Raw genomic sequence first — 57,671 nt, 5'->3', positions numbered from 1 at the left:
ACTAATACAATGAAATGGACTTCCAAATATGGAAGTATCATCGCATCTGCATATGATATTTCCAGTACAGATGGTATGAATGAAAAAGGGTTGGTAGCCAATTTACTCTGGTTGGCGGAGTCCAAATATCCTGAATGGGATCACCAAAAACCGGGACTGACCATCGCTGCCTGGGTACAATATGTATTGGATAATTATGCAACGGTAAGTGAAGTGGTGACAGCTATGAGAGCGGAACCCTTTACCATTGTAACTGACAATGTGCCGGGGATGGAGCGCACGGCTACCCTGCATTTATCTATTTCAGACGCTTCCGGCGACAATGCTGTTTTTGAATATGTGGATGGAAAACTGGTGATCCATGAAGATCCAAAGTATACAGTGATGACCAATTCGCCTGTCTTCGAAAAGCAGTTGGCATTGGAAGAATACTGGCGGGAAATTGGAGGCACTGTGATGTTGCCGGGTACAAACAGGGCGGCTGATCGTTTTGTACGGGCGTCTTTTTATATTGATGCCATTCCTAAAACAGGAGATATGCGCCTCGCCGCTGCCAGCGTTTTTAGTGTGATCAGGAATTGTTCTGTTCCATTGGGGATTTCAACGCCCGATCAGCCCAATATTTCTTCTACGCGGTGGAGAACAGTGGCTGATCAGAAGAACCTGGTATACTACTTTGAATCTACTATTACGCCTAATACTTTTTGGGTAAATTTTAAAGATGTGAATTTTTCAGCCAATGCACCGGTGCGGAAACTGATGTTGATAAATGGGGAAACGTATGCGGGGAATGCGGCGAAATCATTTGTGGACAGCAAGCCATTTAAGTTCCAGGGGTTGTAATGCTGCTGCTGGTTGGGAGTCGTAGTTTATTTATTCCTTGTTCCCAGGTAACTTCTTCCTGCTGCCAGGTGATTAATGGCGTCTGCCATCCGCTGTATCCTTGCTTCAGGTACGCTTACCTCCATTATCCATTGCAGGCACCTGGTCTGTTCTGCCCTAGGCAGGGCGTTGAAGTTGCGCAGCGCATCAGGTTCATCCTGCAGGCATTCCAGGAAATCTGCCGGTATAATTTCCTGTACAGGATCTAATGAGTAGAGGAGCAATTTTACCTGCTGGCCTGCTTCTTTTTTGATATGTTTCCTGATGGTGGCATTAACGGGTAGCATCATCACCCCATTTTTAATGGGCATAAGATTACAGGGCGGTAATTCATACTGGTCAATGAAGCCGCGGACCTTACGCATGCCAAAATAGCCCTGGCTTTTAGGCAGGTTGGGCAGCCGGATAAATGTCCAGCCACCCTTACCGTTGAAACGTTCGAGTAATACTTCCGCATCAATGAGTGGTGTTTCCATATCTATGCAAAGGTAGTATCAATGAACCAATCATTCCTGCTTATTTAATAGTGTAAATGCGATAGATCAATTTGCCTGGCGCCGGAAAGCGGCCCACACCAACGGCTACGGTATGATTCAGCCATGCATATTTGGGTGCACTGGTTTCAAATACAGGTACAGATCTGAAGTAATAATCGTTGGGTGAAAGTTCATGGGCTTTTCCCTCCTGCATTAAAGCAGCATTTTTTCCACTGGCATAGCTGTAGCCGGTATAAGTAATGTAAATCAGGGCGCCGTCATCCGTTTGAATAGTAGCGCGAACGTCCATTTTAAAAGTGTTGGAATCAACTTTAAGTCCCCATTCTCCACCACAGTCAATAATTTTACCATTGATGTTATCACCTTTGATAGCACCGGACTTGAAGGGGAAAATCAACCGGGTACCTGTTAATACAGGACCAATTACCTGCGGCGGATTCAGACTGAGTTCCAGGTCAAACAAAAAGGCTGATTTAAGTTCCTGTGCCTGCATCCGGATACTAAAACAGGTAGACAAAAATAGAATCAGACAGCATACTTTTTTCATGTGTGGGTTTTATTTTGTAAGATGAAATAACGATTTAATGCGTTTTGGCTGCGGGCGCATCAAAGAAGTCACTGACATCGCCGATCGCCGTGCGGGTACATCGCATAATAATATCCTGCAGGTCTGTACCGGAACTATGCAGGGGATCAATGGCTTTCACTAATATTGTTCTCAGGTGAAAGAGCTCCGACCGGTTAAATTTTTTGGAGGCCTTTACCAGCTCCAGTTTCATTCGTTCTTCCTGTTGATTTTGTTTGGGATTGAATATGCCGTTCAGTTGACTGCACTGGTCGCAAACCCCATTTTTATTCACCAGTGCACACCGGTTTTCAAAGATGCCGGTCAGCGTATTGCGGGCATCATTTAGCAGATGTTTAACTACGCCCTCCGTTTTATCCAGGATCAGACACATTTCTTTAACCGGAAAATCGTAGATGTCTTTTAAAATCAGTGCCACCTGGTTTTCTATGGGTAGGGTTTTTGAGATACAGGTGAAACAAAAGTCGATGTGTTCTTTCATCTCATAAGTGCCGGTAGGACTGTTCTGGTGTACCAGCATAAATGATTGCTGGATATCCATGGAACCTATTGCCAGTGCGGCTCCCTGGTCTTGTGCATCGGCAGGCCATCTCTTCATTTTTTTCAAATGATCATAGGCAAGATGGGTGGCTATTTTAAATACCCAGGTTTTGAGGGATGATTCCTGTTGAAAGGTGGATATTTTGTCGAATGCCCTGATGAAAGTATCATGCATCAGGTCTTCCACGTTGTTGCGATCCGTGAGTAACCGGTACAGGTATGATTTCAGCGGATGTTGAAATGTTGCGAACAGGGTTTGAAAGGCATTGATGTCGCCATTTAAGGCCTGGCGAAGGAGGTCTTCTTTTTCCATTTGATCCGTTTTATACTGTACAGTAATAGGAGCGGCAGGTGTGCTGCAATCCTGTAAACATATTATAATAAATTTATTTTACCGCCATCAAAGCCGATAATATGACTATTAAAGGGGCTGCCATTTTCAGCAACCAGGAAGGCCGCTGTTTTGTCCGGATTTGTTGGTGCTGGATCCAGGTTTCGTGCAGTTACGTACACTTTGGCGCCATGTTGGGCGAATGCCCGGGCAACGGTGCCGGCTACTTCTCCGGACGCCGCAAATACAACGGCTACTTCGTCTTTTAAGTTGTTCATTTTGCTATGCTTTATCTTTTTGACGATTGAGCGGGGCAAAACGGTCGGGTTTTTAGAAAATAATCCGGAGAGACGGTTTCCCGGCAGGTTTGGGGGCGGGTAAAAATTTTTTAAAAAAATTTCACCCGCCTTCACCCGTTTTTTTATCTTCTATTGTCTTTTTAGAAGAAGGAAACAGGTTAGGGAAGAAAAAAAGAGGATCATTTGAACGCTACGGCCACCATCGGGGGGAATAGTTCGGGAATTTTTCAATACTTTGTTCGTGGAAAAGAAGATACAAAGTGTATTATGCATCAACCAGGATCGGACGAAGCCGTTTCTTTTGAGGAACAATTCAGGCTTCATTGTAAATATTTGTGTGCGGTAGCGTATCATATGGTGAAGGATGAGGAGATCGCCATGGATATTGTGCAGGATTTCTTTCTAAATTATTGGAAGAAACGGGATGTGCTGCAAATCAGGCATGACTTCCGCAGTTATGCGGCGTATGCTATTCGCAATACTACACTCAACTATCTTAAAAAAAATGGCAAATTAAAGTTAATGGAAACGCGCCTGATCGAAGAGTTGATGGAATATGCACCGGAAGAAGACCGGACGGAAGAGGAGCGGCGCAATGCCGCCTTGTGGGAAGCCATTAACCGCTTACCGGAACAGCGCCGTCGTATATTCCTCCTCAGTAACCATGATGGATTAAAATATAAGGAGATCGCTGAGGCGTTGGATATTTCTATTAATACCGTGAAAACACAGATAAAGCTGGCCTTACAGTTTATGCGGAAAGAGTGTGGGTGGATGGTGAATGCCTCTTTCCTGGTTTTGTTTTTAAGAATGATCACGGCTTTCACCCTTTTTTCGAAATTGTTTGTCCTAATTACAAGTTATGATGCATACAAATGACAATGATGATAAACAGATAGACTGGGACAAGCTGCTGGAAGTGCTGGATGGCAACGGTTCCCTGGAAACGCTTAATAAAGAGGAGCGGGAGATGCTGGCTGCCACCATGGATATGCAGGTAAGGTTACATGTGGATAAATTTTCAGAAGATATACTGTGGAACCGGTTTGTAGCAGCAAAGGAACGGAGTCGTATCCGTCGTATGGTAATCATCCGGCGGCTGATAGCAGCGGCAGTACTGGTACTCACAGTTGGTGCCGGGCTTTGGATGCTGGCGCCATGGCGTAAGCATCGCCCCGCTGAACTGGCCAATGCGCTGCCCTCCGGCAATATATTACTGAAACGTGGCGGTGGCGTATTTACCCTGGGTACCGGTAAACAATCTATTCCGCAGGGAGCCGGCGCCCAGATCGAATCGGATTCTACTGGTATCACGTATGCCCCCAAAGGCAACGCTCCGGAAGTGGCGCCACTGTTAGATACCCTGGTGGTACCACGTGGACGTCAATACGGACTGGAATTATCTGATGGCACCAAGGTGTGGCTGAATGCCGCTACCACATTGGTATACGCGGAAACATTCTACGGCAGTACACGGGATGTATATGTAACGGGGGAGGCCTACTTTGAGGTAGCCCAAAATTCACATCAGCCTTTCATTGTGCACGTTGACGCACTATCCATGAAAGTGCTGGGAACAACGTTCAACGTCAATACATATGAAACGAATGTAGTCACTACCCTTGCCAGCGGTAAACTCCTGGTAGCGGTGAATGACCACCAGGTAACGCTGCAGCCCGGGGAACAATCTGTTTACAACAACGGCGCACTGAGCAAACATACCGTTGATGCCAGCGCATTTACCGCCTGGAAAGATGGTGAGCTGTTCTTCGATGATGCGCCGATGTCCGATATCGCGAAAGTATTATCACGCAACTACGAATACAATTTTGTGTTCGACGATCCGGCCGCCGCGAAAATGCAATTTACACTGGGAATGCATAGCCCTGTTTATTTACAGGATGTACTCATTCAGATTAATAGAAGCAGCAACGATATTCAATTTAAAGTGGAAGACAGAACAGTGCATGTAACAATGAAGAACAATAAGCCATAGTCGTTTTAAAATCAACCATCATGTAGATTTCAGGCAACAGTCCGTTGCCCTGGTTAAACTATAATATCAGCCAAAATGAGAAAATCAACCGCGCTATCCTTCATTAAGAGGGATGTGAAATGCTTTGTCTTGTACGGTCCTTTCCTGCTATTGCTGTTGTTGTTGAATACAGCAACCCGTTTGCATGCGCAGGATAATTCAGGACAGGAAATTTTGTCGAGACGAATATCGTATGAAGCTAATCACGCCTCACTCAGTAAGGTATTGAAGGACATCCGTGAAAAAACAAAAATACGTTTTACCTACAATACTGAGTTGGTAGCCCGGCAGGCGGCAGTGACGGTGAAAGCAGACAATGTGACACTGGAAGCATTACTCAAAGAGGTATTGACTAACACCGGGCTTATGTTCAGTGTGGCAATGGATGGTATCATCATTTATGAGCCCGACAGAAAAGATAAAAAGACAAAGGAAGGAAGAGTCATTCAGGGCAGGGTTACCGATAATATCGGTAACCCGTTGTCCGGTGTAAGTATCAAAGGTCTTAGTTCCAAAGAGATGACCGTTACCCAGGCGGATGGTACTTTCTTCCTCATCCCCTGGCTTGGTGAGCAGATCAGTCTTTCCCGCGTGGGTATGAAAACGATCACCTACCGGATAGGCCAGGAATCTATGGGGCAGATGGTATTTAAAATGGATTCAGTAGTGCAGGAGATCAAAGAGGTGATTGTAAATGGATATCAGAAGATAGATCCCCGTTTATTTACGGGTGCCGTTACCAAACTGACAGCCGCGGAAATTATGCAGCCGGGAATGCCTACTATTGATAAAATGTTACAGGGGAAGGTACCCGGACTGATGGTAATGAATACTTCCGGTAGCGTGAATGCCAAGCCCACCCTGCGTATCAGGGGAACGTCCACGTTGCTGGGTAATGCATCGCCATTATGGGTAGTGGACGGGGTGATCCGTCCGGAGCCGGTGGATGTTTCCAACGCATTGCTCAATAACCTGATTGGTAGCACGGCACAATCCGGCTTTGACGGTGCCGCACAATCTAACTTTGACATCATGGGGAACGCCATTAGTGGAGTGAGCCCATTTGATGTGGAAAGTATCACGTTTCTGAAAGATGCGGCGGCTACTTCTATCTACGGTACACGTGCGGCGAATGGAGTGATTGTAGTGACCACTAAAACGGGAAAAGCTGGCCCTATGCAGATAAGCTATAATACAAACCTTTCCTTTCAACAACGCCCTAACTATAACCGGTTGCACCTCATGAACTCAAAGCAACGCGTGGAACTTTCCAGGCAGTTGGAGGAAGATGGGGTTACTTTCTCAGATCAATATAGCGGATTCGAAGAAACCGTTTCCTATGAAGGACAGCTACGTGCTTTGTATGCCAGGCAGATCACAGAAGATCAGTTCAATCGTAATGTGGCCCAAATGGAAACACGTAATACCGATTGGTTCAAAGTATTGTTCCGGAACCAGTTCAGCATGCAACATAACCTGAGCATGAGCGGTGGTGCAGGCAAAACTACCTATCGGGCCTCATTTGGCTATGCGGATCAAAAATCCAGCGCAATAGGTGACGGCAATAAGAAGTACAATGCGTTAATTAATCTTCAGAGCCAGGTAGGAAAGAAGCTGAATATATTTGTTTCCCTCAGTGAAAACTACATGGAAGCCAATAGCTTTTATCCTTCTATTTCGCCAATGTCTTATGCTATACAAACCAACCGTGCTTTTAGCCCGGACATCTTCTACCCTATCAGTCGCGGAGTGACGCTGAATAATGAAGGGCTTGGGTCATCCACCCAGGAGCTTAGACCCGTGATTAATCCGCCACTGGTGTTCAACATGCTGAATGATATGCAGCATACGTTCAACAATGGTAAAACGCAGGGTACTACTGTGTCGGTACAGTTAGATTATAAATTGCTCAAAGGACTAACCCTGCGTAGCAACGCCAATGCGGTGATTAACAGTTCGGAAGGAGAGGTAGGGTATGATCAGCAGTCATACGCAGCGTCGCTTATGCGGGGATGGAACATGGACTGGTCCGCTTCGGCCCCTGACCTGGCGGTCCAACTTACCCCGCTGCCTGTAGGAGGAGTAGTGACGTTTAACAATCAACGGTCCGTTACTATGTCTATCACCAATAGTATTGATTATAGTGTTGGTTTGTTTCATGACCGCGACCTGTTCAACGTTAGCCTGAATCACGAAATGAGTTCCACCAGGATCAACGGCACAACGAATACACAGGCAGGATACTTTCCGGAAAGAGGAAAAACTTTTTTTGCTTCGCCTGTAGGCAGACGGCTCATCAACAACCAGGTAGAATTGGACCAACGTAATAACCGGTTAGGCGTTTTTGCCACTGCGGGTTACAATATGGCGGGTCGTTATACGGTATACGGCACTATCAGAACAGATGGTACCAATCGTTTCGGCCAATATACCAACTCAAAATTTTTGCCTAACTGGGATGTTTCCGGGCAATGGAACGTATCCGGGGAGAAATGGTTTCCTACCAAAGGAATTAGTGCACTACAGATCCATACTTCCTATGGAACACAAGGCAATGCCGTAACATCGGTGGGGCCCAACCTGATAGCCAACTACAGTACTAATGCACAGCTCAACAGCCGGACCCAACTGCCATACATGCGGATAAAATCATTGCCTTATCCTGATCTCCGGTGGGAAAAAACCTATCAATGGAATATCGGAACGCAGATTGGTTTTTTCAATAACCGTCTGACAAGTAGTTTCGACTTTTTTACCAAACACTCGGTAGATTTACTCGACTACGTAAATATTCCGTACGAATATGGCCGGAGCACCATGTTCAGAAATAAAGGTGTAATTGATGGCCAGGGCTGGGACTTGTCTGTAAACATAGTACCGGTAAGAAGGAAAAATACAGAATTCTCCATCACCGTAACAGCTTCCAGGGTGACAAGCACACTGGCGAGTTCAGTGAGCGAACCTAGCCTGGCCAGTTTGTTTGATGGCTCCGGGCGTTTACCCGGCAGACCTGTAAGCGGTTTCTATTCTTACCAGTTTACCGGTCTGAGTCATACAAATGGTATCCCGCAGTTTGGCAAACTTAACATGAAAGGAATCACCAGTAATCCCGATGATATCCTGGTATATTCAGGACAAAGTCAGCCTAACGTGTATTTGAACATTTCACCCACTTTCCGCTACAAATCACTGTCTGTAACCAGCGCCTTCTATCTCAGCCTGGGTAGTACCAAGCGTTTAAACAGCCCATTTGTAATGGGGAATGATTATAACTCAGTGCCTTCGCCTTATGCAAATACCCCGATCAGCTACTTTGACCGCTGGCGCAAACCAGGCGATGAACTGAAAACAAATATCCCGGGTATTGTGAGTGATGTTCCCCGTACAGAATGGCCAGCAGTACCTTACTATGTAGCTACAAGCTCCACAAGTACTACTGCCACGGCAATTTTCGTCAATCCTTACGCCGCCTATAATCTTTCAGATATAAGAACAATTAAAAACAACTACCTCCGTTGCAATATGTTGGCGGTGAACTATACGGTTCCTGCCAGGTATATGAAGGGGAAAGGTCTGAAGAATCTCACCATGGGCTTTAACGTAAATCACGTTTTCGTGATTGCCAATCGTAAACTGAATGGACAAGATCCGGAAGCAAGCGATTTCAATTCCGGGTACAATGCGCTGCCGCTTGCCAGAACGTATGCGTTCTCTCTGAGTGCTGCTTTATAATGTAAACATTCAAATTGCTGACATGAAAAAAATATTGCTCGTTATAACAGGTGCCCTGTGCATGATGTCCTGCAAAAAATTCCTGCAGGAATATTCCCAAACTGACCTGGTTCCTAAAACGGTGAGTGACTACGGAGAAATATTATATTCAGATGGTTATCCCCCTCAGAATGCCGATTTACAAACATGGAGAACTTTCCTGGATGATGATGTTCAGTTTTATATGTCGCCCGCAAATGCTACCGGTACTGCTGATAATCTCGCAGGAAGTTCCATCTTTCAATGGCAGCCGGACTTTGCTGCAAAGTCTATAGCAGCCGGGATTAGCGAAGAAAAAATAAATACATGGGAAAAGTATTATCATTATTTGCTGGGCCCCAACGTGGTGCTGCAGTACATTGATAATGCCCCCGGCGCACAAACAGAGAGAGAGCAGTTTAAAGGAGAAGCATATGCCCTGCGTGCATTCTATCACTTTATGCTCGTAAATCTTTATGCAAAACCATATAACGATTCTACTACCACACCAGATAAAAGCCCGGGTATTCCCATTAGAATCACCGCCAATCTTACTGATGCTCCGCTACCCAGGAACTCGGTGAAGGAAGTATATAACCAGATTACCAGCGATATTGACAGTGCCATCTTTTTGTTGGATAAGAATAAGACTACCACATCGCCATTCCGCATTTCTTTTGTAGCAGCGCATTTGCTCGCCAGCAGAATTTATCTGTATATGGAGCAATGGGATAAAGTTATTCAACATGCGGATATCGTGTTGGCATATAAGCCCATGCTCATGGATCTCAATACCTGGGGAGGCTCACCGGATCCAGACAACAAACCGGTTACAGGAGCAAAAAATGTAGAAAGCCTGTTCACCTATGCGGGGTCGTCGGAATATAGCGAAAGAGGCATGGCGAATACCTATAGTGTGTCAGCCGACCTGGCCAGTTGCTACGACAGCACTGATCTCCGCGCACAGATTTTCTTTTTTCCTGTACCTGCATTCCTGAAACCTTATTTCGCCCCGGATTATTCGTGGCAAAAAGGACGAATTCAAAGTTCTGTTCCGGAGGACGGTATTTCCTGGAGAACAGCCGAAGCATATCTTAACCGTGCGGAGGCATGTATCCAGCAGTACAAAGCCACCGGTGATGCAAGTGCTGCCAATAAAGCACTGGGTAGCCTCAACACACTCCGTATGAACAGGATCGACAAGTCATCTTTCCAACCCTGGACCATACGCCCCGCTGATACCCTGTTACAGATGTGCCGTACCGAACGCAGAAGAGAACTGTTTTCGGAAGAAAACCATCGCTGGATGGACCTCCGCCGCTATGGTATGCCTTCCATCACACATATTTATATGCCTGATCTTACCACGACACAAGTGTTCCGGCTTAAAGCACGCGATCCTTTGTACGTACTGCCGATACCGGATGATGTAATTGCCCGCAATACTTCACTGGTACAAAACCCGGTATATATTGGAACCAGGAAACCTGAATAAAATTTTTAACCGTAAAAAATCAGTGATGAGAATATATTTTCTGATAGCAACGCTCGCGATATTTACTGCCTGCCATAAAGGAGCCGATCTCACACCAGACCCGGTGAAACCCAGGTATACGCTGCCACAGGGCCATCAGAGCTATGATGATACGATTGTTGCTTTCCATAAGCAATATGGTAGCTATATCCTCTATAAATTTACACAACACGATTTCGATTATAATTATATCGACAAAAGAACAGACACCGCCTCTATGGGAGATACCGCTTATATCCCGCAGGCACTGGCCTTTCTGAGAACGCAGCTTTTCAATGGCTATCCGGAAACATTTCTGCAAAAAACAATGCCGTATAAAATATTGTTAGCCCGCCATATCACAGATACGCTGGGAGTGTTAAAAGACTGTGCAGCTACCAATAGCATGATCGCCTTCGGTTGTACCGATAGTACGCTATCTGCCAGGACAGCTGCAGAACTGAGATTGCTGCGGGGGAAACTTCACCGGAATTATATGGAACGTGCCTATCGTGTGTCTGCTATTGCTATACCCGATGATTTTGCGGCCAGCGCACCAAATTCCTATGGCTCCGTTGGAAATGACAACAGGTACAGCCTCGGAGTAGTAGACACTATTGCCAATTACTCGCAGCTTAACCTGGCTACCGATTACCTGGCATATATAGAAATGATTACCAGTTATTCCTATACGGAGCTTACCACTCCGGGACATCCGCTTAGCCCGGATGTAGATGTAAACGGACTGGTGATGAAACGGTATAATATCGTTGTTAATTATTTCATGAACCGGTACGGTGCCGATTTGCAGGCTATTGGCAACCTGCCTTAATATGTCCATCTTCATAAGATCTATAAATGTTATTCCCAAATGGTACCTCCTTTCCAGGAGGTATTTTTTTTTGAGAGATATTCTTTTCCCGTTACGGCTACTTCACCCTTTTTTTTCGAATGGTTGTCTTTAATACAGAAACGCTAACATCAATTATCAGCCTTAATTAGAAGAGTATGAAAGTTTGCCAGGGAACGAAGATCCTGTTGTTGTTTGCTGCTGCCGCATTCACCGGATCCCGTGCGATAGCTCAGTCACGGCCGTCAATACCAATTAATATACCGGCACAGCCAACCAGGCCGGTTATACCACCCATCATGGAAGTGAGCCAGCCAGGTTATCGCGGTGCCGCTATCGCTTCCGCATTCCGGAAAATAAAAAGAGATCATTTTGATTTTAAAGGAGTGAATGACACCTACAGCCAACAGGTATGGGAAAAATTTATTCATGTACTGGATCCTAACAATGTTATTTTTTTACAGGAAGATATTCAGCAGTTGGGTGCCTACAAAAATTCGGTTGATGATGAAATAAATTCAGGCGCCAGTACCTTCTTTGATGCGGCCTATGCTATTTATAGCAAACGTATCCGGGAAACAGAAACCATCTGCATGCGTATCTTACAACAGCCATTCAATATGCAGCAGAAAGAATCTGTAGACGTAACCTGGAATAAAAGCTGGCCATTCCCGGCTAATGAACAGGCTCGTGAAGACTTATGGCGCCGTTACCTGAAATACTATACCCTGCGTCATTATATGGAAGGAGATACCAGTGCTGCGCAGCCGGTAAAAACATTCAACAAGGCACTCGAAGCCAAAGCACGTGAAACCGTACGCAAATGGTACGCAGAGTATTTCCGCCAATGCACATCGAAAGATGCAATGAAAGAAAAGTTCGCGCAATACATGTCCGTGGTAGTAGGAGAAGTAGATCCGCACTCCTCTTATACTGCACCGGATGATCGCTCCTGGACGGAAATGCTCACCAAACGGTATTACGGTCTGGGTATCGAATTGGGCGCCAAAGAAGCGGATTTTATCGTGAAGAGAATGATGCCCGGAGGCACTGCTTACAAAAGCGGGGAAGTGAAGGAGAATGATATTGTTGTAGCTATCATGGATAACCATGGTGTAATGGTACCGGTGAACGGCATGGACGCTTCTCATGTTACCTCCATGATCCGCGGTGATAAAGGCACTTCTGTCACCCTCACACTACAGCAACCCGGTGAACAAGCCCGAACCGTTACGTTGAAAAGAGATGAAGTACTTGATACGGAAAACAGGACCCGTAGTGCACTGATAGAGAAAAACGGTAAAAAATACGGCTATATTTATCTGCCCAGTTTTTACCTTGATCCCACTGGAACCGGGTTAAAAGGTTGTGCCAATGATGTGTGGACAGAAATAGAGAAACTGAAAGAAAATGAAATAGATGGTATCATCATGGATCTCCGGGGTAATCCTGGTGGCGCACTGCATGAAGTAGTGCGGATGTGTGCCGGCTTCGTACCTTCCAGCCCTGTTTCCTGGCTGCGTTCAAAAGATAGCCTGCAGCAGTATACTTCGCCTGATATAACCCCTCTCTATGATGGTCCGCTTACCGTGATGGTGGATGAGGGCAGTGCATCTGCCTCTGAGATATTTGCCGCTGCTATGCAGGATCTGGGTCGTGGTATTATCATCGGTACCAGCTCTACTTTTGGTAAAGGCACCGCGCAATCCGGCTTCCCAATGGGTAAACTGGGAGATGCCGCCAAAAACATACCGGATACCGCTTATGGTACGCTGAACCTCACCCTGCAGAAATTCTACCGCATCTCCGGTACTGCTACGCAATTAAATGGCGTTACGCCGGATATTATCCTGCAAAAAAGAATGTCGCTCGAATCCATTATGGAGAAGGATTACAGCTCAGCATTGCCCAATGATACCCTGCAGTTGCTGCCATTTGAAAAAGTAAAAAGTAAATACGATTTCAGGAAAGTAATCCAGTTGGCAAATGATCGTGTCAAAGCTACACCGGCACTGATGGACATCGACAATACCATGGCGCAATTGAAAACACTTCGTAACAAAACAATGTTGCTCAACCTGGAAGATTTCAGAAAAGAGTACAGCGCATTATCTGGTTGTGAGAAGCGGATCCAGCAAGACCGACTACTACCGGCAGGGCATACGTTGAATGTACAGCCTGCACTCCTGCGCAGTATTAACCCGGCTACCCTTAAAACAACACCCGGAGAAGAACTTCGCAGCAAAGAGTGGCTGGAAAAACTCAGTAAGGATATTTATTTGGATCAAACAGTGTCTGTACTGGAAGATATGCTGGCGAATCAGTTATAAACACATAAACTCACTAAAAGCACCGTATATGATTAAGAAATTTCTTTTGTTGCTTCTTTGTGCCGGTAGTCTGCAGGCATTGGCGCAGGAACAACCACTCGTGTTCAGGAATGATAATAAAAAAGTTGCCAGGATTACTGCAAAAATAGACAAGCTGCCAAATGATACCATGGTATACCTCTATGAACCCTACTCCGGTGATGTGGATAGCGCCCGTATCAAAAATCATGGTTTCAACATCAATATGCCTATGCCTAAAGGCGGCAGTATGTATATTCTTGTGATCGGTAGCGCTTACGCCACCGCCAATACTGCAGCGGTGATGTACGTGGAAGATGGAGAAATGAAAATTACGGGCAAAGGAGATGGTCTCACCGGTGCAAAGTTTAGCGGTAGTTCCTGGGTAAAAGAAAGCCAGGAAGTGATGACGATGGTGAGCGGTGAAAAAGGATTGGGTAAAGAAGTGGAAGATCTGCACCAGGCTTTCGACGCAGCCAGGAAGGTGGGAGATGAAGATAAAGCAGATTCTCTTTGGAAGAAAGCGAATGTATTAGACAGCATCATGCACCGGCAGTATGTAAAATGGATCAAAGCCAATCCCAACTCTGGTCTTACCGGTTATCTCCTGACCTGCTATTTCACCAACAATAAGGAAAGAGACTCGCTTTACGAAGGACTGGGAGAACATGCAAAGGCATCCCGTATCCTGATGCGGTATAAACACCCGGGTAAAATAGATCCGTCTCCAATGAGTCTTGGTTTCAGTGATGAGGCATCTGCCAATCCATCCAACCGTCCTAAAATAGGTGCTGATGCCCCTGGATTCACCCTCGCAGATGTGAACGGCAAAGAAGTATCACTGGCTGATTTTAAAGGGAAATATGTGCTGATCGATTTCTGGGCCAGCTGGTGTGGTCCCTGTAAAGGGCAGATCCCTTTCCTGAAAGCGGCCTATGAAAAGTATAAAAACAAAAACTTCGTGCTCCTCGGCGTTTCCCTTGATTCTAAAAAAGAAGCCTGGACAAAAGCAATAGACAAGGAAAAACTGGACTGGCTGCAGGTTTCCGGGCTGAAAGGTTGGGGTGATCCCGCTGCTGCAGTATATGGAGTTACCTATATCCCCTCCAATATCCTGGTAGACCCAAGTGGAAAGGTAGTAGCGATGGACCTGATGGATGATAATCTCGACAAAAAATTATCCACCACTATACAATAACAAAAACTATTCTTAAAAAACAAACAGCGGCACCACGCTACAGGCGTGGTGCCGCTGTTTAATCACCTTACTGTTATGAGAATATCACTGTTAAACATCGTCTTCCTGTTGTTGTTACCCGTGCTGGGCATGGCAGCTGAAGGTTTCGTGATCAAAGGAAAAGTAACAGGTGTGATCAGTGGCACTGTGGTGATCACACGGTTTATTCATCTTACGCAGGATGAAAAAAACGAAGAGATACCACCCAAAGTGCGCATCACGAATGGTGAGTTCATCTATACCGGCAAGCTGGAGCACCCGGCACTGGTGGAGTTGAAAGTAAGCACCATGTCTATGTACGTATACCTGGAAAATACGAGCTACAGCCTGGATTGCAGCCTGGATTCCCTGTCTGGTACCAAACTGAAAGGAGGCAAACTAAATGACGACTGGCAACAGTTCCAGGATACGCCACGCCCCTCGCTGGAGTATATCAAGCTTCATCCCAACAGTGAGATAGCTGCCTATCTCGCACTGAGGGATCATACCAGTACGCTCGAAAAGGCCACGGCAGCCCGTGCCCTGTTAAGCCAGGAAGCGCTGAACACCTGGTCCGGCCAGCGACTGGATATTGCCATTGCAGCCCTGACAAAAGCCAGTACGGGTAACGCTTTCCCGGATCTGGCAATGACGGATGCCAAAGGCCGGCCTTTTCCTGTAAAAAGTCTTGCCGGCAAAATAGTGGTATTCGACTTTTGGGCCAGCTGGTGTTCGCCTTGCCGCGCATACATTCCTACACTACGAGAGCACTATAAAAAATTCAAAGCGAAAGGCGTGCAATTTGTGAGCATTTCCGTAGATGATGATAAAGAAAAATGGCATAAAGCCATGCAGGAACTGGGGATGGAATGGATGCAGACGCTCGCCGCCGGCGGATTCCAGGATGGTAAAGGTGTGAAGGAAGCATTGCATATCTTTTATATCCCCCACGTGATTGTGATGGGCAAAGACGGAAAAATCGCCGCATCTCTCGACTATTCCAAAAAAGATCAATTGGAAAAAATACTGGAAGGACTGTTGTAGCAATTAGCAGTTAGCAATTAGCAGTTAGCAGTTAGCAAGTACAGCGGAGATAAACATAACATGATCTCCGCTGCATTTGCTAACTGCTAACTGCTAACTGCTAATTGCTAATAGCTAATCGTTACCCCATTTACCTGCAATTGGTTACCCACTGTACGCTCTTTACCTCCTGCTGGCGTAAATACCAGCACTGCCGGGCTTCGCGCCGGTAATACCAGGTCGTACGATTGCTTCACTTTACGCGCAATAAATTGCCGGGTAACCGTGTTATAAATATCCACCGGTTGATCACCGGTATGTACTGTTACCTTTTTTTCTTCCGGGTAAGGATTATAGTAGAGAAAAGAAGGGTAGGCCGTATCTCTGAAAAAATCTGTGGCCAGTAAATTCAGTTGTAAGATGCCGGGCACGGAAGTAGTACGGATAATACTGCCAAAGATGCCCACATGCCCGCTGCCATATACGCTGAATTGTGACACATCCGGGTTTCCTTTGGCCCATTGAGGCCCATCACCTTGTGCTACCGGCGCTTTCAGGTGTGCATACTCCGGGTAGGAGGAAGTATGAATAATACCTTCGTAACCAATCACGCCTTTGGTAATAGCCGCTTTTCCCGGGATGGTTTCATGATCATCCGGCATATATTGGGTGTAAAAGAAACGGGCAGCATTGCTGGCATTGAGCATCCATTTACCAACGGTAGCGGCATAGGAAGGATCGTAGCGCACCATGGCCACAAGTGGCCACGCCGCATCAAAGGTGTTCATCAGGAATCCGTATCCGCCCCGGTCTGTGGTGCTGCCCACAATACCAGAGATGTCAATGCCGTTCCAGTTGCCCACCAATACGCCCCAGCCAAGGCGACATTCCGGGTTGCCATTAAATGTCCATTCCATAAATTTCTGCACGTTAAATTGTTTGCCTTGTTCGGCATTGAGTCTTGCTGCCATGTAAGCGCCAAAAGGCATCAGCACTTCATAATTGGTATTGTGTGGCTGTTGCTCCAGTGTTTGCAATGCTTTCACGGCATGTTGCAGGTAACGTGGATCGCCAAATTTTTTGTACGCGGCATATAATACGTAGGCATGACCCGCCGCTGCATCCTGCTGTTTACAGATCCAGTTTTCTTTGGGTTGCAGGTGTGCATAATCGAAAAAGGAGTGATCATAATTGCCATTCAATACAGAGTCGGCGGCGCAGAATTTTTCAGCAATGCGATGAGCCAGCGTATCAAAGCCCGGCGTGTTGGGATAGTGATCGTATATGCCATAAAAAAGTACGTTGGGATATACATCGTACCACCAGTCGCGCCCATAGCCGCCGCCCAGCTGTGCTACTTCGGGGCAGGTATTATTCATCATAATATCCCAGCCGGTTTCGCGGTTGAAATAATTTTTCAGCATGGCTACATAGTTAAGGCCGGGCGGACGACTTTTGTCAATACCCACTAAAGTAGCACCGAGTGTGGCTCCCATGGTAGCCAGGGCTTCGTGAAAAATTCCCTTATTATGCAGAGGACCCTGTCGCTGGTCATCCATGGCGGTATAGAGGCCTACTACCGGCTGATCAAAATTATGACGGCTGCTGTCCCACCACACCAGTGGCCAATGTGGACCGGTGGTATTGAAGTTATAGGCGGTGCTGTCGAATTGCCGGGCCAGCGCGTACCAGTCGATGATCTGCAGTGGTTGCGGCACATCGGCCATGGAGTCCAGCCGTGCCAGATGCCGCTGCGTTACCGGTGTTGGCGGCGTCGCTGTTTTACAAGCTATCCACATCAGGCAGCACACAATGCCTGTTGTTATTAGTTTTACCATGCTACTTACAATTTAGATCACTACCGTGTTTTTTTTATCAATTTCTTTTATCAGCGCTTTCCCTTCTCTGATAATACGTTTGCCTACTATAATAGAAAGCAGTTGCAGGATAGCAATGATGATAATGGCATAACGAAGTGCCACTTCCGTGGAAAAATAATATGCCAGGAATATAAAGGTGCCGGCACCCAGGAAGCGCCCTGCATAGAGGCCTATTTCATGATTGAGAATATAGGCGTATTCATTGCGTTTTTCTTTTTTGGAAAGAATATCAATCACGCTGAACTGGATAGGGAAGTAGGCCATGTCCAGCAGCGGCTTTGCGAGCAACAGGAATAACATAAAAATCACTACGCCGGTGGCATTGTAAAAGGCGCCGTTGAAAATGGCCGCCAGGGCAAAGCAGATCAACCCGCCGGCAAAAATGGTGATACGGTGTTCCGGCTTCGCGGCCCTGCCAATAATGTACATCAATACAGCGGCAATGATGGCTCCCACTGATTGCGCTGTGCCTAATGCGCCTTCCTTTCCCAATAGCAGCATGATCAGCATTGCCGGTGCTGTAACGAGATAGCCCTGCGCCAATCCTTTTAATGACGCCAGCATCAGCAGTTTACGCCAATATGGATGGAAGCGCAGGTACAGGAATGTTTTTTCGGCCGGGTTCTGAAAGTGTCCCCTGAAGCATACCACAGAAGCCAGGATGGTGATTAAAAATACCAGCCCGGTAATAATGCGGTAGGCATTGTTCACGTTCATTTCGCCCCCCGATTCTATAAACCAGCCAATACAGATTGGCACCACCACTGCAATGATAGTATAGAAAAATGTTTCCAGCCCGTAATAATAATTGCGGTTTGCATCACTGGTGATGGATAACGCCAGGTAGTCACGGTTGGCCCAGTAAAAGCCGAACGACATACCCATGATAATACCTGCTATCCCAATGCCGGTGAGATCCAGCGTTTTGAGCGACATCATTACAATCATGGAAACACCACTTAGCAGCATACCCACCGCATACAGCGTTTTAATGTTGAAACGATTTAACAGGAAACCGTTTAATAAAAACGTCAGTGGTATGCCGGTGTAAATAGTCAGTTGATAGATCACCACTTTCGTAGGGTCGTTTGAGTTACGCATTACATATGCTGCTACAAAAATATCGATGACCGGCAGCACCAGCGCATAGATCATATTCGTGAGTACCAGTATACGGAAGTCGTGCGGCTGTTGGTTGAAATGTTTTATTTCCGCAGAAAGATTCCTGAGCATAAGCGATTAACTTTTTAAGGATGAAAGTATTTCTGCGATGGACAACCGCGCTGCGCATACTACTTCGTCGGCTGCGCCGTAGTAGATAGTCAATTCATCGCCTTTCACCACGTGTCCGTTGGTGAAAACGACCTGGCCAAAAAATCCTGTGAGCTCGTAGGGCGCCTCCGGCATCATGATCGGATCTTCACTGCGGGCCAGTACTTTAGATGGATCGTGCAGATCCAGTAAGAGGGCGCCAAGCCCATACTGGTGATGGATATTAGCGCCGTGATATATTTCCAGCCAGCCTTCGGCTGTTTTGATGGGTGCTGCACCGGCGCCTACCCTGGCGCTGTCCCAGCGGGCTGCGCGGGTCCGGGCCAGGCATTGGTGCTTCCCCCAGTGCTCTCCATCGGGCGACTGTGCCAGCCAGATGTAGTTGCCGCCAAGGTCCACACTGCTGGGGCGATGCAGGGCATAGTACTTGCCGTTTATTTTTTCAGTGAATAGGGTGCAGTCCTTATTATGCGGTGGAATAATCATGCTGGGTGTTGAAAACGTTTTCCAGTCGCGTGTAGTACGCATGCCTACGCCTACACCGTTGGGTGATACGGCGGTGAAGGTGAGATAATACACGTCGTCTATTTTTGTTACGCGGCAATCTTCCAGTCCAAAAGCTTCCAGCGGCCCTTCGCCATGCAACTGTGGATAACCTTCCGGTTCGCGGAAATGAATTCCATCTTCACTGCAAAATAGTCGTAGGTGCGAGAGCGTAGTGAGGTAGTCGTCGCCCTTATAGCGCAGCACCCGTGGATCTTTGGCTTCGAGATGCGGATCATTTTTTAAGATATCCATGATAGTGATACCACCTTCCTGCAGTATAGGAAAGGAAATGCGATCCTGCTGTTGTTGTGGTCTTTCTGCCACGCGAATGATCAGCCATGTTTTATTGTCGAATTCAAAAACGCCGGGATTCAGCAGGCAGGCCACTTCCAGGCCCGGCCAGCTCGGTTTAACATCTGCCGGTGTCAGCAATGGATTTTCCGCAAAGCGGTGAACGGTAACTGGTTTCATGTGAAGGTAGTTAAGGAGCTTGCCTGTTGTCTGCTGTTATGCGAACAACAGGCAAGCTTCCGTGTTCAATAAAGCGGGTTAATAGCCGGTGTTTTGCGGCAGTTTCAGCAAATCAGCTTCGCGTTGCGGAATGGGCAATAGTTTATTGAAAGGTTGCCAGCCGTTACCATAGTCCCTGTATCCTTTCAGGGGATCGGCATCAGGTGCTTTGGCCAGTATGGTCTGTGCCAGGTTCCATCTCACCAGGTCATAATAACGATGGCCTTCCATAGCCAGTTCCACGCGTCTTTCATGTTGAATGGCGGAAAGGAGAGCAGCTTTATCATTGGTGGTAACAGCGGGTAAGTTGGTAGCAGGATTGGCTGCGTACTTGCGTGCCCGTGCCCGTATCCTTTCAAGGTCTGCGCGCGCTTCCGGCAATGCGCCGAGGTTCGCATGACATTCTGCTTTCCACAGTATCACATCTCCCAAACGGATATACACAAAATCAACGCCACCATCATCGATAGGATTTACGTTGCTCATGAACTTGCGCACATTGAAGCCGGTCACCGGCGACCAGGCCGGATCATAGTTGGTGCCATCGAGGTATTTATCGCCGGCCTGGAAAAGCGTGGCGGCACGGCGTGGATCGCCTGTTTCAAAAGTATTGACCAGGTCTTTGGTAGGAATTTCAAAGCCCCAGCCTTTGCCCTGTGGCGCAAATACGGCGTTCAGCACAGATCCCTGGGATGGCACTTTGCCGGCATCATGACGGGCCGCAAAGATGATCTCCCCGCTCTTTTCTCCCATGCCGTTGAAATTATCTTCATAATGATCCAGCAACTGGTAATTCCCTTTTTCTACTTCCGCTACCTGGTTCAGGCAGTCCTGCCAGCGCTGCCGGTACAGGTAAGTTTTGGCCAGCAGGGCATGTGCGGCACCGCTGGTAGCGCGTTGATAGTTATCGGCGTCGTAGCCGGGAGGTAACGTGCTGATGGCCTGGTTGAGATCACTTTCAATCTGCTCATATACCTGCGCTGCCGGCGTACGCACGGTGTTATCAGTTAACTTTTTCTCCGGAACCAGCAATGGAATATCGCCGAAGTTGACTACCAACCGGAAATAATAAAACGCGCGGAGGAAATAGGCTTCGCCTTTCAGGCGTTTCAGCAACGCCGGATCAAGCCCGGGTACATTAGCGCCATCCTGTGCCAGCAGCGTGTTGCAGGCATCTACGCCTTTGTAGTTGAAACGCCAGATACCCAGCACATTATTATTTTCCGGGAAGATGCTGAACGTTTGCATCCGGCGCATATCTTCCTGGTCGCCGAGGCTACCGCCGCCTTTCACCGCATCATCACTCATCAGGTCGCCTATTACCCAGTCGCGGGGAATACTGCTGCCGTCATCCCAGCCCCAGTCGCCGCGGAAACGATTAGTGAGCGGGAGATACGCGGCATCCGTGGCCATCACAAAATCATTGGCTTCTGTAAAAACGTTGCCGCCGGTCAGCTTCCCCTGCGGGTATTTTTCCAGTTGCTTCGTACAACCGGCTATACTAACGGCAACGCATATAATAACAATTAGCTTTTTCATGGTGTGTTGATTTTAAAATCCAAACTGTAAACCAAAAGTATAAGTGCGGGAAGGCGGATATGTACCCATGTCAATACCTACGGCCATATCTGCGTAGTTGGCGAGGTTTTCATTGGTATACAACTCCGGATCCATGCCGCCATATTTGGTGATGGTGAACAGGTTTTGTGCGCTTACATAAATGCGGGCATTACTGAATCCGATGCGTTTCAGCAATGCAGGCGACAATGTATACCCCAGCATCGCGTTTTTAAGGCGCAAATAGCTGCCATTTTCCACGTATCGGTCGGATGTGCGGCGGTTGTTGTTCGGGTCAAGGAAGGTGGCCCTGGGCGTTTTATTACTGGTGCCTTCGCCATGCCAGCGTTCTTTGTAGAAATCTTCTTTATTATTAAATCCCCTTCCGTCGAAGCTGTTGATGATATTATCCACTTCATTATAAATCTGGTTGCCCTGCACACCATTGAAAAAGAGGGTGAGGTCAAATTGTTTCCAGGTAACACCGGCATTCAGGCTGTAGAGCAGCTTAGGATTCGGATTACCGATAATGGTGCGGTCGGCATCATCAATTTTTCCATCGTTGTTGTAGTCTACAAAGCGGATATCGCCAGGTTGCGCGTTTGGCTGGTATACATCTCCTTTGCTGTTTTTATAGTTCGCTACTTCCTGTGCATTCTGGAAGATGCCGTTGGTTTTATAGCCATAGAAAGAGCTGATCGGCTGGCCTTCCCGCAGGATGACGCGACCGGAGCCGGCAGAAAAGATTTGCTCCCGGCCTTTGTATAACGATACTACCTTGTTACGCAGGGTGGTAACGTTGGCGGCTATATTAAAAGAGAGATCTTTCTGCACGGATTGTTTATAGGCAGCGGTAATTTCCAGTCCTTTATTACTCATTTTAGCGCCGTTTACATACGGTGGTGCTGCATCGCCGTTGGTGTAGGAAGAAGGCAGTTGTATGAGGATGTCAGATGATTGTTTATTGAAGTAATCCACGCTGAGCGTCAGGGTGCCCTTGAGGAAACCTGCGTCTATACCGATGTTGGACTGGGTAGTAGTTTCCCATTTTACATCGGGGTTACCACGACTGATCACCTGTAAGATATTATTGGTAGTAGAGTAGATAGTAGCAAATGGATAGAGGCCAATATCCTGGTTGCCCAGTTGTCCCCATCCACCGCGGATTTTAAGGTCATTGAGCCAGGTCACATCTTTCATGAAATTTTCATGGGCAATATTCCAGCCGGCAGAGAAAGAGGGGAAATAACCCCAGCGGTGATCAGCACCGAAGCGGGAAGAAGCATCGGCGCGCATGTTGGCGTTGATCATGTATTTGTTATCGTACGCATAGGTAACGCGACCGAAATAAGACATGAGTCCCCATTCTTCCAGGTTGCCGCCATTGAACTGCTGACCGGAGCCATAGTCGAGGTACTGCAGGCTGGGAGAGCCATCAGCGCGGTTGTCGTAGCCGTTGCGGGAGGCAGAGAGGTAATCTACCTTAGACGAAATATATTCAGAACCCAGCGTTACACCCACGTTATGCTTTTCGTTGAAGAGGTGATTATAAGTGAGCACATTGGTCCAGTTGTACGTGGTGTAGCGGTTCCGGAATTTATCCAGTCCTTTGTCTTTGTCCTGCATCAGCGTGCGGTCGCCGGGGATTTGTCCGCTGTATTGCTGTTGTTCCGCGATATAGAAATCGGTACCGAGGTCGGTGCGCAGTTTAAAATCATTCAGGAAGCGTGCTTCTGCAAATACATTTCCCAGCAGGCGGTATCTGCTGGCCGTGCGGGTACGGTAATCTGCAATGGCCAGTGGATTTTTTCCATCTCCATATAGTAAAGCATTTTTATAGAGACCAGCCGGCGGTAAGTCACTATAGAAACCGGTTTTGTCATCGTAGAGCGGAATGGCATTGGGCCGGATCAGTGCATAGCGCACTACGCCTGGTAAGCTGCCGGGGCGGGCACCATCGCCGGAGGCGCCTATTTCCTGGGTACGGTCGTAGGTGAGATTCATATTTTCGCCCACGCGCAGCCAGCTTTTTACTTCACTGCTCACATTAGAGCGAAGGCCATATCGTTTGAAGTTGGAGTTGACGATGGTACCATCCTGGTTGACTACGTTGCCAGCCAGGTAGTAGCGGGTTTTATCGGAGCCTCCTGAGAAGGCCAGGTTATACCGCTGCGTAAGCGCCTGGCGGAAGATGGCGTTCAGCCAGTTGGTATTGGGTAATTTGGCGGGATCGTCCTGGTTGCGGGTAGTGGCGCCGTCGTTGGTGAATGCTTCATTCTGCAGTTCTATAAACTGGCTGGTACTTAGCATATTGGGTAATCCGCTGGCTTTGGCGAGGCCGTAGGCAATGTCCAGGTTGATTTCATTTTTGCCGGCCTGCCCGGTTTTGGTGGTTACCAGGATAACGCCGTTGGCAGCACGCGATCCATAGATGGCTGCTGCAGCGGCATCTTTCAGTACTTCAATAGAGGCGATGTCGTTGGGTGAAATGGTATTCAGCCCGCTGTTCATTGGTACGCCATCAATAATATAAAGCGGGTTGCTGCTCTGGCTGAGGGAACCTATACCCCTGATGCGTACCACGGCTTCAGTACCGGGTGCACCGGTAGGAGAGGTAACGGAAACGCCAGGTGCTTGTCCCTGTAAGGAAGTGCTGAGATCTACGGCCTGGGTTTTAGCCAGGTTTTTTCCATCTATAGAGGAGATGGCACCCGTTACCTGGCTTCTCCGCTGCGTACCATACCCGATGACTACCACATCTTTCAAGGCCACTTCATCTTTTTGAAGTGTTACGTTCAATGCGCCACTGCCGGAGTAAGTGACTGTTTTGGTTAAGAAGCCCATAAAAGAGAACTGTAGCGTAACAGGACCGCCACCGCTGATGGTAATGCTGTAGTTGCCGTCCACTCCCGAAACAGCGCCATTTTTGGTATTGGGCTGTATCACGGTAACGCCGGGGAGGGCGCCACCTTGTTCATCGCTGATATGACCGCTTACTTTCACCTGGGCATAGGTGGCCCCGCTAAGTAGCAGCAGTATCACAGCCGACATTAGTTGTGTCCAGTTTTTCATTCGTAAGAATTTAATGGTTCCATCCCGGAACCGGTTTTAAAAATGTTTTTAACGTTGGATTTGAAATGGAATTTACAGGCCGTGCATCCCCTGTTTTTTCATACGTCGAATAATTGTTTTTGATTGATTTGGATGAGCTAAAGGTAGGTGCAGAGAGCAGGAAACGACTGTACTATAGTTGCAAAGAGCTGTACAGTTGCTAAATTTTATAATTGAAAATCAATAGATTGAACCTGTTTTTATCTTGTGCCGACACTACACCATGGTTTGTTGTTCGCGGTATTCGTTCGGTGAACAGCGATACATCTTTTTAAACTCCCGGAAGAAATAGGATTGGTTATTAAAACCTGTTTTATAAAAAATTTCAGCGACGGTAAGCTGGGTTTTTACCAGGAGTTGGGCGGCTTGTTTTAACCGGATATAACGGATAAATTCTGCCGGTGTCATATTGGTGAGTGTTTTCAGTTTCCGGTACAACTGCATTTTGCTGAGGAGCAGGTGTTTTTCCAATACCTCTGCGTTGAGTCCTTCTTCATCGATCCGTTCTTCAATGGCTTGTACCAGTTCCTGCAGAAATTGTTTGTCGGCGTCCGGCATATCGGTTTCTTCGAGTTGCCCCAGCGGGTGATCTCTCCTGAAAATTTCGTGCAGGCGTTGGCGGTATTCCAGCAGCTTGCGTACCCTTACCTGTAAGTGAGCGGCATGAAAGGGTTTGGGAAGATAGGCATCTGCGCCGGCTTCATACCCTTCTGTTTGCTGGTCGATGGTACCGCGGGCCGACAAGATAATAAAAGGAATATGACAGGTGCTGGCAGCATTTTTTACTTTGTCGCACAGCTCCAGGCCGTTCATATCGGGCATCATGATGTCACTGATGATCAGGTCAGGCAGGGTTTGCCGCATCAGTTCCAGCGCTTCGTTGCCATTACCGGCTTCATAAATAATATAATGATCGGCGAGCAGTTCTTTTAATAGTTGCCGGATGGCGTATTCATCTTCCACTAACAAAATACTTTTTTTACCTGCCTCCTGCACACTCTGAATACGGGATAGTTTGTTGGGATCGATCACCGGCGGCGTTTGCGGCAACAACTGCGCCGTAATGGACTGTAGCAGGTACGACGGAACAGGATTTGCCGGCGCTTCCTGTTGCGAGGGAAGCATCGTATCTGCCGGTGAAAGTGGAAGCTGTACATAAAACGTCACGCCATTATTTTCATTCACCGCCCGGATGCTGCCATGGAGCAACTGTACCATTTGCTGGGTAAAAGCCAGCCCGATGCCGGTCCCAAACTTCCCATGAGTAGCAGTGGCCGTGCTGAAAAAACGGGTGAACAGGTTCTCCAGTTGTGCGTCGGGGATATGGCTGCCGGAATTATACACGGAGATGTTCAGGTAGTGATTGGCAGGCGTTGCACGAAGTATAATCCTTTCATCGCGGTTGGTATATTTACAGGCGTTGCTCAGGAGGTTAAACAGTATCTTTTCCAGTTTGTCTTTATCCATGGCGGCTATTATTGCCGGTGTAATAGCTGTTTCGAAGTGTAACGCTTTTTGCTGACACATTGGTTTAAACAACGCTGCAATATTTTCCAGCAACGCGGATATATTCAATGGCGCGTAGTTGTTTTTCAGGAAGCCGGATTCGGCTTTACGAAACTCGAGGAGTTGCTGCACCAGGTAGGTCAGCCGCGAGGCATGCTGATGTACGAGCGCCTGGTGGTAATGGTCGCCGGGGTGCTCGCGGCTGCGTTCTGCTGCGCCTACAATCAACGTGAGTGGTGTTTGCAGTTCGTGGGCAATATTGGTGAAAAAGCGGAGTTGTTCTTCGTGTACTTCCTCTTCTTTTTTACGCAGCAGGTGCTCCATTTCGAGCTGGTGTTTCATCTCCAGCTTATTTTTCCGGTATAGCCAGAACGCAGTGCCGGCGCCACCTGCCAGCAACAGGTATAACAAAAATGCGGGCCAGGTGAGCCAGAAATATTGTTGTATAGTAAGCGTGAACAGTGTGCTGGGAGGCGTCCATACGCCTTCTCCATTACTCCATTTTACTTTTAGCGTATACTTGCCCGGTGGTACATTACTGTAGGCGATCCTGCCATTGCCACCCATGTACTGCCAGGTTTTATCGTAGCCTTCTAACAGCCATGCATACTCGCATTTTTCTGCATGCAGGAAGCTTACCGCTTTTCCCTGTAATTCGAAAAAGTTGTCGCGCCTTGCCAGCGTATAGGCGGCATCGTTATATTGCCCTGGTTGAAGCACTTCTATGCCATGATCGTTTGTTTTGCCGGCTAGCTGGAGTCCGGATACCAGCAGGTTGGGATAGAGGTGGCGTTCCTGTATGTTGGCCGCTATAAAATAATTGAAACCATAAATGCCACCGAAATAAAGGTGTCCGGCCGGATCTTTCCACACGGCGCCATCGCTGAATTCATTGCTTTGTAATCCATCGGCCTCCTGGAAGTGTGATATTTCCCTGGTGCCGGGATGAATACGCGCCAGGCCCTTGTTGGTGCTGACCCAGATCATTCCGTCGTTATCCTGTGTAATAGCATGAATGGTATTATTGGGCAGGCCGTTGCCGGTGTTATACCGGGTGAATACTGGTTTTGCCTGGCTGATATCCGCTTCTGCCAGGCAGTTCAGCCCATAGCTGGTGCCTATCCACAGGCGTTGCTTTGTATCGCGATAAAGCGCCAGCACATCATTATGCGACAAGGCGCCGTCGTAGCTAAAGGCCTGGAACAACTGAAATTGCTGCCGGCTTTTATTGAAGAGATTGAGCCCGCCGTAGCGGCAGCCGACCCAGAGCGAATTAGCGGGACCAGGCGCCAGTGAATAAATGATATCGTTCCCCGGACCGTTGTCGCTGCCATTGAAGGTATATTGCCGAAAGGCAGTTACTGCGAGCGCCGTTCCCTGTCGCTGTATACGCAGATGTATGAGGCCGTACCCACTGGTGCCCAGCCACAGGGAGCTGTCGGCATCCGGTAGTATGGCATATACGGAGCCGAATACCGGCAGTTTATTGCTACCATTGACTGATTGCCAGCGAATGAAGCGTTTATGGAGCTGATCGTAAACAGCAAGTCCCTTGCCGTCTGTGCCGATAAAAATCAGGCTATCCATACCGCGACAAAGCGCAAAAACGGAATTATCATCCAGTTCCGAGGAAAACAATTGCTGATGGCTGGCAGTTGGTTGCCGTGTAAAATCGGATAAAGCGATAATGCCATTGCCTTTGGTGCCTATCCACAGATCGTTGCCATTGGCGCAGAAAGCCCGTATGGGTTTATTAAAAGCGGCGCCGCCGCTATTGCGGTTTACCGTACCAAAAATTTTTGTTTGCGGGTATATTTTAATGATGCCATTGCCATCTGTTCCGCACCATAACACTTGTTCATTACCGGTAGTCCAGGAGATGATTTTCATATCCTGCAGTTGTTGCGTGGCTTCGGGAAACAGGTGTGAAGGTTTGAACTGCGCGTCGTATTCTCCAAAGCCTTGTGTAGTCCAGGCCAGCAGGTAATGCTGGTTGTAGATAGTCATGGCATTGACCGCATGTGGCAACTGTACCTGCAGTTGCGCCTGGTGGGTACCGGGAGATACGGCCATCAGCTCATGTGCGGTAGTGGTGAAAAATATCCTGCCATTCACGGCAAATAAAGCCTGCACATTAGTGTAACGTTGTAACAGCGGCCATTGCGCCTGCCAGTCCGCATATATTTCCAGGGTGCCATCGCCGCGGAGTACCCACAGGTGGTTGGCGCCGTCGAATACGGCTTTGCTGATGCGGCTGTTGCCGGCAGGTAGCGGGCATACGGCAAAGGAATCGGCGGCGGCGTTGTAGCGGGTGAGTCCTTCCTGCAAACTCAGGCAATACAATTGCCCGGTGGTATCCGTCATCAGCCGGTATTCCTGCTCGCTGATACGGCTGCGTTGTTGCCGGCGGTAAAAATAATTATAGAATTTCCCGCTTCGCTTATCGTACCGCGATACTCCTTCAATGGTACTGAGCCAGATATGTCGCCGGCCATCTTCCAATACCTGTAATACTACGTTGTTGCCAATGCTGTGCAGGGGATTATCTTTGCTATAGTTAAACACGTGAAACGCAGTGCCATCGTACATATTCAGTCCATCCCAGGTGGCAGCCCAGAGGAGCTTATCTGAATCCAGGAACAGGGAATTAACGGCGCTGTTGGAAAGACCGTTACGGTTATCGAGTTGCTGGGTATAGTAAGCTGCTGTATCACCCGCTAACGCAACAGATGCACAGGAGGAAATGCAGATCAGCAGGGAACAGATCAGGAACAATCGCTTCATAACGTGCTGGTTTACGGTGGCATGGCCGTCGCCATTCGTTAAGGTACTAAATTTTTGGGTGGGAGAGGAAGGGAATGTATGAGTGGAGAGGTATCGCGTTTAATTATCGATACTAAATTCGTATCTTTCTTTTGATATAGTCCTGGCAATAATATAGCGACCGGCCTTCTTCGGTGATGACCAACACTTATTACAAAAAATCCTCAAAAAAAATTACTACTATGAAAATTGGTGTTATTGGTTCCGGTGAAGTAGGACAAACACTGGGAGCCGCATTTTTAACAGAAGGACATGATGTAATGCTGGGTACGCGTAATCCCGAAAAAGACACTGTACAAGCGTGGAAAAAGAAAAATCCTAAAGGGCAAACCGGCACCTTTGAGGCTACCGCGCAATTTGGAGAGCTGCTGATTCTCTGTGTAGCTGGTAAGGTGGCGGAATCGGCTGTAAAACAAGCCGGTGTTGCTCACTTCTCCGGTAAAGTAGTGATTGATACTACCAATCCTATTGATGGGCCACCACCGGAAAATGGTGTGCTGAAATTTTTTACAGCGCAGAACAGTTCACTGATGGAGAAAATACAGGAAATTATTCCTGATGCCAGGGTGGTAAAAGCATTTAACAGTGTGGGGAATGCAGCGATGTATAAACCACAGCTATCAGGTGGTGTACCAACCATGTTTATCTGCGGCAATGATGCAGCTGCCAAGGCAACAGTAGCGGGGATACTGACGGATTTTGGCTGGGAAACGGAAGATATGGGTGTTGCGGCAGCCGCCAGGGCAATAGAACCGCTTTGCATGCTATGGTGTATACCTGGATTTTTGCACAATAGCTGGCGCCATGCATTTAAATTGTTGAAGCCGTGAGCCCCATATTATGATTCTATTAGCATTTTAATAAAAAAAGGATGCTTATCTTTATCCGCATGTTACGCATCGTTTTTCTTGCTGTTGTTTTAATGTCAGGTTTGGCTGTAAATGCACAAACGGATTCCTCTTTCGGGGCTATGAACCGCTGGGAGTCAGGCTTTAAACGTCCACCTGCAGGCGATACCAATAATATCCATAAGAAATGGTTTGTTACAAAGTACGCGGGCGTTTCGGCTGGCTTTGTTGCGTTTAAAGGAGGAGGAGGTTCTTTCCTGTCGGTGCCTTTATCGTTACAGTTGAACCGTCAGTTGACGAATAATTTGTTTGCCTTTGGTGCGGTATCGGCGGCACCTATGGTTTTCCGTACCAATAGCGCGTTTTACCAACCTGCTATGAAGGGCGGTAATAGCTGGTCGCAGCAGAATAATTTCTCCGCCTGGTCAGATGCCAGGATAGGTGTGATGTATATCAGTAACGACAAAACATTCTCCATTTCCGGTAGTGTAGGCGTAGGCCGGGGTACTTATAACGGGTATTCTCCTTTCTATTCGCCGATGTCGTCGCCGGTGTTTTCTCCGATGGGAGGACATGGGCAGTGGTAAGCATCAATAACTAATAGCATGATAGCCGCTTACAATGCGGCTTTAGATAAAAATAAAAAAGGCAGGCTGGAGTTCATCCCGGTTTGCCTTTTTTAATTGGCATACCTTCTTCCGTTATTGTACCGGACAGTGACAAGGAATGCTTTCCGGGGTGTTTTACACAAGTCGGTACATAAGACGTGAATCATCAATGATAGTCCCGAAAAAAGTACATCTTTTTTTTATGAAGATGAGAATAGCCAGGAGCATACGTTTAATGCGATCGTATTTTACGTGGGTGAGGAGTGGTTGGTCATCTCCGGAATAAGAAAACAAAGGCTTTAAAATCACCGTACCTATTATTTTATCTGCCTGATATTATTATATTGCGAACAGAACGAAGAGGTCATTAAATAATGTGAAGTAACGCTATCGGGGATAAGAACATTCAAATTTTTTAAATCAACTTTATTTGTCGGATATTTCTTCATACAACGAGAAGGAATTCCTGGATGCTATTGCGGGAGGCGATGAGCAAGCCTATGCGCAATTATACCGGCATTACTGGAATGAAGTATACTCACTTGCGTTGTCGTTTTTAAAATCTCCTGCCCTCGCGGAGGATACCCTCCAGGAAGTATTTGTAAAGCTATGGCTGAAAAGGGAAAGCATTCATGAATGGAAGGATTTCAGGGCCTACTTTATGACCATGGTGCGTCATGAAATCATTAATACCATGCGGCAGGGCAAGCGCCAGTTGCTGATTCGTGACCTCCATGCCGGGGTTGATGCAGTTGAAGCGGCTCCTCCGGAAGCATTATTGCATAGCAAGGAAACCATTGCCCTGCTTCAAAATGCAGTAAATACTTTGCCCGTAAAGCAGCGGGAAGTTTTTTTGTTGAGCCGCACCAATGGATTAACACATGACCAGATTGCAGCACAAATGCAGTTGTCTAAAAAAACAGTCGCCAACCTGATCACGCTTGCGCTGAACCAGATACGTGAGTACCTGAATCAGCAGGGGTATCTTATAGAACTATTACTGGTGGCTGCCTGCCTGTTTTTTTAAAAATAATATTATTTTTTTTCGGGAGTATCATTTCTGCTTTGCGTCTTATCTATACAAGCATATGCGCCCGATCCATAAAAGTATGTCATGAACACGCCATTTGTTGAACTGATTGATGCTTATCTGACCGATTCACTGACGCCGGAACAAGAAGCTGCGTTCCTTTATATGCTGGAAGATAAAACCAACAGCGATATACTGGATCGCGTGATGGCTGAAAAGGCAGCGGATCAGTCCTTTGTGGGAGAAGAAGATATTGATCGTCGTGAGAAAAACCTGTTGGTGCTGCAGGAAAGATTGCAACATCTCCGGGAAGACGCGGCAGTTGTTAACATACGTCCGTTATATCGTTATCGGTGGGCGGCAGCGGCGGCAATGCTCCTGTTGCTGGTGGGAGGTATTTATATGCTGCTGCCACGCGGACAGAAAAAAACGAATCCTATAGCGCAGGCAGCCAGGCATCCGGAAGATATTGCACCTGGCAGGAACGGCGCTATACTGACGCTGTCCGACGGGTCTGCGGTGGTATTAGATACTATGCATAATGGCGAAGTAGCTAACCAGAACGGAACGAAGGTGCTATTGAAAAATGATGCGCTCACCTACGCTCCCGACGGGCAACGCGTGGGTACACCTGCGGCTAATGTGCTGTCTACTCCCAGAGGGCGGCAGTTCAATGTAGTACTGCCCGACGGCACAAAAGCCTGGTTAAATGCTGCCTCCTCTATTACCTATCCGACCGCATTTAATGGCCGGGAAAGGAGAGTGGCCATTACGGGAGAAGTATACCTGGAAGTAGCTGCCAATGCACAGCAACCATTTTACGTGAGCATCAACAAACAAACCACCATACAGGTATTGGGTACCAGCTTTAACATCAATGCCTACACTGATGAACCGGTGATTAAAACAACCCTCCTGCAGGGAAGCGTGAAAGTAGTGATAGGCGCGAAGGCGAACCTCCTGCAGCCAGGAGAGGAAGCTATTACGGCATCCGGCAGCGATATTAAAATTCAACCAGCCGATATCGGGAAAGTAATGGCCTGGAAAAAAGGAATGTTCGATGTGGAAGGAGAAGGAACTGCTGCGTTCTTACGGCAACTGGCCAGGTGGTACGACCTGGAAATTGTGTACCAGGGCGCCATTCCGGAAAAGAAGTTTCATGGGAAACTAGGCAGGGATCTGCAGTTGTCGCAGGTACTGGATGTGCTTTCTCAATTTAATATCAAATATAAACTCGAAGGGAAAACATTAACAATACTATAAACCACCATTAAAATATTTATTCACCGCTAAAAAACTGACTATGCATTGATGATCTGTAACAACGGACAACAGTAAAAAAAACCGGAAGTGTTTGCACCACCCCCGGTATAATGTACTGGCTGATCCAAAAAACAATTGTATTGCTCAATACAGGACTGCCTTATTATCAACCAATAAACTGATGCAAATGTATGCAATTAAGTACTTATTGTAACCAGGAGCGTGTTGTTTTAACAAACCGCTGGTTTATCAACCAAATGCTGCGAGTAATGAAACTGAGCGCCATCATTATACTTGTCTGCTGCCTGCATATCTCTGCCAGGAGCTACTCCCAGAAAATAACATTTACAGGGAGCAAAATAAAGCTGGAAAAAGTATTGGAAGCAGTAGAAAAGCAAACCGGCTTCGTGGCGTTATACGACGAAGACGTATTGAAAAATGCCCATCCTGTTACCATCACCGCCACCCAGCAACCACTTGAAACATTTTTGAAAGAAGTGTTTAAGGACCAGTCACTGGGATTTACTATTAAAAACACTTCTATCATTATCAGCCGGAAAGCCATACAGCCGGTGCCAGTGCTCCCGCCCTCGTTATCGGTTCCACCGGTAAAAGGGATTGTACGCAGCACCGACGGCAGCCCACTCCCGGGGGTATCCGTAAGGGTGATGGGATCTAACAAAGGCACCGTGACAGATGCCAATGGAAAGTTTACCATCACCGTAAAAGAAAATGATTTATTGAATATCACCTACCTGGGATTCCGCCCGGTTACAGCCGCGGTGAATGCTTCAGGCGCACTGATGTTGGTGGTTGACGGAGAACGCGTAACCGGGAAGGCATTACTCAACACCGCCGATGGCGTTATCATTCTGCTGGAAGCAGATCCTACACAACTGGATGCAGTAACGGTCAATACCGGCTATCAGCAAATTTCAAAAGAACGAAGCGCCGGTTCTTTTTCTAACCCCGATATGGGCGTGATAAGAGACCGCGGCACCAGCATGAATATCCTCCAACGGATAGAAGGACTGGTACCGGGCCTCGTGGTTAATAATTCTCCTAACGCCGTGAGAGAAGGAACTACCTTCCAGATCCGCGGACTCAGTACCATCAACGCCGATAAAAATCCGTTATACGTAGTAGATGGTATGCCTGTGAACGATGTATCTTCTATCAATCCACAGGATGTAGAATCCATCAGTGTATTAAAAGATGCTACTGCCGCATCTATCTGGGGCGCCAGGGCGTCTAACGGCGTGATTGTGATCACCACCAAAAAAGGAGAGGTGAACGAGCGTCTCAGCGTGAACTACGATGGGTTTATCAGCTTCCGCGGAAAACCGGATTTCGGTTACTTTCCCGTGTTAAATAGCCAGCAATACATCCAGGCTGCCAAAGAAACTTTTGACCCGGTAAACCGCCCATATGGGGCTGCTACCACCTATGATCCGTCAAATGGCAGTTCCACCGGGTTATCGCCCGACCGGCAAATATTATACGATATGTACCGCGGCGTGTTGACTGCTACACAAGGCAATGCCAAACTGGATAGCCTGGCACATATCGACAACCGCAGCCAGATAAAAGATATGTATCGTCCCGCCAGGTTAACGAACCATACACTGTCTGTTGCCGGAGGCTCCGGTAAATATGCTTTTTACGGATCGCTGGCATATACCGGTACTACAGATAATACACCCGGTAATACCAACAATGTATATAAAGTAAATACCCGCCAGGACTTTAAGTTTAATAAACACCTGAAAGTTTTTTTATTGGCAGATATCACCAACACCGTGAGCGCTTCCAATCGCGCTGTTTCACCTGATGCCCGCTTTCTGCCTTACCAGCTATTCAAAGATGGATCCGGTAAAAGCATCGATATGCCATACATGGGCTATCTCAGCGAAGAAGCCAGGGCTGCGATGCAAGCCAGCAGTAAAATCAACCTGAATTATAATCCCATCGATGACGCCCACACCGGCGAAACAAAAAGTAATGGACTTCTCACCCGCATCAATACAGGCGTAACCATCAACCTGCTGAAGGACCTCCAGTTTGAAGGCATGTACGGATATGTTAAAGGTAATACCCGGACTACTATGTACGATGATAATACCAACTATAGCCAACGGGTACAAGTGGTGAATTTTACAGAAGTGCCTACCTCCAGTAATATTCCCGTGTATCATCTGCCCACCACCGGCGGACAATACCGCCTGATCAATGCCAACCAGGATAACTGGGTAGTCAGAAATCAGCTCATCTATGATCACAACTGGAAGAAAGGGCTGCATCAGCTTACCGCCATGGCGGGACAGGAAGCACAGGAACAAAAAAGTATTTATAACAGCAATCAGCAATACGGTTACGACCAGCGACTACAAACCTATTCACTGGTGGACTACCAGCTGTTAGCTTCTACCGGCGTACCCGCCCCGGTGATGCCTTCTTCTCCTAATGGATCTATCTTAAACACGGACTCAATTTTTAATCAAAAAGAAGTCATGTCCCGTTTTACTTCCTGGTACCTGAACGCAGCATATACCTACAACCGCAAGTATTCCCTCAATGCTTCCTGGCGTAGAGATCAAAGCAACCTGTTTGGAAAAAATAAAGCGGCACAAAGTAAACCAGTGTGGAGTGTGGGAGGAAAATGGGATATCTGTAATGAACCCTTTTTTGAAGCCGTCAGAGGGGTGAACAACCTGGCACTGAGAGCTACATATGGCATCACCGGTATTTCACCTATACCCGGCAGCGCCGCTTCTTTTGATGTACTCACCGCCATCAATGCAGCCAATGCACCCGGAGGAAAAGCCTTGTATGTTTCCGCACCGGCTAATCCTAATCTGACCTGGGAAAGTACCAAAACTATTAATATCGGAATCGACTTCGCATTTCTTGGAGAGCGGCTCACCGGTTCAGTAGATGTCTACCGGAAAAAAACTTCTAACCTGCTGGGTAGCGTGCCCGTAAACCCTCTCACCGGGTTTACCACCCTGTTTGGCAATGCCGGAGATATTACCAATAAAGGCATTGAGCTCACATTGTCTACAGGCAATATCCTGACGAAGAAATTCAAGTGGATCACTATGCTGACAATGTCTTACAACCAGAATAAGATAGATAAACTGGTGCAGCAATTTCCGTATACCACCGGACAACAGATGATCAACAGTGCCAATTATGTTGAAGGACACCCGGCCTTTGCGCTCTGGGCTTATGATTTTGCGGGCCTGGATCACATGGGCGACCCACAGGTGAAACTGAATGATAAAAGTGTTACGAAAGATCCTGTAGGAGTAAAGGCCGGAGATGTGGTATACATGGGTGTTTACCAGCAGCCATGGAGCGGAGGATTATCTAATATTTTCATTTACAAGGCATTTTCACTGAACATTAATATTGTGTACAACTTAGGCAACAAAATGTTCCGTGATGTGAACCGCACTTACACCGGTTACAGTTTCATTCAGGCACAGAATTTCACCACGGGTAATTTGCATGCAGATTTTGCTGACCGCTGGAAGCAGCCGGGAGATGAAGCGCATACAAGTATTCCTTCTTTTGTAAGTACCCAGGAAAATTATAGCAGACGCAATACCGATTACTACATATATGGTAACAACAATGTGGTGGATGCTTCCTATGCCAAAATCCGCGATATCTCGTTATCCTATACATTGCCGGTGGCCATGGTAAGAAAGATCCATGCGGAGCAATTGACGTTTCGGTTCCAGGTGTCTAACCTGATGCTATGGAAAGCCAATCATAATGGTATTGATCCGGAATTCCAGGACGCCCGGTTTGGTTATCGTGCTGTTATGCCGGTAAACCAGGGAGCTATCACTTTTGGTGCGCATTTAACACTTTAAAAATTAATGAAAATGGGGCTACTGAACCGAAAATATATTTATCCTTTTATTGCATTGATGCTCATGTCTGCGTGTAAAAAGGATTTCCTGGAAGTCAATCCCAAAGGGGTACTGGTGGCAGAGAAAACAGCGGATTATGATCAGCTGCTGAACGCACTCACTGTGGTTCCCATTACCGCCTATCAGGTAACCGGCGATGAGGTAGCGGGTGTAGTACCTTATCTTACAGGTGAAACATTACCGGAGAACCAAAAATCTTTCCGTTGGGAAAATGATATTTACCTGCCGGATGCTACCTCCATGGAATGGACGGCGATCATGCGGGTCATGTATCAGTATAATAAAATCATCAATGAAGTGATGAATGCCAGCGGAGGAAGCGAAGCGCAAAGACAATCGCTGAAAGCTGAAGCACGCGCCTGCCGCGCCTGGGGATACTTTATGATGGTTAACTTTTATGGAGCGCCCTACAATGAAGCTACTGCAGCAACAGACCTGGCCGTACCAAAAGTATTGACAGCCGATGTATCTCAAACAAAATTTACCCGGGCTACGGTAAAGGAAATATATGATCTCATCGTGGAGGATCTGACAGGCGCCATACCTTATCTGCCCACTGCACTAACGAACCGTATCCGTATGTCGAAGCCGGCAGCAGAAGGTTTGCTGGGAAAGGTATATGCCTTCATGGGACAATACGATAAAGCCCTGCCACAATTGAATGCCGCCATCAACGATTTGGCAGGTGCCAGCATACCCATTGGGCTATACGATTTTCAGAAGGAGCTGACACCCGGAGGCGCTTTTACACCTGTAAGTCCGATTACAGGGCCCACCAGGGGGAATCTGAATATTGATCATGAGGTCCTTTTTCTCAGAAGAACGCTCAATTATTTCACCTACGTCTTTTCAGGTGTTGTGCTGAATAGTAAAACAGCAGCACTTTACCTGCCCGGTGATTACCGCCGTGCATTTCTGACGCCAAATCCTCTGGCTGATTTTACACACATTTATCCCAATGGCATGCTCAGAGCATGGGGGAGTGGCGCCGCCAACAACGCAGGCGTCAGCGTCCCTGATATCTACTTGTTGAGGGCGGAGTGTAAGTCGCGCGGGAACGACCTGGCTGGCGCTGTTGCCGACATGGAAGCCTTCCGCAATAAGCGAATGCCTGCCGGAGAAGCCGCTATACCAGCAGCCATTGCAACAGATAAGGTGGCGTTAACCACCTTTATTCTCAATGAAAGGATCCGTGAATTTCCGATACAGGGATACCGGTGGTTTGATATGCGCCGTCTTTCTGTAGATCCGGTATATAAATCTACCGTCGGAACCACGCATACGGTGTATGATATGACCGGTGCGGTGAAAAGCACGTATACATTGCGTCCGGAACGACTCACCTTCCGCATTCCATTGTATATCGCCAACGCCAATCCGGATATGCCACAAAACCCTTAAACACTTTTAACATAACAGATTCGATTGCTGTGTTGAACAGCAGTCTGGCATCGCTTTGCCTGAAAGGTTGGATAAATCAAATTCTTATAAAAATTAAAAGCAAACAGTATAATGAAAACGAGTATCATCACGGTGATATGCTGCCTGTATGCGGCCATCATCTTTGGACAAAAAAAGGAAGCTACCATCGTATTGGATATATCCCCGCTAAAGGTGGATTCTGTATGGATAGCTGACGGAGAACAAAGTGTATTCATGGTAGCACCCAATAAAGAAGGGAAAGTGACACATCGCTTTACCGGCACCTTCCCGAAATCGATCAGGGTGGGTATCGATTCACCCAAAAAAGGACAGATGTATTTATTCCTGGAATCCGGCGATAAGCTGAACATTAAAACAGATTTCGAGGAAAAAACAACCTTCTCCGGACCAGGCGCCGAAAATGCTAAAGTGTTGTGGAAATACTTTTATCAGTATCTGCTGGATTATAAAAACATCAATGCTACTAATCTAACAGTGAAGGAATATCTTGACACGGTGAATCGGATGGAACAGGCATCTATTGATATACTGGAGGCGAATAAGCGCAAAGTAACCCCTGTTTTCTATAAAGACCAGTCGATATCTCTTAAGTACCGGAAGTTAGGCTCCTTAGTACTGGCTCCTTATTTTTATCATCTTGGTTTCAAGAAAAAAATGTCGGAAGTGCTGTCCGATGATTACTGGAAGCTTTGTGATAATATTGAGATGAGAGATGATTTGATTAACAATGAATCTTACAATGCTTTTATGAGAGGCAGCTATCCTGCTTATATGGGCTGGCGTGAATTATACCAGCAAGGAAAGCTGGATAGCAGCTATGAATATCCCCAGGCATTGAAGCAGCGGTTAAAACTGATTGAACAGCATTATACAGGAAAGTTGCGTAGCATGGCCATGAAGACTACGCTGAATTCCCTGATAGGAATGGAGAAAGATGTGGCCTCCCTGAAACCGGCAATAGATAATTATGTTGCGAAGTATGCTACCAAAGAAGATGCGAAGTTTATACAGGAATCGTACGCCAAAACACTCAGTCTGGCCGCAGGTAAAGTGCCGCCGTTCTTTACACTGAAAGACCTCAATGGTAAAGATGTAACGTTGAAAGATTTTGCCGGTAAAGTGATTTACATGGATTTCTGGGCCAGTTGGTGCACCCCCTGCCGCTATGAGATGAAAAATGGCAGCCCCAAACTGCATGAGAAATTTAAAGACAATAAACAGGTGGTTTTCCTTTACATCAGTATAGATGACAAAGAAGCCAACTGGAAAAAAGCGATTGAAGACGATAAAATTGAGGGCATTCATTTATTATCTGCCGGTGGCATGAAAAGCGCTGTTGCCAATGCATTTAACATCCATGGGGTTCCACGCTATATCATTATTGGAAGAGATGGAAAAATATTTGACGCAGATGCTTCCAGGCCGAGCGAAGATAAAACGCCGGCAAGAATTGAAGAGGCACTAAACGCACAATAAAGAAGTAGTATTGTTTCATGTACCCCCGATGAACAATGTTGCCTGAAGAATGGCCGATGCATAATTGCATCGGTCATTTTTTGTCGGGTAGGTGAAAAGCCGGATAAATAGTAGCATTGTATCAGGCGTAGTATGATACCACTTTTATAAACGGCTAGTTATTTGATAAGCAGCATATTCATGAGTATATCTTTTCCCGGAATGGTAAACCCTTTTCCAAACGTCATTTTGAAGGCAGCCAATCCTTGTGTGGCTGCTATTAACATGGCAGCAAGCTGCATCGGATCCCCGGATAGGAAGCTACCTTCTTTTTGGCCGCCTTTGATAATATCGGCCAGTATTTTCATTGATTGCTGCTTGCGGGTGATCAACAATTGATCCTGTGCAGCATCCCTGGTTTCAAACTGCTGCCCAATAATAATGAAGTAGCAAATTTCAGGGTATTTATGTACACCTGTTAGAAACCCTTCAATGAAGCCTTCTACCTTCTCCCTCGCAGTAGAATGCTGCTTTTTTAATGAAGTCAGGTGGGCAATGGACATATCCATCGCCTGGTTGGCTAATCCAAGATATAGTTCGTCCTTATTGGTGTAATAGTGATACATCAACCCGAGACTGATTTGCGCTTTTGCAGCTATTTCTTTAATGTTTGTCCCGGCCAAACCTTTACTGGCAAAAAGCTCAAGCCCGGCTGCCTGTATCTTCTTCTGCGCTTCCTGGCGCATTTCCTCAAATTGCTCTTTCGCTTTGGGCATTGTCTTTTAATTGAAAATTATTTCAATTGTAAGCAAATTTTAAACAACATAAAAATATTTCTTACCAAACCATCCTATAATTTTACAATTGAAATTTAATTCAATTAAAAAACCTATGACAACTTTTAAAACAAACACAGCAACATCTGCTAAAGGCGGTATGATTACTTATGACACCATTGGCAACGGCCCCGGGCTAATTATTGTACATGGTGCATTAAGCGACATAGAAGAATATACAGATTTAGCCATAGCGCTTTCTGGTAATTTTACGGTTCACCTGATGCAACGACGCGACAGGCACGGGCAGGAAGCCCATTATAATATCAAAGATGACTGTAATGATGTAATGGCAGTGCAGCAAGCCACCGGCGCCACTTTTCTGTTTGGACACAGTTACGGAGGATTGGTAGCACTGGAAGCAGCGGTAAATGGTCATCCATTTAAGAAAATAAGTGTTTACGAGCCGGGTGTGTCGCTTCATGGCAACTGGAAATGGTTGAATAGCTATGAAACGGCCATGGCTCATCAACAATACAGGAAAGCTTTTACAGTCTTCGTACAGGGAATGGGGCACAGTCCGTTGAGTAATGCACCATCCTGGCTGGCAGGTTTTGTACTCCGGTTGGCCATAAAAGGAAAAAAATGGGAACTCAAGAAAAGATTGCTAGCCAGTAATTTCCGGGAACACCTGGAAGTAAAGCGATTAGAAGGAAGTTACAGGAAATATGAAAGCTTGTCTGTTCCGGTTCTCCTGATGGGCGGGAAGGCTAGTCCTGGTTTTATCTCCGACACATTAAATGTCCTGAAGCAAACAATTCCACGGGCGGAAGTATTGCTATTACCTGCGCTTCATCATCTGTCACCAACAAATAATGAAGCGCCGGCAATAGTAGCAGAAAATCTCCTCACATTTTTCAAAGAATAGGAGCGTACCATTCATATTATTTAAAAAAGTTAAAACAAGCATTAAAATAGGCTTGTAGATTTTCTGCCAAACCGTTAATACCACTTTACTCACTGTTCTGCCGGTTTGCAGTTGCAGGTGCGCCCGTGCTATATTTTATTCGCTGAGCCACTGTCGATGGCAGCTAATGATATAAAATGTCGTAGAATGATATAGCCTGGTGCCTGCACTTGCTTAGAAAGTTGCAACCAGCTTACCCAGCTTACGAATAGCCTGTTCAACCTGCCGGTTCCATTCTTTATTACAGCTAATACGAATATAATTTCTGTACCCGCCGGTGCTGGAAAAAAGTGGTCCGGGCGCGATATTGATCCGCTGCTCCAGCGCCAGCTTCTGTAGTTTCATGGCATCTACCTGCTTTGGGAGTTCTACCCAAAGTACTATACCACCATCAGGCTGGCTGATCTTCGTACCTTCCGGGAAATATTGTTCGATATACTGACTGGTCAGCACAACCTGTTTATGCAGCAAAGGTCTCAGCTTCCGAAGGTGACGCTGGTAGGTACCACTACTGAGCAAATCGGCGACAGATAGTTGCAGCACTGTTGCTGAAGCTATATTAGTAGTAGCTTTCAGTTGTGATACTTTTTCGAGAAACCTGCCTGGCACACACCAGCCAATCCGATAACCGCAGGCCACCGTTTTCGAAAACGAGGAGCATTGCATGACCCATCCGTGTTTATCATAGGTTTTGATGGTACTGGGCCTTGTTGAACCGAAATACAATTCTCCGTATACATCATCTTCAATTACCGGCAGCCTGCGTTTCACAGCCATTTCAGCAATCCATTTTTTCTTTTCGTCGGATATCAGTACGCCGTTTGGATTATTGAAATTGGGGATAAACAGGCAGGCAGCGATATCAAAGGACTGGATGATTGTTTCCAATTGTGCTATTTGTATGCCTTGTTCAGGATCACACGACAGCTCTATTACCTTTAATTGCAGTTGCTCAAGGCATTGCAGTATTCCATAATAGCAGGGAGATTCCACTACAACCGTATCTCCGGGCTGCGTCACCGCACGCAGGCAAAGGCTGAGAGCTTCGAGCGTTCCGTTAGTCACCAGTATATCGTCGGCCGATAAGCTACCGTTCCAGTAGAAAGAGAGCCTGGCGATTTGTTCCCGTAACTGCTGGTTTCCCAATGTAGATTCGTATTGCAGGTGAGCGCCGGTAAGGTCACGGGAGGCTTTCTGCAGGCTGCGTCGCACCGCATTGAAAGGGATCATATGCGTGTCCAGCGAAGCATTGAAGAAAGAGATGAAGCCCGGCGGATATGGACCCGCATCTACCGGCATTTTGCTGATGATACGGCTCACATTAATTTCCCGGATCGCCGGAGCGGTAGTAGTAGCTACTGGCTGTGCCGTTTGCCCCATGGATTTACGCAGCGCTATGTATCCTGATTTTTCCCGGGCTGCCAGCAATCCCTTATCTGTTAATAAACCATAGGCTTTCAATGAAGTACCCACACTTACACCAAAGTGTTCACTGATGACACGTAGAGAAGGCAGCTTTTCTCCCAGCGGATAAGTATCGTTGTTGATCATCGATTCTATCCGGTTTGCGATATCTATGTATTGGAAGTCTTTCATCTGTTACACTAAAATATCTAAAATCTGTATCTGTTACAGTTTATGCAAAGTAGATATTTTTGGAGAAATAATTACATAAGCATGGAAATAATCAACAGCCAGGCAACAGATATCAACGATATCTTTTACCTCTACGAGGAAGGTACCAAATACCAGTTGCAGCACGGTGTAAAGCGTTATTGGAAAGGATTTGACCGATCGATGGTAGCGCAGGAAATTGCAGAACAGCGGCAGTGGAAACTGGTGACGGACGGAAAAATGGTGGGTGTATTTGTTACTACCTTCAACGATCCTTTGATATGGGGTAGCAAAGACGAGGAACCTTCGCTGTATCTCCACCGGATCGCCACGCATCCGGAGTACCGGGGGCGCGGATTGGTGAAACAGATTATTGCCTGGGCCAGGCAATACGGACGGGAGCATCACCGGCATTATCTGCGACTGGACACAGGCGCCGGTAACGAGAAGTTAAACAATTACTATGTAAGCTGCGGTTTTACTTATCTTGGCGACGCAGACATCCCCGATCCGGTGGGATTACCAGCTCACTACAAGGATGGAAAGTTTGCCACCTTCCAGCTTACGCTTTAAGAACTATCAGTCACGACTATATGAAAATACCATTGCTAACATTTTTCACTACCGCACTTATTGCCGGGCAGGCTATGGCCCAGGACTACGAGTATTTTTCCAACTACCGCAATGGTGCCTATGCACTCAGCGATGGCAGCAAGCTGGTGATCAGTCCTTCCCAGGGGGAGGACCTCCGTTATCGCCGCATGGACGGCAGTTGCGGTCGCCTCTTTCTCCAGGCCGATAGCAGTTATCAGTCTGGCCCCGGATGGGCCAACCCTAAAAATCCGAATATATTTGCTCACTTCAGCGGTAGCACACACGACTCGCTCGTTTTCCGGCAAGATGGTAACACCCTCACGGGAAAACGTATACACTTTCCCGTTATCCCCATCCGTTTTAGCGGTAAGGATGCCAGTCTGTATGGTGAATTATTCCTTCCTGTGAATAAAAAGCCCCAGGCCGTAGTGATACTACATTACGGCTCAGGACAGGAATCGGCCGTGTACAATAATTATGTGCAGTACCTGTTACCTTTGAATGATATTGCCGTATTTGTATATGATAAACCCGGCACCGGCAGATCCACCGGGAAACAAACTGCCAGCTTTGAACTGCTCGCAAAAGATATGGTGGCGGCGGTAAAAGCAGTGAGGGCGCAACCAGCCGTAAAAGGAGTGCCACTGGGACTAATGGGAGAAAGCCAGGGCGGCTGGATAGTACCGTTAACAGCCAGCCAGACACTCGTTGATTTTCTTATTGCCAGTTACAGCCTGCTCATTCCACCTCGTGAAGAAAACCGGCAGCAGGTACTACACGACCTTCAACTGGAAGGCTATAAACAGGAAGCTATTGAACAAGCCATGCAGGTAGTAGCCGCCACTGACGAGGTGGTACGCGGGCAATTCAACGGCGGACTGGAAACACTTGATTCACTGAAAGCACGTTACAACAAGGCGCCCTGGTTTAAGTCTTTAAATGGCGATTATACCGGTCCTATTCTCAATGCCAGTCGTGCTCAGCTGGATTCACTCAAACAAATATTCCCGCTGGATATTAACCTCGACTACGATCCCTTACCGGCCTTTCGCAGCGTTAATATTCCTATGTTATGGGTGATTGCCGGTAAAGACACCGAAGCACCAAATGAAGCCACTATCGATATCCTGAAAAAAGCGATTACTACCCGGAAAAATATAGACCTGGTTATCTTCCCAAATGCAGATCACGGAATTATTGAAATGGAAGACACACCACGGGGCCCGGAACCTTTAGCACGGCAGTCGCCGGGATACTTTGACCTGTTACGCGACTGGGTGAAGACGCGGCAGGTGAGAAAGAGTTATGGGAATGGGGTGTATTTCGGGTATCTACACCAACACATCCTCCACAACTAGCATTATAGCCACCCGATGTCATCATTGGTGTTTGTTAAATCATCATCCTTTGATAAGTATAAAATATTGGTTGAGATTAGTATGAGCAGCCTTAAAATCAAAAACATTAACAAGACCATTAAAATAATAAAGAGAGCAGGTAACATATCTTTTTATTTAACAGATAAAATATATTCGGTTAATGCCGTCATCTCTGGCTCTGATAGTTGCGGAAATCCTGGCATCTGTGGGTACCCATCCCTTTTTTTTCCGGGTTTACGTATCCAGCTTTTCAGTCCTGGCAGGTTGTTATGGTAGATGTCCGCCATTTCTGTTACAGGTGGGCCTACTAGCCGTTCATCTTTTTTATGGCAGGCGGCACAATTAGCCTGGAAGATAGCTGCGCCAGCTGCAACAGGTCCCGCAGATTTGACCGCCACGGTATTTTCGTCCGATCCGGGGTGAGCCCTTGCTTCTGCAGATAATTTCTCAAATGTTTTTGTTTTTTCCGCCATCATTTTTTTATGAGGCGCCAGCGCATTGGACCTGTAAACATGTCGCCCGCTTGCCATCAGCAATACGGTAAGCGTCATGGTGACGATCACTTTTCCAAAGTTGTTCCCAATATCTTCTGGTTTTCCGGTAATACCTTTCCACATCCAGTACATGGCGGGCAATGCGGCAGTTGCCCCACATAGAATAACAATGATGAGATTCCATTGTACTCCTTTGGCAGGTAGCGTAATCAACACCAGTGGTCCAAATACAAATTGAAACATAGAAGCTCCCAGTGCCAGGCTATACATCTTTCTACGGATATCATAGCGCGTGATAGATATAAAACGTGTTTCAAATGCATACCGGCGTCTATTAAGGTACCAGAATAAAAACAATCCGGTTACTGCCAGCGACGCGCATAAAAAATGCAAATACCGCGGGAATACGTTCGGCAGCAATAAGGCGCTTACAAAGCCTTTTACAGTGCCCCATTTTTCGGGAAACAGCATGAGGTTAATATTCGTTAGAAAAATTAGCGGAATGAAAAGGAAAATCAACACAGCCAATGCCAGGATAGAGATATGCAACATCTTATTATCTTCTAATTTGTGCCAGGCATATTTGTGCAGGTAGGTCAGCAGAAAAGCTACTGTCACCAATGGAACAATGGATATCCACATCAGGCCGGTCAAAGCATTGGCCGAATAAAAATAAATAGTATAGAGCACGTTGATACTTAATAGCGGAGCTACTCCCAGCACCACTGCCAGGCTTTTATTGACGGTAATAGTTTTGGCAATTTCATAGGCCAGTGTATCGTACTCTTTGTTTTTTAATCCTTTTACCTGCGCCCATAATGTCAATATTGAGCCGCCAAGCATCAGGTTCACAAAAATGATATGGAGAAGAAACGAAAGAACCAGAAAGACAACCAGCAACCATTCTGGTAAAGGTAACGCTAATGGAATGTCCCTGGGAACGGGCGTAGCAGCCTGCAATAATGTTAGCATATGATTTATGGAATAATTGTAGTGCATCGGGTATTATTATTTCGATTGGAGCGTATCCGCCAAATATTTAAGATTGTTCATACTGTTGTCAGGGTTAACAGTTACTCCGGCAGATTGGGCTCCCTCCAGTGGCTCCCCTGTTTGTTGGAGATGTTTAATATAGGCAACCAGTGCATGGAGCTCTTCATTATTTCCCGGGAAAGGAGGCATATAGGTTCTGCCGTTATGCATGTTGGGAATGTATGCCGCCATGGAGTTTTCATCCAGCGTTTTATTCAAGCCATAAAGCCTTTCAAAAACATACACAATAGAATTGATACCATTTGTTGTATGACATCGGCTACAAGCCAGTATAAATATATCTCTCCCGGTGTTAATCTTGTTTTCCGGGGTTATCCTGCCGGCGGTGGCATACGTGGCATATTTCAGCAATCCATCGCGTTTATACAAGGGGTAATCTTCTTTTCTTAGTAAATTGGAATACATGTATCCACCAATAACATAAGGTTTACGGATAAATTCCCGTACCCGTTCAAAAATCCCCAGGAAGCCGAAAGCTGCCATACAGGGTATTAATACCATCCACATTCGTACAGAGCGGGGCTTGAAAAGTGTCCAGGCACTGATGATGAACACCAGTGATACCGCCGCCGGAATTATATAGCTCAGCAGCTCATAATACTGGGCAAATTCCATAGTGCCAACAGCAGTGCTCATATTTTCACGCATCGCCTCAGGTATGGCCCTGTAATAAATAATTGCGGCCACCAGGGAAACGGGAGACCAACACAATACCCAACGAGCCCCGCTCTTCAGTGCAATTACTCTCCCGCCCGAATTCCTGCGGGAAAAAATGGTGGTCAGCACCATACCGAACACTCCGCCCAACACCATCGCTGTTGGTGTTCGGAAAATCAGCTGTGGTAAGTAAATGGGATTGGTGAAGCCACTTATCAGTGAGTGATCTGTTTTCCAGTTGCCCGGATCCATCATAAACCCAAGTATGGAAACGATGATACACATTGTGATCCAGGAGAAAATGGAAAGAAACCAACCAAATCGGATATGTCTTATTTTAGCTTTCAGGGAATGATTGCTCTGTTTCCAGGTGAGAAAATATATCATGATTAATACCACCTCTGTAACAAAGGTTAACCACTCCACAAACCAGGCAAAATAAAACACCCTGATAAGGCTGCCGATAGAAGAAGGACTGATTAACCCCGCGGAAAACCAGATCCCTACACCTGTCATTGCTCCCAAAGTAGTGGTAATGACAAAGGCGACCATCATTTTTCTATATACCAGGTGGTCCCACTCCTGATCGGTAATGCCTGATCTACCGGCCATTCTAACACCTTTTTGTTCCAGCCAGGCGATATAAGGAATAAATCCAACTGCCAATCCATGATTGATAAATACATGTATAATAGCGATCATCGCTATCAAAAACCGGTCATTCAGCCAGTCGAGATGAAACATTGGAAAGTCCATGCAGCAATACATTTTGGTATGCTGCAAAGTTAGAATGGCAGTGGGCAAAAGCGAAGAAACAGAAAAGCCGGAAGTTTTAAGAAACAAGCCGGCTTTTTCTGATTTAATAAATAAAAGATTAGAAAAAAAGTAGTGTCGATACTGATTTTGATGACAATAATTTAAAGTTTCGACACTATTATCAAAACTATATACGGACCAATATCAATACCAGACAGCAAAATAAAACAACGAGCGCTATTCTGTTGACCCATATTATCGTATCGATCATATTTTTGTTGTCAGGATCCAGGTATCTGAATAAAAAATTGACAAGCTTCATAGAACATAAACAGTTTATAAGGGAAGGTTTAAAAAATACTTTTAAGCAATAGCATGATATGCCCGAACTGTAGTATTACGATTAGCAAAAGGAGTAGTAGCAATGCTGCCTTTAGCATCTTCCTGCTCCGGTTAAACCTGCGCTCATTGTTATGTAGCACTTCATTGGTATCTTTCACCATATGTTGCTTTTTTAATTAAGATTAATTTGTATTATCCTGGGAGGCGGTACAATGCCAATTACTTTCCGGGCTCGTACCAGAACCCGTATTATTATTTTTTTGCCGGTGGAATGCCTGGACATACATCATACTGTTTTAATGGTTCTTTCGGAAATTTTCCGGTGTAGTACCTACATCTCTTTTAAAGAAAGTAATAAAGTAAGATACACTTTCAAACTCCAGCTGCCTGGCAATATCCGCAATCGGTAATACCGTATAATGCAATAGCCGTTGAGCTTCAATGGTGATCCTCCTTCTTATCAATTCACCGGTGGATACCCCATAATATTTTCCGCATAGCTTATTCAGGTAATTAGTAGTGATATTTAGTCTGGAAGCATAGAAAGCAGGTGTTTTGTGTGTAATAAAATGTTCATCCAGTAATGACCTGAACTGTTTAATCTTTTCTTCATATGTGTTTTTCTTCATCAGAGGGATCACATGTGAAAATTCACGATCCAGTTTACACAACATAATATTCAGAAACGATCTGAGCACACTATCGGCACCTTTCTGTTGCCCCGCATATTCCTGTTTCATAAAAACAGACAATTGTTCCCATTCCTTGGCTTTTTCTTCTGCCAGCCTCACATAACAGCCATATTCCCTTTCCAGGAAAGTGAAGTTGGACAATGCGTTATTGTTGTACCTGATAGAGAAAAACTCCTCTGTAAAACATAAAATGGTACCTTTTGCAGTCCGGTTTATTTCCAGACTGAATATACTGTCGGGCTTAACACAGATAATCTTTGGGTGGTCCAGTCGCAAGGCATTACCGTCTACGACAACGCCGCCCTGCGCTCTTTCTATGATTAGGAATACATAAAAACGTCTTTTATTGGGGAATTCCAACACCGGGTATTTCTCCAATAAATGCTCCAGATCACCCACCCAGAAATAATCACTACCTGACTGAAACATGCTGGCAGATAAAACAGTTATTTCTCCTGTTTTCATAAGCACATAAAAGATTGATAGTGTTAAATGGGCATGTTGTTACTGGTTCAACAGGCGGGAGGTTTAAAAACTTTGCGCAGATGAGAATCGGGAGCGTAAGGCGATATATAAACACCGCAAGATCCCTTGTTTTCAGGGAGAAAACCGATATCGGGTATAGATACCGATTCAAAAAATAGCAGGATTTCTTTGTGCTTTAGCTCAGGCAACCGGTCCTGTTGATGTTCATTTTCTATCAGCTTCTTCTGGAGGTAACAGGTACCGCGACAAACCGGCAGCTGTTCAAACCGGTTTACACAGAGTGCCTTCGCAATGTTATTCCTGTTCAGGTAAAAGGCCGCTATGATCCAGCAGTTGCCTGTACTTTGGATAAGTATTACGCCAAGGAGCCATATGGATAGGATCTTCTTCAAGGCCTTCCGGAGTCTTCTTTTAGCAGGATTTGAATGTCTTTTATCAAATGTTCCATTTCTTCCTTGTTAGTGCCATTATAGAGTCCTCTAACATGCCGTTGTTGGTCTACCAGTAACAGTCCTCCGCTATGTATGTAATTACCCGGATCAGTACTGTCTTTACCAGCTGCGACGTAGTAACCTTTTTCTGCAAGGCGAAAGATTGTATCCTGATTACCTGTTACAAACCGCCATTTTTTATCTGTAATTTTCAAACTGTTAGTATAGGCCTTCAGTTTGGGAATGGTATCATTCCTGGGATCAATGGTATGGGACAAGAAATTAACCCTGTTATCATTTTTAAAATGATCATAAATCCGCAACATATTGGCGGTCATTTTAGGACAGATGGTGGGACATGAAAGAAAAATAAAATCCGCTACATATATTTTCCCCTCAAATGTCTGAGGCGTCACCGTTGTGCTATCCTGGTCTGTAAGATTAAAAGCAGGTACCACCGGATATACGGAATCATACACCGTATTGCCATTCCGGAAGTGTTGGGTCACCGTTGGTACACCCAAATACGGCAGCTTTTTTTCAGTGGGCTGGCAGCCGGTTACTATGAGTATTGATATTAGCGGTAGGATAATGTTTCTCATATTCCCCTCTCATATATTGATAAAAAGGCCTTCCCATTTTTTTCTAACCCCCGGATTATACAACAACGTGAAGCAACTGCCGTACGCCTGTTCTGTTCCTTTAGTACGGGTTGCATTGAATCACAGTGTAACCCGGAAATATTGATGGGTAGCAACAGCAAGACCGGTTGGGTTTTGCAAAGGTACGGTCTATTCAATAGATATAAAGTAATTGAAGAGGACAATAGTATTGAAAAACGTGACTGTAACGCGATAGTGTAGTGGCCCTTTGCCATCGTGCTTATTTTTCATTAGTATTTTCACATGGAGGGAGTGCCAGGTTCCAGTTAAATGAATCACCCGAAAGCCAGATCCCAAAACAATGATAAGAGTTAATTGGAAGTCAATGCAACAATAGAATAATTCACGTGTAAAGAAAGTATGGTTCGATTTTTTGGGGGATTCACTTTTGATAAAATCAGTTATCGAACCGTCTAACCCACAGAAGCGGTTAAGCTGGATATATATATTGCACAGATTACCCCAAAATAAAAATGGACAAACCTAGGTTTGTCCATTTTCGTGCCCAGAACTGGATTCTTATCCGGCTGGCTACCGATTAGTTATAATCTTTGAGTGTCAAATAATTGTCGCATTCATTCAAAAACCTAAAAAGTGTGTTCTTTTACACGCTTTTAGGCGCTTCTTCACCTGTCCCAACAAATATAAGAAACTACTTGGTTATAATTAAGCCTGCAGGAAAACCCGCAGGCCATTTGCTACATTCCAGATCTGTACGCTTTGTTAAATAAGTCTTTTTACCCGGAATACGCCATCAATGACGTGTTCTTTGTAAATCACTTTATCGCCGACGGGTTTCTGTGAACTGGCGCGGTCCATGTGGAACTTACCAATCATGTAACCGCCCGCCGGATCTACACCGATCACCTGCAGAGAGCCGGGGCTGGGGAAGCTGGCTTCATTTATCTGATATCCACTTTGGTAGATTTGATTGTTCCATACCTGAAGCGTGAAATATGTTTTATCCGACCAGCTCCTGCGGCCGGTGGCAGCGCCCATCCACGTAATATTGCAGGAGGGGAGAGACCCGTCTTCCAGCATAGCGCCAACACGGTTCATACCGTTGCTGCTGGTGCCGGATGCCGCTCCCAGCAGGTTCCATTCGCCGCCATCGATCCTGATGGCGATACCTTCCGGCATCACGAATATCCGGGAGAGCAGGATGCCTAATGCGCCATCTTTCAGTTTAATTTTTACGCTTACGATCACCGGATTTACAGCGGGCAATATGGCCGGCGCCTTATAGGTGGCATGACTACCATTGGCTGTCAGCTGGCCATCACCGGCCAGTTCCCACTTGTCGATGAACGTTGGCAGTAAATCATTTTTGCCGCTGGTGATATACGATTCTGTTCCCTCTTCGGTTAGCGGCGCCAGGATGTCTTTTGCACCGGCATTTAAATAGGCTTTCACGGCCAGCTGCTGGCTGGCTCCCGGATCGATATAGGCATCTGCCGGTTCCAGTGAAATGGCTTCGAAGAAGCTCCAGTCGCTGAAGTGAGTGGTTTTCACACTAACGGACTTCATTTCTTTATTCAGTTGAATACCGCCAATGGCTTTCCATTTGCCGGCGTTATCCTGGTAGGCAATGCCCAGTGCTTCTGCGAAAGTGTTGCTCAGATCTTCCTGTTCGTAATGGAATGTAATAGTTGCGGGTTTAGATAATGCCAGGTGCGGCGTGATGCGGAAAGCCTTGCCCAGCCCGGCATTGTTGGTATTGGTGATAGGTTGGATTGTAAAAACCGTTTCGCTGGTGAGCGCGCCTGCGGGAATGTTTATGGAGATGCGTGCATCTGTGGTGGCTATGGTGCCGCCGGCAGCGCCGATGGTTTTGGTGACCGGATCGCCGTCAGCAACGCCTGGCAGCACTGCTACGCCGGTATCTACCGGGATTGGATCTGGTGCCGGTTGCGGCGCTACTATCTCTTTGCCCTGGCACGCGGCCAGGAGCACTGCCAGCAAACTGGCCTTCATCAAATGTTTTAAGTATTGCATGACCTCAGGGGTGTTATTACTGCCAGCAAAATTACCGGGATACTTTGGTGGAATTCTAAGTAGATCTACTGAGATAAATAATTACGTGATAACTAAGCCTGCCTGGGATAAGCGGTGGCGGTAGGGGAAGGGCGGTGATGCAGGCAGGGATGTCAATATAACAGCAGAAATTGTTAAACCAGTGGCACTGCCGCGATCTTATTTTTCGTTGATTTGCATATTGCCGTTGTTGGGTTGCGCGGCTTCAAGCTATCAATTTTACAGATCAATGAGTAACAAATTTTCTTGGCCCCTGCTATGGTTGGGTTGCATTTGCTTTTTAATGTGGGGCACCGCCGCTCAGGCGCAATCACCTGTCAACAGGATGGGTACCACCGATACGCGTCTGTTCGACGATGGCTGGCTGTTCAGCCGCTTTGGCCTACAGCCGGATGGTACCCGCGAAGAAGAACCTGCACACCTGGAAGCAGCGGAGCTGGCTGATACCGACTGGCAACACCTGAACCTGCCGCACGACTGGGCCATCCAGGGTCCCTTTCGGATAGACCTGGAAGGTAACACCGGCAAGCTGCCATGGAAAGGGATTGGCTGGTATAGGAAATATTTTAGCATCCCGGTAACGGATGCGGATAAACGAATTTTTGTAGACTTCGATGGCGCCATGGCCTATGCTAAAGTATGGGTGAACGGCCAGTACGCGGGCACCTGGCCCTACGGCTACAACTCTTTCAGGATGGACATTACGCCTTACCTGAAACCTGGTAAGCAAAACGTAATTGCGGTACGGCTGGATACTGAAAGCTGGGATTCACGCTGGTACCCGGGCGCCGGCATCTACCGTCATGTATGGCTGGTAAAAACCAATGCGGTGCATGTAGCCAACTGGGGCACATTTGTTACTACGCCAACCGTAACAGATAAAGCGGCGTCCGTACAGGTGAAAGTAACCCTGGACAACCAGGGTAACACTGCCACTACCGCCAACGTACACACGGATATTTATGAACTGGACAGTAATGACCATCCCGGTAGAAAAGTGGCCTCCACAAAGCCGGTATCTGTATCCATCAGTGCAGGAAAAAATTATGTGACCACTGCCGCTGCTGCAGTGGCATCGCCTAAACGCTGGAGCATAGCGCATCCGCAGCGATACCTGGCACAAACCATCGTTCGCGTAAATAATAAAATTACCGATACCTACAATACGCCTTTTGGCATCCGCACTATTGCATTTACACCACGGAATGGTTTCCTGCTCAATGGAAAAAGAGTAGAGATAAAAGGGGTCTGTAACCACCACGACCTGGGTGCCCTCGGCGCTGCACTGAACAAAAGTGCACTGACCAGGCAGCTGCGGATACTGCAATCCATGGGATGTAATGCCATCCGTACTTCCCACAATCCGCCCGCACCTGGGCTGCTGGAACTGGCTGATAAAATGGGCTTCCTCATTTGGGATGAAGCTTTCGATGCATGGAAGCATGGCAAAAGAAAGAACGATTATAACAAACTGTTTGATGAATGGCGTGAGCGCGACTTACAGGCATTGATACATCGCGACCGCAATCATCCGTCCGTGATCATCTGGTCTATCGGCAACGAAGTAATGGATCAGCGGGACGTAGCCATGACGAAAGAACTGGCAGATATGGTACGCCGGGAAGATACTACCAGACCCGTATCCAACGGTTACAACGATCCTGACGGCGGCCGCGAATCCGGCGCCGTGATGGGATTAAACCTGATGGGCGTGAATTATTTCTTCTCTCAGCAGCCTAAATGGGACAACGATCCCCGTTATAAAGAGATGCCTACTATGGGCAGTGAAACTTCCTCCTGCATCAGCACCAGGGGCGAATATTTCTTCGACGGCGATTATAAAAACTGGCAGGTATCTTCCTACGATAATGCAAAACCAGGATGGGGTTGCACACCGGATGAGCAATTCCGTACCCACGCAAAATACCCGCATCTGCTGGGCGAGTTTGTATGGACGGGATTCGACTACCTGGGCGAACCAACGCCCTATAATTCAGATGAAACCAACCTGCTCAATTTCCGCAATGACCCGGGCAAACGTGCAGAGCTGGAAAAAGCGCTGGCAGAACTGACGAAGAAGAACCCACCATCACGCAGCAGCTACTTCGGCATTCTCGATCTCTGCGGGTTTCCCAAAGACCGTTTTTACAGCTACCAGGCACACTGGCGTCCGGAGTTCCCTATGGCGCACATCTTCCCGCATTGGAACTGGCCGGAAAGAGTGGACTCTATCGTTCCGGTGCATGTGTATACCTCCGGCGATGAAGCAGAACTGTTCCTCAATGGAAAGAGCCTCGGAAGAAAATCGAAGCAGCCAGGTATAGATTTCAGATTGATCTGGGAAGATGTGAAGTACATGCCGGGAGAGCTGAAAGTAGTGGCCTATAAAAATGGGAAAGTCTGGGCAACTGACGTGGTGAAAACTACCGGTGATGTGGCGAAACTGGCATTGTTCCCTGAAAGCAAAACGGTACTGAACGATGGGAATGACCTCTGCTATATCACCCTGCGTGTGCAGGACAATGGAGGCCTGATGGTGCCGCGTTCACACGCACCTGTTAAATTTTCCATTGAAGGGCCGGGTGAAATTGTAGCCACCGACAATGGCGATCCTACTTCTTTTGTTCCATTTCAAAGCCACGACAGACCTGCATTCAACGGCATGGCGCAGGTAATTGTAAAGGCGAAGAAGGGGGCAAAAGGAAATCTCGTGATTAAAGCCAGCAGCGAAGGGTTACAGCCTGCAACAACAGTGATCGGAATAAAATAATAGTGGACATAGATATAAAAAACCCCCGGGAGTGGCCGGCTTCTTTGTTAAAAAATATCCATCTCATACGATGGTAAGTTATCTATTGTATTTTTTTGATCTTTGGGCCTATGTCTCTTATAAACTTTTTGTACCTGGTCTGTTGTTGTATGCCCTAACAGGTAGGCGATGGTTGGATCGTCAACGTTTCGGTCCTTGAGCAGGATTGAGAAGCTAAGACGAGCACAGGACCAGGTAATATGTTTCTCAATACCAGCTCGCTTACCCATTGTCCAAGCACTTTATTTGCCCCGTCAGCACTTGGCAATCTGAATATTTTGCCTGTTAGTTGTGTTGGGTCTGATGCCAAACTTCTAACTTGATTTAATACAGCCAAGGCTATAGGATGTAAGGTTATAACAACGGGTTGACCAGTTTTGTGTTGTATTATTCTTGTTGTTAGATTTCGGTTCATTACATCTGGCCATTCTAATGCATACACATCCACCCAATGTAAGCCAGAGTAACAGGAAAGAATAAATGCCAATTTTACCTGTTGGTTTAAACAGGGAGTCTTTAAGAGAGCGATATATTCATCTACCTCGAGATTATCTTTTATAACGGTACCAGGATTGCCTTTTGCAGCTATTGCTTCCGTAGGATTATCAATAAAATATTTATCCTTTGTTGCTGCCTATAATGTTTGCTTAAAACGAAAGTAGTAATTGGCCGGTGTATCCCCCGAATATTTATCTAATAGGTAACGTCTAATCCTCTCACATAGATTTTCGGTGTACACAATGTATGTGCCATGCCAGTCAGAAGTGAGTCGTAAGCTGTACTAGACGTTGATGTTAGTGAGAAGCTGTTAATAAGAGTGCAAAGGAAACATGATGAAAGATTGCTTGTAATTATTGTCAGTTGTGACATTTCGGCGCTTAAATAACTGCCAATAATATAAATGGATTTCTGGAGGGAGGATGGATTACCAGGTTCATGAATTAATATCAACTTCTTCCAATTGTATCTGCTGTTATCAGATACGATGTTTACAAGACCGAGTGTCATTGTGAGTGTCTTTTGAGTGTCGCAAATAGTGGGAAGAAGTGCTAAAAAGCGTGAATTTCGACATTTGTACAAACAAAAAAGGTTGTAAGTCTTTGACTTACAACCTTCATGTGTGCCCAGAACTGGATTCGAACCAGCACACCCTTGCAGGCGCTGCGACCTGAACACAGTGCGTCTACCAATTTCGCCATCTGGGCAACTGATATCGTGTCAGGGGTTGCAAAGATAAGCAGACAAAGCATTTCACCAAATTTTTTTCAAAAATTCCTGGAAAAAAATCAGCACATACTAAATGATGATGCGATGAAACCCTTTGCTGTAAAGGCTTTAAACCTCCATGGCTTTGCTCACCTTGCGATACACAAACTCATGATACACATGTCTGCGGCAGAATCTGCCCGGTGTATCTGAGTTAATGAGCTTCACATATATTGCTTTTGGAACATCCAGGTATTCGTAGCTGCTGCCATCCTGGAAGTGCAACTGTAAGGTTTGTTTGGTATAACTAAAGTCTACGATGGTGGAAGCGGAGATCGTTTCTGTATACTGGGGAAGTGCAGCAGCAATTGTTTCCGGTGCAATGCTCACCAGGAAGTGATAAGCTTCGATCAGTTCTTTGCTTTTCAGCTCTGCTTCCTGCTTTTTCTCTTCTTCCAGTCCCTCAAATTTATCAGGGTGCCACTCCTTCATTAAGTTCCTGTAGACTGTTTTTAATTCTTTTAACTCGGTAGTTTTGGTTACGCCCAGTAACTTCCGGTAATCAACTATCTTACTCATAATGTCTTTGTTCAAAAAATAAACAGGCTGATCACTATGAGCAGGCTACCATTTATCTTACCCGAAAAAGTCCGCAAAGTTACGCATTTTTGACCGGGTGACAAGCTTTTATTTGCCCTTGTCCAGCGCCATTTTCAGGGCTAAACCGCCGAAAACTCCCCCCATTAGCCACTTCTGCGCACGTACCCATTTAGGATTGGCCGCAAACCAGCGCGTTACGCCGGCAGCTGAACATATGATTAAAAAGTTGACTGTGAAGCTGACAGTGATTTGTGTAAGTCCCAACAGAAAGCTTTGCGCCAGTACGGAGCCGTATTCAGGTTTAATAAACTGTGGAAAAAACGACAGGTAAAACACCGCCACTTTTGGATTCAACATATTAGTAAATAAACCCATGCTGAATAACTTCAACGGCTTATCGACGTCCAGTTGCCGGTCGGTGTCAAACAGGCTCTTTCCGCCCGGTTTAAGCGTTTG

General features: G+C 46.5%; 40 protein-coding genes and 1 tRNA gene (2 of these 41 running past the window's edge). 20 read left to right on the top strand and 21 right to left on the bottom strand.

The features are described 5' to 3' along the window. On the top strand, window positions 1-843 hold the 3' portion of the coding sequence (locus J7623_RS26040; RefSeq protein ID WP_291926334.1) for a linear amide C-N hydrolase. It extends 204 nt beyond the left edge of the window; 843 of the gene's 1,047 nt are visible here — the last part of the coding sequence; its start codon lies beyond the left edge, outside the window; the stop codon is at window positions 841-843. A gap of 26 nt (window positions 844-869) precedes the next feature. Here the strand turns inward: J7623_RS26040 and J7623_RS26035 are convergent, their stop codons facing one another. The 4 genes from J7623_RS26035 to J7623_RS26020 form a co-directional block, all read right to left on the bottom strand. Further along, complete coding sequence (locus J7623_RS26035) at window positions 870-1,358, bottom strand: YdeI/OmpD-associated family protein (RefSeq protein WP_291926331.1); 489 nt, start codon at window positions 1,356-1,358, stop codon at window positions 870-872. A 40-nt stretch (window positions 1,359-1,398) separates the two neighbouring features. Next, window positions 1,399-1,926, bottom strand: coding sequence for a DUF3237 domain-containing protein (locus tag J7623_RS26030; protein ID WP_291926328.1), 528 nt, complete (start codon window positions 1,924-1,926; stop codon window positions 1,399-1,401). Between the two features lie 34 nt (window positions 1,927-1,960). Next, window positions 1,961-2,818, bottom strand: coding sequence for an RNA polymerase sigma factor (locus tag J7623_RS26025; protein ID WP_291926326.1), 858 nt, complete (start codon window positions 2,816-2,818; stop codon window positions 1,961-1,963). A 62-nt stretch (window positions 2,819-2,880) separates the two neighbouring features. Beyond that, entirely contained in the window at window positions 2,881-3,114 is a 234-nt protein-coding gene (locus tag J7623_RS26020) for a hypothetical protein (protein ID WP_291926323.1), read from the bottom strand. A 288-nt stretch (window positions 3,115-3,402) separates the two neighbouring features. Here J7623_RS26020 and J7623_RS26015 point away from each other — a divergent pair, with 288 nt between their 5' ends. The 8 genes from J7623_RS26015 (at window position 3,403) to J7623_RS25980 (ending at window position 15,891) form a co-directional block, all read left to right on the top strand. Next, complete coding sequence (locus tag J7623_RS26015; protein ID WP_291926320.1) at window positions 3,403-4,014, top strand: RNA polymerase sigma-70 factor; 612 nt, start codon at window positions 3,403-3,405, stop codon at window positions 4,012-4,014. Then, on the top strand, window positions 3,998-5,131 hold the full coding sequence (locus tag J7623_RS26010) for a FecR domain-containing protein (RefSeq protein WP_291926317.1): 1,134 nt from the start codon (window positions 3,998-4,000) through the stop codon (window positions 5,129-5,131). The genes J7623_RS26015 and J7623_RS26010 overlap by 17 nt, the downstream gene beginning before the upstream one ends. A 75-nt stretch (window positions 5,132-5,206) precedes the next feature. Next, window positions 5,207-8,902, top strand: coding sequence for a SusC/RagA family TonB-linked outer membrane protein (locus J7623_RS26005; protein WP_291926313.1), 3,696 nt, complete (start codon window positions 5,207-5,209; stop codon window positions 8,900-8,902). 22 nt (window positions 8,903-8,924) lie between these two features. Then, window positions 8,925-10,415, top strand: coding sequence for a RagB/SusD family nutrient uptake outer membrane protein (locus J7623_RS26000; protein ID WP_291926310.1), 1,491 nt, complete (start codon window positions 8,925-8,927; stop codon window positions 10,413-10,415). Between the two features lie 25 nt (window positions 10,416-10,440). Further along, window positions 10,441-11,265 (top strand): hypothetical protein, encoded by an 825-nt coding sequence (locus tag J7623_RS25995; RefSeq protein ID WP_291926307.1) that lies wholly within the window; start codon window positions 10,441-10,443, stop codon window positions 11,263-11,265. Between the two features lie 176 nt (window positions 11,266-11,441). Next, a complete protein-coding gene (locus tag J7623_RS25990) occupies window positions 11,442-13,613 on the top strand; it encodes a carboxy terminal-processing peptidase (RefSeq protein WP_291926305.1) in 2,172 nt (723 codons plus the stop codon). A 28-nt stretch (window positions 13,614-13,641) separates the two neighbouring features. Then, a complete protein-coding gene (locus tag J7623_RS25985; protein ID WP_291926303.1) occupies window positions 13,642-14,829 on the top strand; it encodes a TlpA disulfide reductase family protein in 1,188 nt (395 codons plus the stop codon). Between the two features lie 75 nt (window positions 14,830-14,904). After that, window positions 14,905-15,891 carry a TlpA disulfide reductase family protein gene (locus tag J7623_RS25980; protein WP_291926300.1) on the top strand — a complete coding sequence of 329 codons (987 nt, stop codon included), beginning with the start codon at window positions 14,905-14,907 and terminating at the stop codon, window positions 15,889-15,891. Window positions 15,892-15,998: 107 nt separating this feature from the next. Here J7623_RS25980 and J7623_RS25975 read toward each other — a convergent pair whose 3' ends face one another. From J7623_RS25975 to J7623_RS25950, 6 genes are all read right to left on the bottom strand, one after another. Then, window positions 15,999-17,708, bottom strand: a complete 1,710-nt coding sequence (locus J7623_RS25975) for a hypothetical protein (protein ID WP_291926297.1) — start codon at window positions 17,706-17,708, stop codon at window positions 15,999-16,001. Window positions 17,709-17,720: 12 nt separating this feature from the next. After that, window positions 17,721-18,983 (bottom strand): MFS transporter, encoded by a 1,263-nt coding sequence (locus J7623_RS25970; RefSeq protein WP_291926294.1) that lies wholly within the window; start codon window positions 18,981-18,983, stop codon window positions 17,721-17,723. Between the two features lie 6 nt (window positions 18,984-18,989). Further along, complete coding sequence (locus tag J7623_RS25965) at window positions 18,990-20,039, bottom strand: glycoside hydrolase family 130 protein (RefSeq protein ID WP_291926291.1); 1,050 nt, start codon at window positions 20,037-20,039, stop codon at window positions 18,990-18,992. A gap of 78 nt (window positions 20,040-20,117) precedes the next feature. After that, window positions 20,118-21,617 carry a RagB/SusD family nutrient uptake outer membrane protein gene (locus J7623_RS25960; protein WP_291926288.1) on the bottom strand — a complete coding sequence of 500 codons (1,500 nt, stop codon included), beginning with the start codon at window positions 21,615-21,617 and terminating at the stop codon, window positions 20,118-20,120. Window positions 21,618-21,629: 12 nt separating this feature from the next. Next, window positions 21,630-24,707, bottom strand: a complete 3,078-nt coding sequence (locus tag J7623_RS25955) for a TonB-dependent receptor (protein ID WP_291926285.1) — start codon at window positions 24,705-24,707, stop codon at window positions 21,630-21,632. A gap of 255 nt (window positions 24,708-24,962) precedes the next feature. After that, window positions 24,963-29,036 carry a two-component regulator propeller domain-containing protein gene (locus J7623_RS25950; protein ID WP_291926281.1) on the bottom strand — a complete coding sequence of 1,358 codons (4,074 nt, stop codon included), beginning with the start codon at window positions 29,034-29,036 and terminating at the stop codon, window positions 24,963-24,965. 176 nt (window positions 29,037-29,212) lie between these two features. Here J7623_RS25950 and J7623_RS25945 point away from each other — a divergent pair, with 176 nt between their 5' ends. The 7 genes from J7623_RS25945 (at window position 29,213) to J7623_RS25915 (ending at window position 39,684) form a co-directional block, all read left to right on the top strand. Next, window positions 29,213-29,905: an NAD(P)-binding domain-containing protein gene (locus J7623_RS25945; RefSeq protein WP_291926278.1), complete on the top strand. Its 693-nt coding sequence runs from the start codon at window positions 29,213-29,215 to the stop codon at window positions 29,903-29,905. Window positions 29,906-29,946: 41 nt separating this feature from the next. Beyond that, a complete protein-coding gene (locus tag J7623_RS25940; protein ID WP_291926275.1) occupies window positions 29,947-30,510 on the top strand; it encodes a hypothetical protein in 564 nt (187 codons plus the stop codon). Between the two features lie 451 nt (window positions 30,511-30,961). Then, window positions 30,962-31,558, top strand: a complete 597-nt coding sequence (locus J7623_RS25935) for an RNA polymerase sigma factor (RefSeq protein WP_291926273.1) — start codon at window positions 30,962-30,964, stop codon at window positions 31,556-31,558. Window positions 31,559-31,645: 87 nt separating this feature from the next. Next, complete coding sequence (locus J7623_RS25930; RefSeq protein WP_291926270.1) at window positions 31,646-32,824, top strand: FecR family protein; 1,179 nt, start codon at window positions 31,646-31,648, stop codon at window positions 32,822-32,824. 191 nt (window positions 32,825-33,015) lie between these two features. Then, on the top strand, window positions 33,016-36,705 hold the full coding sequence (locus tag J7623_RS25925) for a SusC/RagA family TonB-linked outer membrane protein (protein WP_291926267.1): 3,690 nt from the start codon (window positions 33,016-33,018) through the stop codon (window positions 36,703-36,705). A 12-nt stretch (window positions 36,706-36,717) separates the two neighbouring features. Then, on the top strand, window positions 36,718-38,166 hold the full coding sequence (locus J7623_RS25920) for a RagB/SusD family nutrient uptake outer membrane protein (protein ID WP_291926262.1): 1,449 nt from the start codon (window positions 36,718-36,720) through the stop codon (window positions 38,164-38,166). 111 nt (window positions 38,167-38,277) lie between these two features. Further along, window positions 38,278-39,684 (top strand): TlpA disulfide reductase family protein, encoded by a 1,407-nt coding sequence (locus J7623_RS25915; protein WP_291926259.1) that lies wholly within the window; start codon window positions 38,278-38,280, stop codon window positions 39,682-39,684. A gap of 158 nt (window positions 39,685-39,842) precedes the next feature. Here J7623_RS25915 and J7623_RS25910 read toward each other — a convergent pair whose 3' ends face one another. Beyond that, window positions 39,843-40,439: a TetR/AcrR family transcriptional regulator gene (locus tag J7623_RS25910; protein ID WP_291926256.1), complete on the bottom strand. Its 597-nt coding sequence runs from the start codon at window positions 40,437-40,439 to the stop codon at window positions 39,843-39,845. 115 nt (window positions 40,440-40,554) lie between these two features. On the opposite strand from J7623_RS25910, the gene J7623_RS25905 reads away from it, so the two are divergent. Beyond that, window positions 40,555-41,367, top strand: a complete 813-nt coding sequence (locus tag J7623_RS25905; protein WP_291926254.1) for an alpha/beta hydrolase — start codon at window positions 40,555-40,557, stop codon at window positions 41,365-41,367. Between the two features lie 213 nt (window positions 41,368-41,580). Here the strand turns inward: J7623_RS25905 and J7623_RS25900 are convergent, their stop codons facing one another. Next, window positions 41,581-43,002, bottom strand: a complete 1,422-nt coding sequence (locus tag J7623_RS25900) for a PLP-dependent aminotransferase family protein (protein ID WP_291926251.1) — start codon at window positions 43,000-43,002, stop codon at window positions 41,581-41,583. Between the two features lie 81 nt (window positions 43,003-43,083). Here J7623_RS25900 and J7623_RS25895 point away from each other — a divergent pair, with 81 nt between their 5' ends. Both J7623_RS25895 and J7623_RS25890 read left to right on the top strand, forming a co-directional pair. After that, window positions 43,084-43,593, top strand: a complete 510-nt coding sequence (locus J7623_RS25895) for a GNAT family N-acetyltransferase (protein ID WP_291926248.1) — start codon at window positions 43,084-43,086, stop codon at window positions 43,591-43,593. 20 nt (window positions 43,594-43,613) lie between these two features. Then, complete coding sequence (locus J7623_RS25890) at window positions 43,614-44,972, top strand: alpha/beta fold hydrolase (RefSeq protein WP_291926245.1); 1,359 nt, start codon at window positions 43,614-43,616, stop codon at window positions 44,970-44,972. 152 nt (window positions 44,973-45,124) lie between these two features. Here the strand turns inward: J7623_RS25890 and J7623_RS25885 are convergent, their stop codons facing one another. From J7623_RS25885 to J7623_RS25860, 6 genes are all read right to left on the bottom strand, one after another. Continuing rightward, window positions 45,125-46,459, bottom strand: a complete 1,335-nt coding sequence (locus J7623_RS25885) for a cytochrome c (protein ID WP_291926241.1) — start codon at window positions 46,457-46,459, stop codon at window positions 45,125-45,127. A gap of 36 nt (window positions 46,460-46,495) precedes the next feature. Further along, entirely contained in the window at window positions 46,496-47,953 is a 1,458-nt protein-coding gene (locus J7623_RS25880; protein ID WP_291926239.1) for a cytochrome c, read from the bottom strand. Window positions 47,954-48,591: 638 nt separating this feature from the next. Further along, the gene (locus J7623_RS25875; RefSeq protein WP_291926236.1) at window positions 48,592-49,452 is read right to left on the bottom strand and encodes an AraC family transcriptional regulator; all 861 of its coding nucleotides are present in this window, start codon (window positions 49,450-49,452) and stop codon (window positions 48,592-48,594) included. Window positions 49,453-49,499: 47 nt separating this feature from the next. After that, a complete protein-coding gene (locus J7623_RS25870) occupies window positions 49,500-49,865 on the bottom strand; it encodes a hypothetical protein (RefSeq protein WP_291926232.1) in 366 nt (121 codons plus the stop codon). Beyond that, on the bottom strand, window positions 49,862-50,428 hold the full coding sequence (locus J7623_RS25865) for an SCO family protein (protein ID WP_291926229.1): 567 nt from the start codon (window positions 50,426-50,428) through the stop codon (window positions 49,862-49,864). The genes J7623_RS25870 and J7623_RS25865 overlap by 4 nt, the downstream gene beginning before the upstream one ends. A gap of 861 nt (window positions 50,429-51,289) precedes the next feature. Continuing rightward, complete coding sequence (locus J7623_RS25860; protein ID WP_291926226.1) at window positions 51,290-52,561, bottom strand: hypothetical protein; 1,272 nt, start codon at window positions 52,559-52,561, stop codon at window positions 51,290-51,292. Window positions 52,562-52,829: 268 nt separating this feature from the next. Between J7623_RS25860 and galB the strand changes: the two genes are divergently transcribed. Next, entirely contained in the window at window positions 52,830-55,370 is a 2,541-nt protein-coding gene (galB, locus tag J7623_RS25855; protein ID WP_291926223.1) for a beta-galactosidase GalB, read from the top strand. 1,160 nt (window positions 55,371-56,530) lie between these two features. On the opposite strand, the gene J7623_RS25850 is transcribed toward galB, so the two are convergent. From J7623_RS25850 to J7623_RS25840, 3 genes are all read right to left on the bottom strand, one after another. After that, window positions 56,531-56,614, bottom strand: a tRNA-Leu gene (locus tag J7623_RS25850). 130 nt (window positions 56,615-56,744) lie between these two features. Next, a complete protein-coding gene (locus J7623_RS25845; RefSeq protein WP_291926221.1) occupies window positions 56,745-57,194 on the bottom strand; it encodes a KTSC domain-containing protein in 450 nt (149 codons plus the stop codon). Between the two features lie 108 nt (window positions 57,195-57,302). Continuing rightward, a protein-coding gene (locus tag J7623_RS25840; RefSeq protein WP_291926218.1) for a LysE family translocator crosses the window boundary here: on the bottom strand, window positions 57,303-57,671 show its 3' portion. Its footprint extends 267 nt past the window's final position; 369 of the gene's 636 nt are visible here — the last part of the coding sequence; its start codon lies off the right edge, out of view — the gene reads right to left on this strand; the stop codon is at window positions 57,303-57,305.

Origin of the sequence: Chitinophaga sp., from assembly GCF_017745275.1 — a bacterium.
Lineage (GTDB): Bacteria > Bacteroidota > Bacteroidia > Chitinophagales > Chitinophagaceae > Chitinophaga.
This window is presented reverse-complemented; position numbering and strand designations above follow the sequence as displayed.

What these genes read in the sequence shown, in the direction of transcription:
- J7623_RS25985 (WP_291926303.1), top strand. Translation starts at nt 13,642, where the DNA reads ATGATTAAGAAATTTCTTTTGTTGCTTCTTTGTGCCGGTAGTCTGCAG.
- J7623_RS25905 (WP_291926254.1), top strand. Translation starts at nt 40,555, where the DNA reads ATGACAACTTTTAAAACAAACACAGCAACATCTGCTAAAGGCGGTATG.
- J7623_RS26000 (WP_291926310.1), top strand. Translation starts at nt 8,925, where the DNA reads ATGAAAAAAATATTGCTCGTTATAACAGGTGCCCTGTGCATGATGTCC.
- J7623_RS25895 (WP_291926248.1), top strand. Translation starts at nt 43,084, where the DNA reads ATGGAAATAATCAACAGCCAGGCAACAGATATCAACGATATCTTTTAC.
- J7623_RS25940 (WP_291926275.1), top strand. Translation starts at nt 29,947, where the DNA reads ATGCTTATCTTTATCCGCATGTTACGCATCGTTTTTCTTGCTGTTGTT.
- J7623_RS25860 (WP_291926226.1), bottom strand. Translation starts at nt 52,561, where the DNA reads ATGCAATACTTAAAACATTTGATGAAGGCCAGTTTGCTGGCAGTGCTC.
- J7623_RS25930 (WP_291926270.1), top strand. Translation starts at nt 31,646, where the DNA reads ATGAACACGCCATTTGTTGAACTGATTGATGCTTATCTGACCGATTCA.
- J7623_RS25920 (WP_291926262.1), top strand. Translation starts at nt 36,718, where the DNA reads ATGGGGCTACTGAACCGAAAATATATTTATCCTTTTATTGCATTGATG.
- J7623_RS25950 (WP_291926281.1), bottom strand. Translation starts at nt 29,036, where the DNA reads ATGAAGCGATTGTTCCTGATCTGTTCCCTGCTGATCTGCATTTCCTCC.
- J7623_RS25990 (WP_291926305.1), top strand. Translation starts at nt 11,442, where the DNA reads ATGAAAGTTTGCCAGGGAACGAAGATCCTGTTGTTGTTTGCTGCTGCC.
- J7623_RS26020 (WP_291926323.1), bottom strand. Translation starts at nt 3,114, where the DNA reads ATGAACAACTTAAAAGACGAAGTAGCCGTTGTATTTGCGGCGTCCGGA.
- J7623_RS25965 (WP_291926291.1), bottom strand. Translation starts at nt 20,039, where the DNA reads ATGAAACCAGTTACCGTTCACCGCTTTGCGGAAAATCCATTGCTGACA.
- J7623_RS26010 (WP_291926317.1), top strand. Translation starts at nt 3,998, where the DNA reads ATGATGCATACAAATGACAATGATGATAAACAGATAGACTGGGACAAG.
- J7623_RS25980 (WP_291926300.1), top strand. Translation starts at nt 14,905, where the DNA reads ATGAGAATATCACTGTTAAACATCGTCTTCCTGTTGTTGTTACCCGTG.
- J7623_RS25945 (WP_291926278.1), top strand. Translation starts at nt 29,213, where the DNA reads ATGACCAACACTTATTACAAAAAATCCTCAAAAAAAATTACTACTATG.
- J7623_RS26015 (WP_291926320.1), top strand. Translation starts at nt 3,403, where the DNA reads ATGCATCAACCAGGATCGGACGAAGCCGTTTCTTTTGAGGAACAATTC.
- J7623_RS25925 (WP_291926267.1), top strand. Translation starts at nt 33,016, where the DNA reads ATGCAATTAAGTACTTATTGTAACCAGGAGCGTGTTGTTTTAACAAAC.
- J7623_RS25910 (WP_291926256.1), bottom strand. Translation starts at nt 40,439, where the DNA reads ATGCCCAAAGCGAAAGAGCAATTTGAGGAAATGCGCCAGGAAGCGCAG.
- J7623_RS26025 (WP_291926326.1), bottom strand. Translation starts at nt 2,818, where the DNA reads ATGGAAAAAGAAGACCTCCTTCGCCAGGCCTTAAATGGCGACATCAAT.
- J7623_RS25885 (WP_291926241.1), bottom strand. Translation starts at nt 46,459, where the DNA reads ATGCTAACATTATTGCAGGCTGCTACGCCCGTTCCCAGGGACATTCCA.
- J7623_RS25995 (WP_291926307.1), top strand. Translation starts at nt 10,441, where the DNA reads ATGAGAATATATTTTCTGATAGCAACGCTCGCGATATTTACTGCCTGC.
- J7623_RS25845 (WP_291926221.1), bottom strand. Translation starts at nt 57,194, where the DNA reads ATGAGTAAGATAGTTGATTACCGGAAGTTACTGGGCGTAACCAAAACT.
- J7623_RS25915 (WP_291926259.1), top strand. Translation starts at nt 38,278, where the DNA reads ATGAAAACGAGTATCATCACGGTGATATGCTGCCTGTATGCGGCCATC.
- J7623_RS25875 (WP_291926236.1), bottom strand. Translation starts at nt 49,452, where the DNA reads ATGAAAACAGGAGAAATAACTGTTTTATCTGCCAGCATGTTTCAGTCA.
- J7623_RS26005 (WP_291926313.1), top strand. Translation starts at nt 5,207, where the DNA reads ATGAGAAAATCAACCGCGCTATCCTTCATTAAGAGGGATGTGAAATGC.
- J7623_RS26035 (WP_291926331.1), bottom strand. Translation starts at nt 1,358, where the DNA reads ATGGAAACACCACTCATTGATGCGGAAGTATTACTCGAACGTTTCAAC.
- J7623_RS25955 (WP_291926285.1), bottom strand. Translation starts at nt 24,707, where the DNA reads ATGAAAAACTGGACACAACTAATGTCGGCTGTGATACTGCTGCTACTT.
- J7623_RS25900 (WP_291926251.1), bottom strand. Translation starts at nt 43,002, where the DNA reads ATGAAAGACTTCCAATACATAGATATCGCAAACCGGATAGAATCGATG.
- galB (WP_291926223.1), top strand. Translation starts at nt 52,830, where the DNA reads ATGAGTAACAAATTTTCTTGGCCCCTGCTATGGTTGGGTTGCATTTGC.
- J7623_RS25890 (WP_291926245.1), top strand. Translation starts at nt 43,614, where the DNA reads ATGAAAATACCATTGCTAACATTTTTCACTACCGCACTTATTGCCGGG.
- J7623_RS25970 (WP_291926294.1), bottom strand. Translation starts at nt 18,983, where the DNA reads ATGCTCAGGAATCTTTCTGCGGAAATAAAACATTTCAACCAACAGCCG.
- J7623_RS25960 (WP_291926288.1), bottom strand. Translation starts at nt 21,617, where the DNA reads ATGAAAAAGCTAATTGTTATTATATGCGTTGCCGTTAGTATAGCCGGT.
- J7623_RS25975 (WP_291926297.1), bottom strand. Translation starts at nt 17,708, where the DNA reads ATGGTAAAACTAATAACAACAGGCATTGTGTGCTGCCTGATGTGGATA.
- J7623_RS26030 (WP_291926328.1), bottom strand. Translation starts at nt 1,926, where the DNA reads ATGAAAAAAGTATGCTGTCTGATTCTATTTTTGTCTACCTGTTTTAGT.
- J7623_RS25880 (WP_291926239.1), bottom strand. Translation starts at nt 47,953, where the DNA reads ATGGACTTTCCAATGTTTCATCTCGACTGGCTGAATGACCGGTTTTTG.